Consider the following 54,166-nt stretch of genomic DNA (forward strand, 5'->3'; position numbering starts at 1 on the left):
CCCCGCTGCACGGCGGCGCTGAAGAAAAGCGCGAAGCTGAGTGGCCTGATCTTTAAGAACAAAGCAAGTGATTTGTGTGGGTGCTCCCATGGTGATGGCGAAGCCATTGCAACATGAGAGTATCAACGTAAGCCAAAGTTGATTGAGCTTATCGAAGATGACTCTTCGATGGTTCTGGAGCGTTTAGCCACGTTCTGGGACTGTTATTTGGATCTAGCTTTACACCTTTAAAGTGGAGAGTTTGATCCTGGCTCAGATTGAACGCTGGCGGCATGCCTAACACATGCAAGTCGCGCGGGGTGTAGCAATACATCTAGCGGCGGACGGGTGAGGAACACATAGGAATTTGCCTTTAGGTGGGGGATAGCCCAGGGAAACTTGGAGTAATACCGCATGATGTCGAGAGACCAAAGCAGGGGATCGCAAGACCTTGCGCCTTTAGAGGAGCCTATGTCTGATTAGCTAGTTGGTAGGGTAATGGCCTACCAAGGCGACGATCAGTAACTGGTCTGAGAGGACGATCAGTCACACCGGAACTGAGACACGGTCCGGACTCCTACGGGAGGCAGCAGTGGGGAATATTGGACAATGGGCGCAAGCCTGATCCAGCAATGCCGCGTGTGTGAAGAAGGCCTTCGGGTTGTAAAGCACTTTAGGCTGGGAAGAAAAAGTCGGAGCTAATATCTCCGACCTTGACGGTACCAGAAGAATAAGCACCGGCTAACTCTGTGCCAGCAGCCGCGGTAATACAGAGGGTGCAAGCGTTAATCGGATTTACTGGGCGTAAAGCGTGTGTAGGTGGTTATTCAAGTCGGTTGTGAAATCCCCGGGCTCAACCTGGGAACTGCTTCCGAGACTGAAAGACTAGAGTACGGTAGAGGGCGGTGGAATTTCCGGTGTAGCGGTGAAATGCGTAGATATCGGAAGGAACATCAATGGCGAAGGCAGCCGCCTGGGCCTGTACTGACACTGAGACACGAAAGCGTGGGGATCAAACAGGATTAGATACCCTGGTAGTCCACGCCGTAAACGATGAGAACTTGACGTCGGTTTGCTCAGCAAGTCGGTGTCGCAGCTAACGCGATAAGTTCTCCGCCTGGGGAGTACGGCCGCAAGGTTGAAACTCAAAGGAATTGACGGGGGCCCGCACAAGCGGTGGAGTATGTGGTTTAATTCGATGCAACGCGAAGAACCTTACCTGGGCTTGACATGCTAGGAATCCTGCAGAGATGTGGGAGTGCCCGCAAGGGAACCTAGACACAGGTGCTGCATGGCTGTCGTCAGCTCGTGTCGTGAGATGTTGGGTTAAGTCCCGCAACGAGCGCAACCCTTGCCCTTAGTTGCCACCATTTAGTTGAGCACTCTAAGGGGACCGCCAGTGACAAACTGGAGGAAGGTGGGGATGACGTCAAGTCATCATGGCCCTTATGCCCAGGGCTACACACGTACTACAATGGACAGTACAGAGGGTCGCCAAACCGCAAGGTGGAGCTAATCCCAAAAAGCTGTTCGTAGTCCGGATCGAGGTCTGCAACTCGACCTCGTGAAGTCGGAATCGCTAGTAATCGCCGATCAGCATTTGCGGCGGTGAATACGTTCCCGGGCCTTGTACACACCGCCCGTCACACCATGGAAGTCTGTTGCACCAGAAGTAGGTAGTCTAACCGCAAGGGGGGCGCTTACCACGGTGTGGCCGATGACTGGGGTGAAGTCGTAACAAGGTAGCCGTAGGGGAACCTGCGGCTGGATCACCTCCTTTCAAGTACGCTTCAAAGCGCCTTGGGAGCATCCAACACAAGTCACTTGCACTAAGTATCGAGAGCCGCGGAAGCACGTGCGGTTCTGCCCGAAACAGGTTTGAAATCGCACGGTTTGACCTGGGGGTCTGTAGCTCAGCTGGTTAGAGCACACGCTTGATAAGCGTGGGGTCGCTGGTTCAAATCCAGCCAGACCCACCAACCTAGCGAATACACACAAATCGGGTATCCGGGGCCATAGCTCAGCTGGGAGAGCATCTGCTTTGCAAGCAGAGGGTCGTCGGTTCGATCCCGACTGGCTCCACCACCGATTCCGGAAAGCATTTGTTGTGAATGTTTTCCCGAATCTACGTGAGTAGATCTGTTCTTTAACAATACGGTTTAGTAGTTGAACACTGTTGTCATTAGTTGATTAGCGTAAAGCTAGTTGAACTCAATGCCATAGGTGCTTAACGGCGAAGATTGTCGAGTGAGATCTAGGCTTCGACGTTCGAAAGAATGTTTGAGGTTATATGATCAAGTGAACAAGCGCATCTGGTGGATGCCTTGGCGACAACAGGCGATGAAGGACGTAGTAGTCTGCGATAAGCCGCGGCGAGCTGACAAACGAGCTTTGACCCGCGGATTTCCGAATGGGGCAACCCAGGGCTTTTGGCCCTATCTGTCACTGAATCCATAGGTGGCGGAAGCTAACGCAGGGAACTGAAACATCTAAGTACCTGCAGGAAAAGAAATCAACCGAGATTCCGCTAGTAGTGGCGAGCGAACGCGGATCAGCCCAAAAGTTTTGTATGTCTTAGCAAAGCAGTCTGGAAAGGCTGGCCATAGTGGGTGATAGCCCCGTATGCGAAAAGGCATGTGAAATGAAATTGAGTAAGGCGAGGCACGTGAAACCTTGTCTGAACATGGGGGGACCATCCTCCAAGGCTAAATACTCGTTGTCGACCGATAGCGAACCAGTACCGTGAGGGAAAGGCGAAAAGAACCCCGGAGAGGGGAGTGAAATAGAACCTGAAACCGGATGCGTACAAGTAGTCGGAGCCCGCAAGGGTGACGGCGTACCTTTTGTATAATGGGTCAGCGACTTACTTCTCAGTAGCAAGGCTAACCGTATAGGGGAGCCGTAGGGAAACCGAGTCTTAATAGGGCGAATAGTTGCTGGGAGTAGACCCGAAACCCGTCGATCTATCCATGAACAGGGTGAAGAGTGGGTAACACCACTTGGAGGCCCGAACGAACTCCCGTTGAAAAGGTAGTCGATGATTTGTGGATAGGAGTGAAAGGCTAATCAAGGCGGGTGATAGCTGGTTCTCCTCGAAAGCTATTTAGGTAGCGCCTCATGTATCACTGTCGGGGGTAGAGCACTGTTACGGTCTGGGGGGAGCACAAGTTCCTACCCAACTGTTGCAAACTCCGAATACCGACAAGTGCAATCATGGGAGACACACGGTGGGAGCTAAATTTCATCGTGAAAAGGGAAACAGCCCTGACCGCCAGCTAAGGTCCCAAAATTACCGCTAAGTGGTGAACGATGTGGGAAGGCTAAGACAGCCAGGATGTTGGCTTAGAAGCAGCCATCATTTAAAGAAAGCGTAATAGCTCACTGGTCGAGTCGGCCCGCGCGGAAGATGTAACGGGGCTCAAGCGGTGTACCGAAGCTGCGGATGCATAGCAATATGCGTGGTAGAGGAGCGTTCTGTAAGCCTGTGAAGGTGAACCGTAAGGTTTGCTGGAGGTATCAGAAGTGCGAATGCTGACATGAGTAACGACAATACGGGTGAAAAACCCGTTCGCCGTAAGCCCAAGGGTTCCAGCGCAACGGTAATCGGCGCTGGGTGAGTCGGATCCTAAGGCGAGGCCGAGAGGCGTAGTCGATGGAAAGCTGGTTAATATTCCAGCACTTGTTGATGCTGCGATGGGGTGACGGAGAAGGTTAGGGTAGCTGCCTGTTGGATGGTAGTTTAAGCCCGTAGGAAGACCTCTTAGGCAAATCCGGGAGGTCAATTCTGAAAGGTGATGACGAGTCTCTTTTGAGACGAAGTACCTGATACCCCGCTTCCAAGAAAAACCTCTAAGCTTCAGGCATCAAGAATCCGTACCCGAAACCGACACAGGTGGGCGAGGAGAGTATCCTAAGGCGTTTGAGACAACTCGGATGAAGGAACTCGGCAAATTAGTGCCGTAACTTCGGGAGAAGGCACGCCCGCGCAAGCGGGCCGCAGTGAAGAGGGGGTTGCGACTGTTTATCAAAAACACAGGACTCTGCAAACACGAAAGTGGACGTATAGGGTCTGACACCTGCCCGGTGCTGGAAGGTTAAGTGATGGGGTCAGCCGCAAGGCGAAGCTCTTGATCGAAGCCCCAGTAAACGGCGGCCGTAACTATAACGGTCCTAAGGTAGCGAAATTCCTTGTCGGGTAAGTTCCGACCTGCACGAATGGTGTAACGATAGCCCCACTGTCTCCATCCGAGGCTCAGTGAAATTAAAATCGCTGTGACGATGCAGTGTTCCCGCGGCAAGACGGAAAGACCCCGTGAACCTTTACTATAACTTTACACTGGAGTTTGAGTTTGCTTGTGTAGCATAGGTGGGAGCCTTTGAGATCAGGGCGCTAGCTCTGATGGAGGCGTCGTTGAAATACCACCCTGGTAAACTCGAATTTCTAACCTCGTCCCGTTATCCGGGACAGGGACATTGTATGGTGGGTAGTTTGACTGGGGCGGTCTCCTCCCAAAGAGTAACGGAGGAGTGCGAAGGTTAGCTCAGCGCGGTCGGAAATCGCGCTCTTGAGTGCATAGGCATAAGCTAGCTTGACTGCGAGACAAACAAGTCGAGCAGGTACGAAAGTAGGTCTAAGTGATCCGGTGGTTCTGTATGGAAGGGCCATCGCTCAACGGATAAAAGGTACTCCGGGGATAACAGGCTGATACTGCCCAAGAGTCCATATCGACGGCAGTGTTTGGCACCTCGATGTCGGCTCATCTCATCCTGGGGCTGTAGTCGGTCCCAAGGGTCCGGCTGTTCGCCGGTTAAAGAGGTACGCGAGCTGGGTTCAGAACGTCGTGAGACAGTTCGGTCCCTATCTGCCGTGGGCGTTCGAGATTTGAAGGGAGTTCACCTTAGTACGAGAGGACCGGGTGGAACGTACCTCTGGTGTTCCAGTTGTCACGCCAGTGGCATCGCTGGGTAGCTATGTACGGACGGGATAACCGCTGAAAGCATCTAAGCGGGAAGCCCACCTTAAGATGAGATCTCGCGGGACTTTAAGTCCCCTGAAGAGCCCTTGTAGACCACAAGGTTGATAGGCGCGATGTGGAAGTGCAGTAATGCATGAAGCTAACGCGTACTAATTGCTCGTGAGGCTTGATCATATAACGCTCAAGCATTTTTACCGTTAAGAACTGAAGGCATTGAGAAATGTGCTTCAGTGTTCAACTACCAAAACCGAATTCGAGAAATTGACCGCAAGTCAGTTTCTCGGCCAGTTTCCCTGGCGGCCATAGCGAGTTGGAACCACCCGTTCCCATCCCGAACACGGAAGTGAAACGACTCAGCGCCGATGATAGTGTGGCAGCTGCCATGTGAGAGTAGGACACTGCCAGGGTCTTAAACCAAAAACCCCGATGCCAAATGCATCGGGGTTTTTCTTTTGTGCCTCGCGAAAAACACCAAGAATCCCAAAAACCAGATGCTCGCAGGCTCTCGGAGAGAGCCGGCCGCTGGAGTTCAGCTGCCGCGAGGCTTGGCCCGACGTGTCGGGCTCGCGGCGAGCGGGTCGTCCGGCCAGGGATGGCGCGGATAACGTCCGCGCAAATCCTTGCGCACTTCGGCATAGCTGCGTGCCCAGAAGCCGCCGAGATCCTGGGTTACCGCAATGGGTCTTTGTGCTGGCGAGAGCAGCTGCAGCACCACCGGCTGCCGGCCCTCGTTGATGGTCGGCGTACTGGCGCAGCCAAACATCTCCTGCAGTTTCACAGACAGCAGCGGGGGCTCGCTTTGCCGGTATTCAAGGCGGATGTGCGAGCCAGTCGGGACTTCAAGCTGCGTGGGCGCGTAGCGTGACAGTGCCTGTTGTTGCTCGTAGCTGAGCAAGGCTGACAAGGCCGCACGCAAATCGATGCGCGTGAAATGCTCCTTGCGGCTTACGCCATCCAGATACGGCATCAGCCATTGCTCCAGCGTCTGGGCGAGATGCTCGTCGCCGACATCCGGCAGCTGCAGCTCCGGACGCCAGCGCCGCAGGCATTGCACGCGCAGCTGCCATTGCCGGTGCTCTTCCTGCCAGGGCAAGGTCTGCAGCCCCAGCTGGTGGATGGCGCAGAGCACCGCCTGGCGGGTGGCTGCCGCGACTTCTTCGCCGCGCAGCGGCTTGCGCTCCAGGATGATGGCGCCCAGGCGCCGCTGTGCCTCGCTGGTGACGGCGGCATTGGCCGCATCCCAGCTCACCACGTTCTGCCAGCGCAGCTGTTCCTGATGATCCTGTCGCAGCTGCGTTTCAGACAGCGCCGAGGCCAGGCGTATGCGCCTCGGTGGGCCCGGATCCCAGTGGGCGATTGCCAGCCAGGCCTGATGCGCCAGCGCATCGCGTTCGTGCAGACGTGCCTCACCGCCGTCCGCGCAGAGGAACACAGCGTCCTGCGTGCGCTGCCCTTCACGCCGCTGTGCAATGCGTTCCGGATAGGCCCAGCTCAATACGCGCGCGACGGCCTGGTCGTTGAAGTGTTCCGCATCCCCAGGACCGAGCATGCGGCGCAGTTGCCGCACGTTGTCCTCCACGCGGCGCTTGGCTGCCTGCTCTGCCTGTCCGCGCCGATAGCGCTCGATCAGCAGGTTCAGATCACTGTCCGCGGCGCCGCGTTCTTCGAGTACGGCTGCCACCCAGATCGCGGTTTCGCCAAGGCCTTCGCGCGTGGCCTTGAGCAGCATGTGTGCGCGGCGCGGTGTGGTCGGCAGGCGGAGCAAAGCGCGTCCGTGCGCACTAATGCGGCCTTTGGCATCGAGCGCTTCCAAGTCGCGCAAGCGCTCGATCGCGTATTGCCAGTTGGCGCTCGTCGGCGGGTCCAGCAGTGCCAGGGCAGCCGGATCGCCGAGACCCCAGGCGGCCAGTTCCAGCGCAAAGCGCGTCAGATCAACCGCCAGAATCTCCGGCGTATCGTGAGGCGCCAGTGCGGCGTGCTGGTCGCGGCTCCAGAGCCGGTAGCAGCTGCCAGGGCCCAGACGGCCCGCGCGTCCGGCCCGTTGTTCTGCGGAAGCGCGCGATACGCGCTGGGTTTCGAGTCGATCCGCGCCCGCGCCCAGGTCGAAGCGTGCAACGCGGACCAGTCCGCCATCGACGACGGTGTGCACGCCCTCGACCGTCAGACTGGTTTGCGCAATATTGGTGGCCAGAATAATTTTGCGGCGCCCTTCACGATCCGGCTGCAGGGCCAGATCCTGCTCCGTGCTGCTCAGCTCGCCCATCAGCGGCCGCAGCGCGATGCGCTCGCCCAGACGCTGATGCAGGCTGCCCTGGGCGTTGCGGATTTCGCGTGCCCCGGGCAGGAAGGCCAGGATATCGCCCTGCGTCTGTTCCAGCGCCTGCAGGCAGACGCGAGCCACCGCTTCGCCATGCTCCAGCTCGGTGCCCATCGATAGATGCCGGATCGCGACTTCGTGTAACCGGCCCGCGCTGGCGACCACCGGCGCACCACCGAGCAAGGCTGCCACCCGTTCGGTATCCAGCGTTGCCGACATCACCAGCAGGCGCAACTCCGGATTGAGATTGGCGCAGGCGTCCAGGCTCAGGGCCAGCGCAAGATCGGCGTCGAGGCTGCGCTCGTGAAATTCATCGAAAATCACCAAGCCGACGCCCGGAAGATCGGCATCGCTCTGCAGGCGTCGGGTCAGCAAGCCTTCGGTCAGCACCTCGATGCGGGTCTTGGCCGAGATGCGGCGCTCGAAGCGGATCTGATAGCCCACTGTCTCGCCGACGCTTTCGCCGAGCAGTGCGGCCATGCGCGCAGCGGCAGCGCGAGCCGCCACGCGACGCGGCTCCAGCAGAATGATTTTCCGTCCCTTGAGCCAGGGCTCGTCGAGCAGTGCCAGCGGCACCAGCGTGGTCTTGCCCGATCCGGGCGGTGCCGACAGTACAGCGCGGCCTTGTGCGGACAGACTGGCGCGCAAAGCGGGCAGACTCTCCAGCACGGGCAGGGAAGGCAGGCTCGGGGGCATCGGTCAGGCGAGGGTGAAGAGGTCGGGCGGCTCGGGCCGCAGCGGTTTAGCCTATCAGCCCGAAATGGCCGTCCGGCGGAAAATCGGTGTCTGCAACGGCGCTGCGTTCCATCGTGGATGCTCTGCAGATGCGCTTCCGAGGTGCCGTCACCGTCGCCGGCGTGTATTTTGAGGCAAAGGGGACATTGGGCGAAACACAGATGACTGGTAAGGCAGACAAGGCAACCCGGCAACGCGGCGCAGCGGCGATCGAATTCGCCCTGACCTTTCCTTTGCTGTTCATGCTGTTCTACGCCATCCTCAGCTACGGGATGATCTTCTTCGTGCGCATGGGGCTGCAGCAGGCCGCCGAGGATGGCGCCCGGACTGCGCTGCGGTATCAAAGCGTGACGTACACCGCGGGCAGCAGTCAGGTGAGCCGGCAGCAACAACAGCTGCAAGCACGGATCACGGCGGCCACAGCGGTGGCAACCGCACAGGCAGCCTGGATCAAGATGGGTTCCACCACGGCCACCGCTTCAACCAGCGTCTGTGTCATCGGCAGCAATGCCTCGGGCACCGACTGCGCCGGCTATTCAGGCACGATGCCGACCTGTGGCACGGATCTGAACTCGGCCTGTCAGGTCGTGGTGCTCGTGACGTATGCCTACGGCAGCGCACCCTTCATTCCGGCTCTGCCGGGCTTCAATCTGCTGGTGCCCACCACCCTGCGCGGGCAGGCGCGCGTGCTGGTGGACGGGAACTCCTTTTCCGCATGAGCTGCCTCGCCGCCACCGCGCGTCCTGAACAGGCTGGCGCCGCCGCGCTCGAGTTTGCGCTGGTGCTGCCGATCTTCGTGGCGATGCTTTACGGTCTGATCAATCTGGGCTTGGTGTACTACACGCAGCTGGCGGTCAGCCGCGCGGCGGAGGACGGTGCGCGCGCCGTGGACTTCCTCAGCAACAGCAGCGACTACACCTCGGTGAAGAACGAGGTGCTCAATTCCCTCGCCAACTCGATCGTGGCGCCGGCAGCCAGCAACGGCAGCTACGCCACGCGCCGCAGCTGGCTCGCCAGCAATGTCCTGCCGCAGATCAGCGTGGACAGCAGCCTGTCCTGCGCCGGCGTTGCCGCCAGCGGGAGCTTGCGTGTGCGCGTCGTCTATCCCTACAGCACCAGTGCCGGTACGCGGCTGCTGCCGACCATCACGCTGCCAGGCGTCGGTTCCGACATCGGCGTGCCCAGTACCCTGATCGGCTGTGCGGTGGTCAAGCAATGAGTCTGCCCAAAATGCCTGCGTTCATGAATTTTTTCAGTGCCATTCGCGCGCAGCGGCGCCGGCAGGGCGGCTCGGTCATCGTCTTCGCCGCCATCGGCCTGAGTGCCGTGGTGATTCTGCTGTCGCTGGCAGACATCGGCACCATGTATTTCTACCGCCGCGAATTTCAGAAGGCTGCCGATCTCGCGGCGCTGGCGGGCGCCAAAAGCCTGCAGACCAGCTGCGCCGCCGCGCAGACCGCGGCCAGCAGCAACGCCAGCCAGAATCTGGGCAGCCGCAGCTACGCCACCACAGTTGACTGCGGGGTGTGGAACTCCTCGGCGGGCACGATGTTCAGCACGCCCGGCACCGGCACACAGAACGCTGTTCGCGTGACCATTTCCGGGACGCCGCCACGCTTCCTGATGGGCGGTCGCGCCATGTCGGCCTATGCCATCGCCATCAGCAACGTGCCGCTGGCCAATCTCACCATCCGCAGCGCGCTGGTCTCGATCGACAGCAGCAAGGGCGCCCTGCTCAACTCTCTGCTCGGCAACATGCTGGGTGGGGCACTCAATCTGAGCCTGGCCAGCTGGCAGGGCCTGGTCAACGCCAATGTGAATCTGCTCAGCTACATGGACGCGCTGGCCCTGCGTCTGGGCGTGTCCGCCGGCAACTACGCGCAGGTGCTCAGCACCAACACCACGCTTGGCACCTTGCTGGGCGCCATGGTCGATGCCATGGGCAGCGGCTCCACCGCCGGCATTGCCGTCAACTCTCTGATCGGCAGCATCGGTGGCACGGTGGGCTCCATCAACAATCTCACGCTGGGCAGCCTGCTGTCGCTGCAGAGCGGCCTGCAGCAGACCGGTCTGGCGATGGACCTCAATGCCCTGCAGCTGGCGCAGGCCATGGTGCAGCTGGCGAACTACAACAGTTCGATAAATGTTTCGGTGCCGATCAATCTGATCGGCCTGGCGGCCGCCACCGTGACGGCACGCATCATCCAGCCGCCGCAGATCTCGGCCACCGGCAACCCGGCCCTGGCCAAGGCCAATCCGACGGGCAGCAACAAGATCTACGTCCGGGATGCGCAGGTTCGTGTGCTGATTTCGGTGAGTCTGAGCAGTGCGCTCACCAGTCTGGTCTCCGGTCTGACCACGGCGGTCAGCAATCTGGTTTCGCCCGTGACCGACCTGCTCAACAATCTGCTGCACCTGAATCTCGTCGCGGTGCTCAGCTGTCTGGTGCTGTGCACGCAAACCGGGGTCGACATCCAGATTCTGTCGCCGCCCTTCCGCATCGACGTCAACGTCGACGCAGGCGCCGGCAGCGCCTATGTCACCGACTACAGCTGCGACAACGCCGGCACCAACAAATCCCTGACCGTGGCGGCCAATACCTCTGCGCTGGCCCTGCGCATCGGCAAGATGGGCACCAGCGATGCGGACGCCATCAGCAAGGTGTTTGCGTCCAGCGCTGCGCCCACCGTCAGCCCGGTGCCCCTGGTCGATATCGGCACTGTCACCAAGACCTGCACCTTGCTGGCGATCTGCTTCTCCGGGGCGCGCGTACCCTTTGCGGGCGGCGGCATCGGTCTGCAGACCGATACCTCGGTGGCGGCCAGTTCGGCGACGCTGAACTATGTGGCGCCGGCTGCCAGCAATCTGCCGACGCTCAAGGAAGACCCGTACTACCAGACGATCAACTCCTCGAACATCGTCAGCAGCCTGAGCGCGACCCTGGCTGGCGCCGGCATCCAGATCTATCAGCCGACCTCGCCGGTGAGCGGGCTGGGCCTGGTGATCTCGCTGGTGGGCACCACGCTGGATACCATCAAGCCCTTGCTGCAGACGGCCGTCGCCACGGTGTTGTCACCTTTGCTCGATCCTCTGGTGAACACCCTGCTCAACACCTTGGGTGTGACGCTGGCGCAGACCGATGTCGGTGCGCGCATGACTTGCAATTCAGGCGCGACGCTGGTCAATTGAAATACTGGGGGCGGTGATGAAAACCGATTCGTTTCGATGGGCGGATCTGCTGCGCTTTCGCAAAATGCTGGCGCCGCGACTGATCCTGCTGCTCTACTGGGCTGGCAATGTGGCGCTGCTGCTGTCCGCCATCGGCCGCATCTGGACGGCGTTTTCGCTGGTGGGTGACGGGCTGACGGGGCTGGCCTGGACGCTGGTCGGTGCGGCGCTGCTGTTTCTCTGCTGGCGGGTGGTCTGTGAGCTGGCGATTCTCGCCTTTGCCATCTACGAGCGACTCGGCGCGCTGCTGGACACGCGGGCAGCCGAGGACGCTTCCCGGTCCGGCTGAAGCTGCGGCTCAGCCTTCCGAGAGCGCGGCCAGGCCTTCCAGAACCAGCAGGGGGCGCAGCTGCCAGTGGTCAGGCAGCTCGCGACTCAGCAGCGGCGCGTCGCCGCCAGTGATCAGGCCGTGCGCCGCGGGGCCCGCTGCACGCGCGGCGCGCTCGATGGCGCCCAGGCAGGCCAGCAGCGCGCCCTGACGCACGCAGCTTTCGGTATCACGGCCCAGCCCGCTCTGGTAGTCAACGTCCTGGCGAAAGGCAAAGCGCGTGGTGCCCAGCACCGCGGATTGCTGCGCCTGCAGACCGGCGGCGATGAAGCCGCCCTGGTGGCGACCATCGGCGCCGATGACATCGGCGGTCAGTGCCGTGCCGGCGTCGATGACGCAGGCCGCGCCGCGCTGCTCATGCCAGGCCGCGATCATCGCCAGCCAGCGATCCACGCCCAGGCGCTCGGGTTCGCGATAAGCATTCACCAGACCGTGCCACTGCGCGCTGCTGCGCGCGAACTCGCAGGCGCAGGCGTAGTGGCTGCGCACCGCTTCCCGCAGCGTGGCCTCCTGCGCCTGGCCCGTGACCTGCGCAATCCAGCAGGCGGACAGGCGCGCGGCTGGCAGCTGCGCGAGCACGCCCGCAGGCTCGCCTTCGTGCGAGATGGCGCCCTGGTCCAGGAACTGGCCGTCACGGGCCAGTGCCCATTTCAGGCGCGTGTTGCCGATGTCGATCAGGAGCTTCATGCCGGGCGCAGGCTCACTTCGCCGGAGAGCAGGCGCTCGCGGCGGTTCTCGATGTCCACCAGCAGCGCGCCGTCGCTGTCCACGCCGCGCGCGATGGCGGACTGGGTGTGGTCATGCTGCACGATCAGCACCGGCCGGTCGCGACAGGCATCCAGCGCCGACCACTGCGCCGCCACCGCCGCAAAGCCTTGTTCGGCATAGCCGTCCAGCAAACCGTGGAGCGATTGCAGGAGCGCCGCGGCCACCTCGTTGCGCGCGGCCGGCGGCTGGTTTTCCAGACGCAGGGCTTCGTCGAGATTGATCCAGGGCTGGCTCACCGCCTCGCCCTGCGTGGCGGCCATGCGCAGATTCAGGCCGATGCCGATCACCACGCGACAGCTGCCGCCGGCCTCGCCGCGATGTTCGATCAGCACGCCGCCCAGCTTGCGGCCGGCCACCAGCAGATCATTGGGCCATTTCAGCTGCAGGGTGCTCAGGCCGCAGCGACGCAGTGCCTGCGCGCAGGCCACGCCCACCGCCAGCGACAGCGCCGTGAGCTGGCGCGGCCAGCTGGGCCAGGACCAGGACAGCGAGAGATAGAGATTGGCGCCGAACGGGGAGATCCACTGCCGGCCGCGCCGGCCGCGTCCGCCGCTCTGGAACTCTGCGAGCAGGGCCTGCGGATCCTGCTCGGCGCCGCAGGCCAGCAGCAGGGTATTGGTGGATTCGACGATCGGCAGCACCTGCAGCGGCAGCTGTGGCACCGCTGCCTGCAGGCGCTGCGCGTCCAGGCGCTCGATCGGTGCGCTGAGCCGGTAGCCCAGGCCCTGGCGCGATTCGACTTCCAGCTGCCATTCGCGCAGACGCTCGACACGCTTGGACAGCGCGGCGCGGCTCACGCCGAAGCGTGCGGCCAGGGCTTCGCCGGAATGCCACTGGCCATCGGCCAGGGCATCCAGCAGCTCCAGCTGCTCCTGCTGACTCAGCGTCGCAGCCATCGTCCCAGCACCCGGGCTTTTTCAAAACGGCTTTCACTGCCCGCGAGCAGGCGGCGGATATTGTCGCGATGCTTCCAGACCACCAGCAGCGCCATCGCCAGCGTGAAGGCGCCGGTGGCCGAGTGCAGGCCGGCCGGCGCCAGCGCGGTCCAGACGATGGCGGTGAGGCAGGCGCCGAGCGTGGCCAGGCTGACGTAGCCGCTGAGCAGCACAATCAGCACGAACACCGCCAGCATCCACAGCAGCGCCGGGCCGAGCAGCGCGCCGAACACGCCGGCCAATGTCGCCACGCCTTTGCCGCCGCGAAAGCCGTAGAACAGCGGGTAACAGTGGCCGAGCGCCACCGCCACGCCGCAGAGATAGGCCTGCGTCGCGCCATCCAGCAATGGTGTGCCGAAGGGGCCGAGCAGCGGCACCAGGCGCGCCGCCAGCACGCCTTTGGCGACGTCGATGGCCAGTACGCCCAGTGCAAACTTCGCACCCTGGGTGCGCAGGGCATTGGTGGCGCCGACGTTGCCACTGCCTTGCTTGCGCAGATCCACGCCGCCGCGCAGCAGGCCGATCAGCGCGCCGCCCATGAGATTGCCGATCAGATAGGCCAGCGCGGTTTTGAGCAGAAGGTCGAACATGGGTCGTGATCAGATGCCGAGCCAGGCCTTGCGACGCGCGGCGATCTCGCCTTCGACGTTCATCAGGCTCAGGCTCCAGGTGTCAGCGGGCGGGGCTTCCGGCGTGAAGCTCAGTTGCAGGAGTTCATCGTCGCGGAACAGCGTCAGCGTGTAGGGTTTCCCGGGCTGCAGGGCCTGCAGCCGCGTCGACCAGTTGGCCAGGCCGATGCGCAGGCCGTCGATGGCCAGCAGCTGATCGCCGGCGCAGAGGCCGGCACGCTGCGCCGGGCTGTCTTCCAGCACCAGCGCCACGCGCGTGTCCCCGGCCTTGAGCTTGAGGCCCGCGTAGCAGCGCGGCGCCTCGCCGGCGACGCTGCCGCCGTTGTCGTGATCGGAATAGGCCGCGCGCCGCTGCGCCTGCACGCCGAATTCGCCGAGCAGCTGCGCCAGCGGCAGTTCCTGCGTGGAGCGCAGGGCCAGATCGAAGAAACCGCGCAGATCCATGCCGGAGACTTCCTGGGCCAGCTGTTCCAGGCCGCCCTCCGGCATGGCGATGCCTTGCGCGCCATAGCGCTGCCAGGCGGCACGCAGCACATCGTCCAGGCAGAGCCGGGTGTCGCGGCGCAGCAGCAGATCCAGGCATAGCGCCGCCAGAGCCCCTTTGACGTAGTAGCTCACACCCGAGTTGGCGCTGTTTTCGTCCGGCTGGTAGTACTTGATCCAGGCCTCGAAGCTGGCGTCCGCGAGACTCTGGTGGCGTCGTCCCGGGCTGCGCTCCAGGCGCGTGGCCTGCTCGGCCAGCAGATCGAGATAGGCGCCGGCCTCGATCAGGCCGGCGCGCAAGAGGAACAGGTCGTCGTAGTACGAGGTGACGCCTTCGTAGTGCCAGAGGTCCTGGGTGTAGGCCTCGCTGCCCAGATCGGAGGCAGCCAGACGCTCGCTGGTGATGCGCTTGACGTTCCAGAGGTGGAAATACTCGTGGCTGCACAGACCGAGAAAACCGCGATAGTCGCGACTCGTGCGCGCATCGCCCGGGCGTGGCAGATCATGGCGCGAGCAGATCAGCGCCGTGGAATCGCGATGCTCCAGGCCGCCGTAGCCATTGGCCACCACATGGGTGAGAAACAGGTATTGCGGCAGCGCCGGCTGCTGGCCGAACAGCTCGCGCTCGACGTGGCAGATGGCGCTCAGATCGCGCGCCAGACGCGGCAGATCGGCTTCGGCGCGGCCCGAGAGCACCAGGGCATGCGGCACGCCATCCACGTCGAAATCGACGCGCTGGAAATCCGCCATCTCCACCGGATGGTCGATCAGCTCCTCGTAGCCCAGGGTGTGATAAAGCCCGAAGCCCCGCGTATCGACTTGCTGCGCGGGCAGCGTGGTGGCGACGCGCCAGCGCGCCGCCTGCGCATCTTCGGGTGCGCGCAGCTCGATCTCGAATTCCGCCTGCTCGAAGCCGGCCGGGCAGTAGAACAGCGAGCTGCCGTTGAAAAACCCCCGGCGGCTGTCCAGCCAGGCCTTGCGCACCGACTCGTCGTAGGCATAGACGCGATAGCGCAGAAGCAGCGGGCCGGCGCTGCGCGCGCAGCGCAGCGAGCGCTTGTCCAGGCGCTCGATGGCCAGCGGCCGCCCCTGGCAGCTGGCTTCCAGATCCAGCACATGCTTGGCGAAGTCGCGCACCAGATAGCTGCCCCGCAGCCAGCCGGGCAGGCGGAACACCTGGCCGCCTGCGTCCGGCGCGGCCAGCTCGCAAGCGATCTCGTAGTAGTGCCCGTGCAGATCGGCGGGCGTAACGGTGTAGCGGACGGAGGCGGTCACGAACGATGGCAGTCGGTTTTTCTCGCGGCCTATTATGCCTGCAGGCTCGCGCAGTGCCGGCGATTGGGTATGCTCGCGCTCATGAGTGAAGCCTCGTTCCCGCGCCGGCTGCGGCACAGCCGCCCGCTGCCGATGATTGCGATGCCCGCAGGAGCGCTGCGGGTGGGCACTGCCGCGCGCCGGCACGCAGTCCGGCGTGCACACGGGACGCCACCCGCATGAGCCTGAGCCGCTGGCGCGATAGCGGCGCGCACTTCACCTTCCACAACTACTCGATTTTCTATCAGGCGCACGGGCAGGGTGATGTGGCGCTGCTGCTGCTGCACGACTTCCCCACCGGCTCCTGGGACTTCGAGCCGATGTGGCCGGCGCTGATCGCCGGCTTTGAGCAGGTGCTGGCGCCCGATCTGCTGGGCCTGGGTTTTTCCGACAAGCCGGCCGGGCATCGCTACAGCCTGGGTGAGCAGACCGATCTGTGCGTCGCGCTGCTGCGGGAGCGCGGCGTCACGCGGGTCCACCTGCTGGCGCATGGCTACGGCGTGAGCATTGCGCAGGAACTGCTGGCGCGGATGCAGCAGGCGGACGGTGCGCAGCTACCGCAGGTGCAAAGCTGCGTGTTTCTCAACGGTGGCCTGTTTCCGGAGCTGCATCGCTTAAGCCCGATCCAAAAGCTGCTGCGCAGTCCGCTGGGTTCTCTGCTGGTGCGCTTCGGCGGCGAGCGCCGCTTCAACCGTTCGTTCTGCGCGGTGTTCGGTGCGCAGACCCAGCCTGGTCCCATCGAGCTGCATGACTATTGGACGCTGATGTGCCGGCAGAACGGACGGCGCGTGCTGCGCAGGCTGCTGGCCTATGTGGCCGAACGGCGGCGCCATCGCGAACGCTGGGTTGGCGCCATGCAGAGCACCACGGTGCCGCTGCTGCTGATCTGCGGTCAGGCCGATCCGGTTGCGGGCGATGAAACCGCCGCGCGCTTTGCGCAAGTGCTGCCCGCTGCCGAACGGGTGCTGCTGGAAGGCATCGGTCATTATCCGCAGTTGGAAGCGCCGGATCGCGTCATCCGTGCATTTTTCGACTTCCACCGTCGGCACAGCGGCTTGACCTGGCCGCGACGCTGACGGCATTGTGATATTGGCCGATTCCGGATGTTCAGGTCGGACTCAGCGGGGCGAACTAGATTGCGCGACCTATGCAACCACTGTCTCATCGAAGGGGGCTTCACATGAAAACCAAATTTTTACGCTGTTCGCTCGCGTCGCTGACGCTGGTGCTGGCGCTGAGTGCCTGCAACAAGCCGCAGGAAGCGCCGCCGCCGGTCACGGATCCGGCCGCGCAGGCGCCCGCCGCCGAGCCCGCGCCCGCACCGGCTGCGGAACCGGCTCCCGCGCCCGAACCGGCGCCGGCCCCCAAGCCGAAGCACAAGCCCAAGCCGCAGCCGCAGGCCAGCTATGAGCCCGCGCCGCAGCCGGCCGCGCCCGCCGTCTGTTACGACTGCGGCACGATCGCCAACATCACCGAGGTGCGTCAGGCGGGGCAGGGCAGCGGCGCCGGTGCGGTGCTGGGTGGCGTTGCCGGCGGCGTCGCCGGGCATCAGATCGGCAAGGGCAAGGGCAATGACGTCGCCACCGTGGCCGGCGCCCTGCTGGGTGCCTATGCCGGACACAAGGCTGAGCAGCAGATCCGCGCGGCCACCACCTATGACGTGACCATCTCCATGGAGGCGGGCGGCTCGCGCACCATCAATGTGCCGGCGCTCAATGGTCTGGCGGTGGGTCAGCCCGTGCGCGTGGACGGCAACAGCATCGCGCCGCGCTGAAGGCTGCGGCTGTTTCCGGCCGCGGCAGGTCTGAGCAGACCTGCCGCGGCTTTTTGTTTTTGAGTACCCTAGCGCCCCTTTTTTCAAGCAGCGGGCGAGGCAGGCCATGAAGGTTCTGGTGATTGGTGGCGGCGGACGCGAGCACGCCCTGGCCTGGAAGCTTGCGCAATCGCCGCGCATTTCCGAGGTGCTGGTGGCGCCCGGCAATGCCGGTACCGCCCGTGAGGCGCGCTGCCGCAATCTGCCGATTGCCGTGGAAGACGTGCCGGCACTGCTGGCCGCCGCCCAGGCCGAAGGCGTGGCCTTTACCGTGGTCGGCCCCGAAGCGCCGCTGGCCCTGGGCGTGGTCGACGCCTTCCAGGCCGCCGGCCTGCGCATCTTCGGGCCGCGCCGCAATGCCGCGCAGCTGGAGGCCTCCAAGGCCTTCACCAAGGATTTTCTCGAACGCCACCGCATTCCCACGGCGCAGTACCGCGTGTTCACCGAGGTTGAGCCGGCGCTGGCCTATATCGCCGCGCGCGGCGCGCCCATCGTGGTCAAGGCCGACGGTCTGGCCGCCGGCAAGGGTGTGGTGGTGGCGCAGAGCGTGGCAGAGGCCCAGGCCGCGGTGCGCGACATGCTGGGCGGCGCGATGCTCGGCCAGGCCGGCGCGCGCGTGGTCGTCGAGGATTTCCTCGACGGCGAGGAGGCCAGCTTCATCGTGGTCGCCGCCGGCCAGGACTATGTGGTGATGCCCTCCTCGCAGGATCACAAGCGCATCGGCGACGGTGACAGCGGCCCGAATACCGGCGGCATGGGCGCCTACTCGCCGGCGCCGGTGGTGACGCCCGAGGTGCACGCGCGGGCCTGCCGCGAGGTGATCGAGCCGACGCTGCGCGGCATGGCCGCCGAGGGCGCGCCCTTCACCGGCTTTCTCTACGCCGGCCTGATGATCAACGGCCGCGGCGAGCCGCGCGTGCTGGAGTTCAATGTGCGCATGGGCGATCCGGAAACCCAGCCGATCCTGTTCCGCCTCGACTCCGATCTGCTGGACCTGCTCGAAGCTGCCGTCGACGGCACGCTGGCGCAGGCACAGCCGCGCTGGAGCCCGCAGCCGGCACTGGGCGTGGTGATGGCGGCCGGCGGCTATCCCGGCATCATCCGCAAGAACGACGTCATCAGCGGCCTGGACGCGGATCTGGGCGCGGCCAAGGTCTTCCACGCCGGCACCACGCTGGCGGACGGTCAGGTGCAGACCAGCGGCGGGCGCGTGCTCTGCGTCGTGGCGCGCGGCGAAACAGTGCGTGCCGCCCAGCAGACCGCCTACGCTGCCGTGGCAAAAATTCACTGGCAGGGCGTGCAGTACCGGCGTGATATCGGCTATCGCGCCATCGCCCGCGAAAATTAAATATCGCGCCGAGGCGCGATTCTTCTTGACGCGCGCCGGGGTGGTGAAGAGAATACCGCCCCCCGATTGGGCTCTTGCAGCGAGCATCAGGCGGGGTGCGGAGGGATACTCAAGCGGCCAACGAGGGCAGACTGTAAATCTGCTGGCTTACGCCTACGGTGGTTCGAATCCACCTCCCTCCACCATTTTGAATTGCTGCAGTGCTGTGCGTGTGAAGTGGCGGGAAAGGGCGGGTGTAGCTCAATGGTAGAGCAGAAGCCTTCCAAGCTTCCTATGAGGGTTCGATTCCCTTCACCCGCTCCAGCCTTGGCTGTTGTGTAGATAAAGTTTCGCCCACGTAGCTCAGTCGGTAGAGCACACCCTTGGTAAGGGTGAGGTCGATGGTTCGATTCCATTCGTGGGCACCATACAAACGGCGGACGCGGTCCTTGGCAAAGGGGCGCGGCCGCTTTTCGCATTGCTGTTTATCCGGCCCGATTGGGCCCAGCGTTTGAGCTAAAGACGGAGACTTCGCGATGGCAAAGGGTAAGTTTGAGCGTACGAAGCCGCACGTGAACGTGGGCACGATTGGCCACGTGGACCACGGCAAGACGACGACGACGGCGGCATTGACGAAGGTGTCGTCGGACAAGTTTGGTGGCACGTACGTGCCCTACGACCAGGTGGCGAAGGCGTCGGAGAGCCAGGGCCGTCGCGATGCGACGAAGATTCTGACGATTGCGACCTCGCACGTGGAATATGAGACTGCGGGCCGTCACTACGCGCACGTGGACTGCCCTGGGCATGCCGACTACGTGAAGAACATGATCACGGGCGCGGCGCAGATGGACGGCGCGATTCTGGTGGTGTCGGCGGTGGACGGCCCGATGCCGCAGACGCGCGAGCACGTGCTGCTGGCCAAGCAGGTGAACGTGCCGAAGATCGTGGTGTGGCTGAACAAGTGCGACCTGGTGGAAGACGCTGAGCTTCTGGACCTGGTCGAGATGGAAGTGCGCGACCTGTTGAGCAAGTACGGTTTTGACGGCGACAACACGCCGGTGATCCGTGGCTCGGCGACGAAGGCGATTGCGGGCGAGGCGGAGTGGGTTGCCAAGCTGCAGGAGCTGTACGACGCGCTGGACAGCTGGATTCCGGAACCGCAGCGCGAGACGGACAAGCCGTTCCTGCTGCCGATCGAAGACGTGTTCTCGATCTCGGGCCGCGGCACGGTGGTGACGGGCCGCATTGAGCGCGGCATCGTGAAGGTGGGCGAGGAAGTGGAGATCGTGGGTATCCGCGACACGCAGAAGACCATCGTCACGGGCGTTGAGATGTTCCGCAAGCTGCTGGACCAGGGGCAGGCGGGCGACAACGTGGGCATTCTGCTGCGCGGCACGAAGAAGGAAGACGTGGAGCGCGGCCAGGTGCTGTGCAAGCCGGGCACGATCAAGCCGCACGCCAAGTTTGAGGGCGAGGTGTACGTGCTGACGAAGGAAGAGGGCGGCCGTCACACGCCGTTCTTCAAGGGCTATCGTCCGCAGTTCTACTTCCGCACCACGGACGTGACGGGCAGCATCCAGTTCAGCCAGGAAATGGTGATGCCGGGTGACAACGTGCAGATGACGGTGGAGCTGATCAGCCCGATCGCCATGGAAGACGGTGTGCGCTTCGCCATCCGCGAGGGCGGCCGTACCGTCGGCGCCGGCGTCGTCACCAAGATCCTGGCCTAAGTTTCATCCAGGATCGCGAACAAGCCACTGCGGGCCGGCCTACCTAAACCGCCCAGGCCCGCAGCGGTTTCGCAAAACGCTTTACAAATAGTCGGGGCGCGACTAATATTCGCGCCCCTTTTGTTCCCCGCTCTTTAAACCGGAAACCAAAGCATGGCCGCGACCAGCCAATCTATTCGCATCCGGCTCAAGGCATTTGACCATCGTCTGATTGATAAGTCGGCGAAGGAAATTGTCGAGACCGCGAAGCGCACCGGTGCCGTCGTCCGTGGGCCGATCCCACTGCCCACTCGCAAGGAACGCTTCACCGTCCTCGTCTCCCCGCACGTTGATAAAGACGCGCGTGACCAATACGAGATCCGCACGCACAAGCGGCTCATGCAGATCGTCGACCCGACGGAAAAGACCGTCGACGCCCTGTCCAAGCTCGACTTGCCCGCGGGCGTCGAAGTCCAGATCTCGCTGAGCTAATAGGAGACAAGGACCATGACGATTGCAATTGTGGGCCGCAAGGCCGGCATGACCCGAGTCTTCCAGGAAGACGGTTCTGCCATTCCGGTGACGGTGATCGAGTGCACGCCCAACCGCGTGACTCAAGTCAAAACGGTGGAAACCGATGGTTACCGCGCTGTACAGGTGGCCGTGGGTGAAGAAAAGCCGGGTCGCGTCAACAAGGCGCTGACCGGCCACTACAAGAAGGCTGGCGTCGCCGCCGGCCGTGGCCTCTGGGAAATCCGTCTCGCCGAAGGCGAGGGTGCGGATCTGACCACGGGCGCCGAGATCAAGGTGGGCGTGTTCGACGGCATCAAGGCTGTCGACGTGACCGGTGTGTCGAAGGGCAAGGGCTTCGCCGGTGTGCAGAAGCGCTGGAACTTCGGCGGCGGTCGCGCCACGCACGGTAACTCGCTGTCGCACCGCTCGCCGGGTTCTATCGGTCAGCGTCAGGCGCCGGGCCGTGTGTTCAAGGGTAAGAAGATGGCGGGCCACATGGGTTCGGATCGCGTTACGGCGCTGAACCTGGATCTGGTCCGCATTGATACGGATCGCAACCTTCTGCTGGTGAAGGGCGCGGTGCCGGGCGCAACGAATGGCGATGTCATCGTGCGCCCCACGGTGAAGGCATAAGGCTCACTGGGGAAAAACGGCTATGGATATTCAACTGCATAACAGCACCAACACTCTGAGCGTGTCGGACGCCGTCTTCGGCGCCGAGTACAACGAGCCGCTGATTCACCAGGTGGTCACCGCCTACATGGCGGCCGGCCGCGCTGGTACCAAGGCGCAGCTCGCCAAGGGCGAGGTTTCCGGCGGCGGCAAGAAGCCCTGGAAGCAGAAGGGCACCGGCCGTGCCCGCGCCGGCTCGATCCGCTCTCCCATCTGGCGTGGCGGCGGCAAGACCTTTGCGGCCGTGCCGCGCGATCACTCGCAGAAGGTCAACCGCAAGATGTATCGCGGCGCCCTGCGCTCGATCGTCGCCGAGCTGGCCCGTCAGAACCATCTGATCGTGGTCGACACCTTCCCGGTGGAAGCCGCCAAGACCAAGGCTCTGGCTGCGCGTCTGGCCGAGCTGGGCGTCCAGGACCTCCTGATCGTCACCGGCGAGCTGGACAAGAACCTCTTCCTTTCGGCCCGCAACCTGCCGCATGTCGCGGTCTGCGATGTCGAAGCCCTCAATCCCGTCGCCCTGCTGCGCCATGAGAAGGTGCTGATCACGGCCGACGCGGTCAAGAAGCTGGAGGCCTGGCTGCAATGAGCAAATTCAAGACCTCGGCCGATCGTCTGCATCAGGTCATCATCGCACCGGTCATCTCTGAGAAGAGCACCCGCGTGTCCGAGAAGCGCAACCAGGCGGTGTTCAAGGTTGCCCTGGATGCCGAAAAGCCGGAAATCAAGAAGGCCGTCGAGAAGCTTTTCAACGTCAAGGTCAGCGCGGTGCGCACCCTGGTGGTGAAGGGCAAGAACAAGCGCTTCGGCCGTTTTGAAGGCAAGCGCTCCGACTGGAAGAAAGCCTACGTCACGCTCGCGCAAGGCCAGGAGATCGAACTCCTGAGCGGCGCGGCCGCCTAAAGAGGATACCGACCATGCCATTGGTCCAGCTCAAACCGACGTCGCCGGGTGCGCGCCACCAGGTCCGGGTGGTCACCCCCGGTCTGTGGAAGGGCGAAGCCCACGCGCCGCTGCTCGAAAAGCAGAGCCGCTCGGGCGGCCGCAACAACAACGGCCACATCACCACCCGTCACAAGGGCGGTGGTCAGAAGCAGCACTATCGTCTGATCGACTTCAAGCGCAACAAGGACGGCGTGCCCGCCCGCGTCGAGCGTCTGGAGTACGACCCCAACCGCAGCGCCCACATCGCGCTGCTGTGCTACGCCGACGGCGAGCGCCGCTACATCATCGCGCCGCGCGGCGTGGCGGTGGGCGACACCCTGCTCTCGGGCAGCGACGCGCCGATCAAGGCCGGCAACGCCCTGCCGCTGCGCAATATCCCCATCGGTTCCACCGTGCATTGCGTGGAGCTGCGTCCCGGCAAGGGCGCGCAGATCGCGCGCAGCGCCGGCGCCGCCATCCAGCTGGTCGCCCGCGACGGCGAATACGCCACCATCCGCCTGCGTTCCGGCGAGATGCGCAAGGTGCAGTCGGATTGCCGCGCGGTGGTGGGTGAAGTCGGCAACAACGAGCACAACCTGCGCCAGTACGGCAAGGCCGGCGCCAAGCGCCACAAGGGCATCCGCCCGACGGTGCGCGGCGTGGTCATGAACCCGGTGGATCACCCGCACGGTGGTGGCGAAGGCCGCTCCGGTCAGGGTAACCCGCATCCGGTTACGCCGTGGGGTCAGCAGACCAAGGGCCTGAAGACCCGCAACAACAAGCGCACGCAGAAGTTCATCGTGCGCAGCCGCCACTCCAAGAAGTAAGCAGGTATAGCCATGCCGCGTTCCGTAAAGAAGGGCCCGTTCGTGGATCACCACCTCGCCAAGAAGGTGGAAGTCATGTCGGGTCAGCGCGTCAAGAAGCCGATCAAGACCTGGTCGCGCCGTTCGATGATCACGCCCGATTTCGTCGGGCTGACCATCCAGGTGCACAACGGCAAGACCCACATGCCGGTGTTCGTCACCGACAACATGGTCGGTCACAAGCTCGGCGAATTTGCGCCGACCCGTACCTTCAAGGGTCACGGCGACAAGAAGTCCGAAGGCTAAGGATCAGCAGCCATGCAGACGCAAGCCATTTTGAAGTTCGTTCGCCTGTCGCCGAAGAAGGCGCGCGCGATCGCCGACCTGGTCCGCGGCAAGCCCGTGGACGAGGCGCGCAACATCCTCAAGTACTCCACGCGCAAGCCGGCCCGCATCCTGTTCAAGGTGCTGGAGTCCGCCATTGCCAACGCCGAGAACAATCACGGCGCCGACGTGGACGAGCTGAAGGTCAAGGAGATCTACATCGACCAGGGGCCGGTGCTCAAGCGCATCATGCCCCGCGCCAAGGGTCGTGCGGATCGCATCCTGAAGCCGACCAGCCACATCACGATCAAGGTTTCGGACGGCCATTAAGGCCCGCGTTACGAGAGAGCGAACTCATGGGTCATAAAGTCAATCCGAACGGTTTTCGTCTGGGCATCACCACGTCCTGGACCTCGAACTGGTACGCCGAGCGCAAGGTCTACAGCGAGAACCTGCTGAAGGACATGCAGGTGCGCGATTTCCTGCGCAACAAGCTGTCGCAGGCCTCGGTCTCGCGCATCCAGATCGACCGCCCGGCGAAGTCGGCGCGCGTCACCATCCACACCGCCCGTCCCGGTATCGTGATCGGCAAGAAGGGTGAGGACATCGAGAAGCTGAAGGGCCAGGTCGCCAAGATGATGAATCTGAAGACCGACTCCGTGCACATCTCAGTCGAGGAAATCCGCAAGCCGGAACTCGACGCCAAGCTGATCGCCGACAGCGTCGCGCAGCAGCTGGAGCGCCGCATCATGTTCCGCCGCGCCATGAAGCGCGCGGTGCAGAACGCGATGCGCCTGGGTGCGGGCGGCATCAAGATCCAGGTTGGCGGCCGTCTCAACGGCGCTGAAATCGCCCGCGTCGAGTGGTATCGCGAAGGCCGCGTGCCGCTTCACACCCTGCGTGCCCACGTCGACTACGCCACCGGCGAAGCCAAGACCACCTACGGCGTCATCGGCGTCAAGGTCTGGGTGTTCACCGGCGAAGTCTTCGAATCCGACCGCCGTGGCGACAAGAAGGACGAGGCCTCCGAGGCCCGTGCCTCCTAAGACCCCGACGCAACAGTCTTAACGGGAAGAACACTGCCATGATGCAGCCCAAGCGAACCAAGTTTCGCAAACAACGCAAAGGTTCCAACACCGGTATGGCCTTGGTCGGTAACAAGGTCAGCTTCGGTGAGTGGGGTCTGAAGTCGACCGAACCCGGCCGCGTCACCGCGCGCCAGATCGAAGCCGCGCGCCGCGTGATCACGCGCTACATCAAGCGCGGCGGCAAGGTCTGGATTCGCGTGTTTCCGGACGTGCCGGTCACCAAGAAGCCTCTGGAAGTCCGCATGGGCTCCGGCAAGGGCAACGTCGAGTACTGGGTCGCCAAGGTGCAGCCCGGCAAGGTGCTCTACGAAATGGAAGGCGTCGATGAAAACACCGCGCGCGAGGCATTCCGCCTGGCCGCGGCGAAGCTGCCCGTGAAGACCAGCTTCGTCAACCGGACGATCATGTAATGGCCAAGTCAACCGAATACGTGAAGTCCCTGCGTGGCAAGGACGAAAAGGCGCTGGGCGAGGAAGTCGCCGCGCTGCGCCGCGAGCAGTTCAATCTGCGCATGCAGCAGGCCACCGGCCAGGCGGTGAAGCCGCATCTGGTGCGTGAGGCCCGCAAGAATATTGCGCGCGTGAAGACCATCGCGCAGCAGGTGAAAGCGAAATGAGCGAGCAAACCGAAACCAAGAGCCAGCGCCGCATCGTCGGTCGCGTGGTGAGCAACAAGGGCGACAAGACCATTACGGTCCTGGTCGAGCGCACCGAGCGCCATGCGTTGTACGGCAAGCTGCTGCGCCGCTCCACCAAGCTGCGCGCGCATGACGAGACCAACGCGTGCAAGGAAGGCGACACCGTGGCGATCGTGGAAACGCGCCCGCTGTCAGCCACCAAGCGCTTCCGCCTCGTTGAAATCCTGAAGACCGGTTCGGCCGCCTAAGAGCGCAGGAGCACACGCCATGATTCAACAGGAAAGCTTTCTGCTCGTCGCCGACAACAGCGGCGCGCGCGAAGTGCAGGTGATTCAGGTCAAGGGTTCCACCTACCGCCGTTACGCGGCCGTTGGCGACCTGATCAAGGTCACCGTCAAGGACGCGATTCCGCGCGGCAAGGTCAAGAAGGGTGAGGTGCATGACGCGGTGGTCGTGCGCACGCGCTTCCCGATCAAGCGCGCCGACGGCTCGGTGATCCGTTTCGACAGCAACGCTGCGGTGCTGCTGACCAACAAGCTGGAGCCGCTGGGCACCCGTATCTTCGGACCGGTGACGCGCGAACTGCGCGACCGCTTCATGAAGATCGTGTCGCTGGCGCCCGAAGTGATCTGAAGGTAGAGCGATCATGAGCAAGATCAAGAAAGGCGACGAGATCGTCGTCATCACCGGCAAGGACAAGGGTCGTCGCGGCAAGGTGACCCAGGTACTGGCCAGCGGCAAGGTTGTCGTCGAAGGCGTCAACGTTGCCAAGAAGCACCAGCGCGGCAACCCCAACGCGGGCGTGGCCGGTGGCATCGTCGAGAAGGAAATGCCCATCGACATTTCCAATGTCGCGATCTTCAACCCGAAGACCGGCAAGGGCGACCGCATCGGCTATCGCGTCGAAAGCACCGGTGAGAAGCGCCGCAAGGTGCGCATTTTCAAGTCCAGCCAAGAGCTGGTGGACGGCTAAGGTAGAAAGCCATGGCGACTCTGCAAACCCTGTATCGCGAGAAGCTGGCCTCGCAGCTGCAAACGCAGCTCGGCGTCGGTGCGATGGAAGTGCCGCGCATCACCAAGATCACGCTCAACATGGGCGTGGGTGAAGCGACCAACGACAAGAAGATCATCGAGAAGGCGGTGGAAGACATGACCGCCATCGCCGGCCAGAAGCCGGTGATCACCAAGACCCGCATCGCCATCGCCGCCTTCAAGGTGCGCGAGAACTATCCGGTGGGCGTCAAGGTGACGCTGCGCCGCGAGAAGATGTACGAGTTCCTGGAGCGCCTGATCTCCGTCGCCCTGCCCCGTATCCGCGACTTCCGCGGCATCTCGGCGCGCGGCTTCGATGGCGCCGGCAACTTCAACTTCGGCATCACCGAGCAGATCATCTTTCCGGAAATCGAGTACGAAAAGGTCGATGCGCTGCGCGGCATGAACATCACCATCACCACCACGGCGAAGACCGACGAGCAGGGCAAGGCGCTGCTCGAAGCGTTCAGCTTCCCGTTCCGCAAGTAAGGCAGACATCACATGGCCAAGACCAACATGATCGAGCGCGAGAAGAAGCGCGCTGCCCTGGCTGCGAAGCACGCCAAGAAGCGCGCCGCGCTCAAGGCGACCATTTCCAGCGTGACCGCTTCGGACGACGACAAGGCCGCCGCCGTGGTCGCGCTCCAGAAGCTGCCGCGTGATTCGTCCAAGAGCCGCCAGCGCAAGCGCTGCCAGCTCACCGGCCGCTCGCGCGGTGTGTATCGCAAGTTCGGCCTCGCGCGTCACAAGCTGCGCGAAGCCGCCAACCGCGGCGAAGTGCCGGGCCTGAAGAAGGCGAGCTGGTAAGAGGACTAGAAGCATGAGCATGACCGATCCGATCGCCGACTTCCTGACCCGCATCCGCAACGGGCAGTCCGCGCGCAAAAAGCAGGTGACCTCGCCCTCGTCCAAGATCAAGGAATCGATCGCGGCGGTGCTGAAGGATGAAGGCTACATCGCCGATTACGCGGTGGTGGCCGACGGCGCCAAGAAGACCATCAGCCTGACCCTGAAGTACTTCGAGGGCAAGCCGGTGATCGAGCGCATCGAGCGCGTGTCCAAGCCGGCGCTGCGCGTGTACAAGGGCAAGGACGAACTGCCCAAGGTGCTTGGCGGCCTGGGTGTCGCCATCGTCTCCACGCCCAGCGGTGTGCTGAGCGATCGCAAGGCGCGCGCTGCCGGTCTCGGTGGCGAGGTGCTGTGCATCGTCGCCTAAGGAGAATTCAATGTCCCGCGTTGCCAAATCCCCGGTCAAGCTGCCTGCCGGTGTGCAAGTTTCCAAGACCGGCGGCCTGCTGACGGTCAAGGGCGCCAAGAGCGCCGTGGTCGTCAATGTGCCGGCCAAGGTCGAGATCGAAGTGCAGGGTGACACCGTCACCGTCAGCGCCGCCTCGGTGGCTGCCGACAACATGATGGCCGGCACCTTCCGCGCCCTGCTCAACAACGCCGTGGTCGGCGTGAGCAAGGGTTACGAGAAGAAGCTGAACCTGGTGGGCGTGGGTTATCGCGCCGCCACCGCCGGCAAGAAGCTCAACCTGTCGCTGGGCTTCTCGCACCCCATCGAATACCCGATTCCCGAAGGCATCACGGTGGAAACGCCGACGCAGACGGAAATCATCGTCAAGGGTGCGGACAAGAAGATGGTCGGCCAGGTTGCCGCCGACATCCGCGGTTTCCGTCCGCCGGAGCCCTATAAGGGCAAGGGCGTGCGTTACTCCACCGAGAAGGTGGAACTCAAGGAAGCGAAGAAGAAGTAACGCGCTCGCGTGGTTCGTCCACCTTCGGACGGCACTGCGCAGATGGGCCGTACTTAATCCCGCAAACATTTTGGTCAGAACCAAAAAGTTGGAATCATGAAGGACAAAAAGCAGATCCGCCTGCGCCGTGCCCGCCGCACGCGCGCCCATATCCGCGAGCTGGGTGTGCATCGCCTGGCCGTGCATCGCACGCCCAAGCACATCTATGCGCAGATCATCGCGCCGGATGCCAGCGTCACGGTCGTGGCCGCCTCCACCGTCGAGAAGTCGGTGGTCGAAGGCCTGGAAGCGACCGGCAACGTCGAAGCCGCCAAGAAGGTGGGCGAGGCGATTGCCGCACGCGCCAAGGAAAAGGGCATCACCAAGGTCGCGTTCGACCGCGCGGGTTTTCAGTATCACGGCCGCATCAAGGCCCTGGCCGACGCCGCGCGTGAAGCCGGCCTGGAGTTCTAAGTCATGGCGAATCAGCAGCATTTCGACGAACAGCAGAGCGGCGGCGATCTCAAGGAGAAGCTGATCGCGGTCAACCGCGTGTCCAAGACGGTCAAGGGCGGCAAGCAGTTCGCCTTCACCGCGCTGACCGTGGTGGGCGACGGCGCCGGTCGCGTCGGCTTCGGTTATGGCAAGGCGCGCGAAGTGCCGCAGGCCATCTCAAAGGCCATGGACCAGGCGCGCAAGAACATGGTGACGGTGCCGCTCAAGGGCCTCACCGTGCAGCACGAGAACTGGGGTACGCATGGCGCCGCCAAGGTGTTCGTGCGTCCGGCCTCGGACGGTACCGGCGTGATCGCCGGCGGTGCGATGCGCGCCGTGTTCGAAGTGGCCGGCGTGCAGAACGTGCTCGCCAAGGCCCTGGGTTCGCGTAATCCGATCAACCTCGTGCGCGCCACCATGAACGCGCTGACGAAGATGAATCTGCCGTCTGAAATTGCCGCCAAGCGTGGCAAGACGGTCGAAGAAATCCTCCGCTAAGACTTTTAGGAACCGGTCATGACCGCCAATAAACAGCTGAAGCTGACGCTGATCCGCAGCCTCGCCAAGCGCCTGCCGGTGCACCAGCAGTGCGTGCGCGGCCTGGGCCTGACCCGCCGCCACCAGACGGTGACGGTGGCCGCCACCCCGGAGAACCTGGGCATGGTGCGCAAGGTCTCCTACATGCTGCAGATCGAAGAAGTCGTCTGAGCACGAACCGCAACGCGGAAAGTACGAACATGAAACTCAATACCATCAAGCCGGCCAAGGGCGCCAAGACCAAGAAGGTCCGCGTTGCCCGTGGTATCGGTTCGGGCATCGGCAAGACCGCCGGTCGCGGCCACAAGGGTCAGCACGCACGCAAGGGCGGCTACCACAAGCTGGGCTTCGAAGGCGGCCAGATGCCGATCCAGCGTCGTCTGCCCAAGCGCGGCTTCAAGTCGCCGATCAAGGCCCTGACAGCGGAAGTGCGCCTCTCCGAGCTGGAAAAGCTCAAGGCCGACGAGATCGATCTCGCCGTGCTCAAGGCTGCCAGCGTGGTGCCGGCGATCACCGAGACCGCCAAGGTCATCAAGAGCGGCACGCTGACCCGCAAGCTCGCCCTCAAGGGCGTGCTGGTCACCAAGGGCGCGAAGGAAGCGATCCTCGCCGCCGGCGGTAGTGTTGAGTAAGGGACTTCGGTCATATGGCTAAAGCACCGGGAGCGCCGGGCGGTTCGATGGTTCCTGATCTGGGCAAGATCGGGGAGGTGCGCAATCGCCTCCTGTTTTTGCTCGGCGCGATCATCGTGTTCCGCATTGGCAGCTTCATCCCGGTGCCGGGCATCGACCCGGTGCAGCTGGCGGCGCTTTTCAACAAGAGCCACGGCACCATCCTGGACATGTTCAACATGTTCTCGGGCGGTGCCCTGCATCGCCTGTCGATCTTCGCTCTGGGCGTGATGCCGTACATCTCGGCGAGCATCATCGTGCAGCTGATGGCCACCATCGTGCCGCAGCTCAAGGAACTGAAGAAGGAAGGCGAGTCCGGCCGCCGCCAGATCACCAAGTACACGCGCTACGGCACGCTGGCACTGGCGATCTTCCAGTCCTTCGGCGCGGCGCTGGCGCTGCAGAAGTCGGGCGTGGCGATCAACCCGGGCTTCAGCTTCCTGTTCGTGGCGACGATCACCCTGGTGACCGGCACCATGTTCCTGATGTGGCTGGGTGAGCAGATCACCGAGCGCGGCATCGGCAACGGCATCTCGATGATCATCTTCGCCGGCATCGTCGCGGGCTTCCCGCGCGCGCTCGCCGCCACCGCGCAGCTGGTCAGCGAAGGCTCGATCGGCGGCTTCACGGTGCTGGTGGTGCTGGCACTGGTGGCGCTGGTGACCTGGGGCGTGGTGTTCTTCGAGCGCGCCCAGCGCCGTATTCCGATTCACCATGCGCGCCGTCAGCAGGGCCGCCGCATCTTCGCGGCGCAGACCCAGCATCTGCCGCTCAAGCTCAACATGTCGGGCGTGATTCCGCCGATCTTCGCCTCGTCGATCATCCTGTTCCCGGCTTCGCTGGTGCAGTTCTTCGGCAATGGCGGTGCGACCGGCGGTCTGGCGGGTTTCCTGCAGAAGCTGGCCAATGCGCTCTCGCCCGGCCAGCCCCTGTACACTCTGCTGTACGGTCTGCTGATCATCTTTTTCTGCTTCTTCTACACCGCGCTGGTGTTCGACTCGCGCGAGACCGCCGAGAACCTGAAGAAGTCCGGCGCCTTCATTCCTGGCGTGCGCCCTGGCGCGATGACCGCGAAGTACATCGACACCGTGCTGACCCGTCTGACCGTGGTGGGCTCGGTGTACATCCTGGTGATCTGCCTGGTGCCGGAAATCCTGCGCTCGGCGGTCAGCGCGGTGCCCTTCTACTTCGGCGGCACCTCGCTGCTGATCACGGTGGTCGTGGTGATGGATTTCATGGCGCAGCTGCAGGCGCATCTGATGTCGCACCAGTACGAAGGCCTGATGAAGAAGGCCAATCTGAAGTCCCTGGGTCCGGTCTGATCCGCTGGCCGCAACCCTTCGTTTAGCTCAAGAGGTCCATCATGAAAGTCCGTGCATCGGTCAAGAAAATCTGCCGGAATTGCAAGGTCGTCCGCCGTAATGGCGTGGTCCGTATCCTCTGCACCGACCCCCGCCATAAGCAGCGGCAGGGCTGAGACCCGCAAAGCGCCGAAGGCGTTTGGCGGGTTTTGGGTCACGCCATGGATGGTGTGGCTGGGGCCAGATCAGGCGGTGTGGTCTCGCCAAGGATGGCCCAGGCAAGGCAGTAAAAGGTTGTGAAGTTGGACAGGCGCTGTAGTTTCAATATAATGCGCGGCTTTTCGCGCGTTTGGCACCCATAATCGAGGTTTAACATGGCACGTATCGCGGGCGTTAACATCCCGGATAGGAAGCACACGGTGATCGCCTTGCAGGCGATCTACGGCATCGGCAAGACCCGCGCAAAGGAAATCTGCGAGGCTGCCGGCATCAATCCCACGGTGCAGATCCGCACCCTGACCGAAGGCGAGCTGGAAAAGCTCCGCGCCGAGGTCGGCAAGTTCACGGTTGAAGGCGATCTGCGCCGTGAAGTCTCGATGAGCATCAAGCGCCTCGTCGATCTGGGCTCGTATCGCGGTCAGCGCCACCGCCGTGGCCTGCCGGTGCGCGGTCAGCGTACCCGCACCAACGCCCGTACCCGCAAGGGTCCGCGTCGCGGCACCGTTGCCACCAACAAGAAAACCTGATTGAGGACGGGACTCGCAAATGGCTAATCCGAATCAGGCCGCAGCGGCCAAGCGCAAGAAGGTCAAGAAGAACGTCACCGATGCGGTGGCGCATATTCATGCCTCCTTCAACAACACCATCATCCTGATCACCGACCGTCAGGGTAACGCCCTGTCGTGGAGCACCTCGGGTGCTGCGGGCTTCAAGGGCTCGCGCAAGTCCACGCCGTTCGCCGCGCAGGTCGCCGCCGACAAGGCCGGCCAGGCTGCCGCCGAACACGGCGTGAAGAACCTCGAAGTGCGCGTCAAGGGCCCCGGCCCGGGCCGCGAATCCGCGGTGCGTGCGCTCAACGCCGCCGGCTTCAAGATCACCAACATCACCGACGTCACGCCGATCCCGCACAACGGCTGCCGCCCGGCCAAGCGCCGCCGCGTGTAAGGAGTAAAGAACAATGGCTCGTTACATTGGCCCCAAGTGCAAGCTGTCCCGCCGTGCCGGCACCGACCTGCTGCTGAAGTCGCGCGCCCGCGCCATCGACAGCAAGTGCAACATGGAAACCCGCCCGGGTCAGCACGGCGCCGTCAAGCCGCGTCTGTCCGACTACGCCCTGCAGCTGCGCGAGAAGCAGAAGCTCAAGCAGATGTACGGCGTGCTGGAGCGTCAGTTCCGCAACTATTACAAGAAGGCCTCGTCGCGTAAGGGCGCCACCGGTCTGCTGCTGCTGCAGCTGCTGGAAACCCGCCTGGACAACGTGGTCTATCGCCTGGGCTTCTCGCGCACCCGCGCCGAGGCCCGTCAGCTGGTCTCGCACAAGTCGGTCGCGGTGAACGGCAAGCTGGTCAACATCCCCTCTTACGAGGTGAAGGCCGGCGACGTCATCGAGATCGTCGAGTCCTCGCGCAAGCAGTCGCGCATCGTCGAAGCGCTGTCGATCGCCACGCAGGCCGGCCTGCCGGACTGGGTGGACGTCGATGAGAAGGGCCTGAAGGGCACCTTCAAGGCGGTTCCGACCCGCGACCAGATCCTGCCGGACATCAACGAGGCGCTCGTCGTCGAGTTGTACTCGAAGTAAGACCCGGCTCTCAAAGTCACGAGGTACATCATGCAGAACGTTGTCGCAGACCTGCTCAAGCCGCGCCAGATCGAAGTCGAAGCTGTGTCGCCCAACCACGCCCGCGTGGCGCTGGAACCGATGGAGCGCGGCTTCGGCCATACGCTGGGCAATGCCCTGCGCCGCATCCTGCTATCGTCCATCCCCGGCGCTGCCATCACCGAGGTGCAGATCGACGGTGTGGTGCACGAGTACAGTGCGGTGGAAGGCGTGCAGGAGGATGTCATCGACATCCTGCTGAACATCAAGAACATCGCCATCCGCATGCATGCCCGCGATGAAGCCACCCTGCGCCTGGAGAAGTCCGGCAAGGGCCCGGTGACCGCCGCGGACATCAAGCTCGATCACGATGTGGAAATCGTCAACCCCGATCTGGTGCTCGCGCACCTGACCGGCGGCAAGCTGTCGATGACCCTCAAGGTCACGCGCGGCCGCGGCTATGTGCCGGCGGTGAGCGTGGTGCGCGAGGAAGAGTCGCGCGGCGTGGGCGTGCTGAAGCTGGACGCCAGCTACAGCCCCGTGCGTCGCGTCAGCTACGCGGTGGAGCGTGCGCGTGTTGCGCAGCGCACCGACCTCGACAAGCTGATCCTCGACGTCGACACCAACGGCGGCATCGACCCGGCGGAAGCCGTGCGTCTGGCCGCGCGCATCCTGCGTGATCAGCTCTCGGTGTTCGTGGATCTGGAAGCGGAGGCCGCGCAGTCGGCCAGCGCGCCGGGCAAGAAGGAACTCTCGCCCATCCTGTTCCGTCCCATCGACGATCTGGAACTCACGGTGCGTTCCGCCAACTGCCTCAAGGCGGAAAACATCTACTACATCGGCGATCTCGTGCAGCGCACGGAGATGGAGCTGATGAAGACGCCGAACCTCGGCAAGAAGTCGCTCAACGAAATCAAGGAAGCCCTCAAGGCGCACGAACTGGATCTCGGCATGAAGCTCGAGAACTGGTCCTCGCCCAAGGTGCCCGCCTAAGGTCTGAAGGAAGAATCAAGTCATGCGCCACAAGATGTCGGGCCGTACCTTCGGCCGCACCAGCAGCCACCGCAAGGCGACGATGCAGGCCATCGCCGTCGCCCTGTTCGAGCACGAGCTGATCAAGACCACCCTGCCCAAGGCCAAGGAGCTGCGTCGTCTGGCCGAGCCGCTGATCACCCGCGCCAAGACCGATTCCCTGCACAACCGCCGCATCGTGTTCTCGCGCCTGCGCGACCGCGACGCCGTGCAGAAGCTGTTCCAGGAAATCGGCCCGCGCTACCAGGCTCGCAACGGCGGCTACCTGCGTATCCTCAAGTGCGGCTTCCGCGCTGGTGACGATGCGCCGATGGCTTACGTCGAGCTGGTGGATCGCCCCAAGGCCAGCGAAGCGCCCGCGCAGCAGTAAGCGCGACTCGCAAGGAAACGGGCGCCTTCGGGGCGCCCGTTTTCGTTTCAGCGCGCCAGCATCAGGCCGATGCCCAGGCGCGTGATGCTGCGGTTGTAGTCGATCAGGCTCTCGCCGTAGCCGTTGAACACGTAGAAGTTCAGATACAGCGCATCGCCATAAGGCAGGCTGTAACTGAACTCCACGGCGCCCTTGCCCTCGCGCGGATTGCCCCGCAGCATCAGCGTGGCGTGCTGATCGTGGCCCAGCAGTTGCTGCAGGCGCAGCTCGCCATAACCGTAGTAGTGCGCGATGTCGGGGTTGTCGTCGCCGTCGGCGTCCTGCGCATCGCGCTTGGACTTCTCGGGAAGGCGATACCAGCTCTTCAGATGCAGCAGGGTCTGTTCGCTCTGCCAGTAGGTGGCCAGGGTCAGGCGGTTCCAGGAACGTGAGTCTGGCAGATCCTTGCCATTGGACTCGTGCTCGGCACCGACATCCAGACCGCAGCCCTCGCACAAGGCCAGCCGCGGCTGCCAGCGATAGAAGATCTCCGGGTCGTAATTGGTTTCGCGAAACGGCCGCGAGTCGGGGCCGTTGTAGATCTGCCAGAACGACTTCTGGGTGTAGGCGAAGAACACATTGCGGTTGAACAGGCGCAGCTTCAGGCTCAGCTGGAACTCGAACTCGGTCTGCCGGCCTTCGTACTGCGGGCTGTAGGTGGCCGGCATCATGAACATCGGGCGGTGCAGCGAGAGCCGGTTCCGGGTATTGACCAGGGTGAACTCGTCGCTGTCGCGCTGCAGATTGCTGAACAGCGATGAGCCCGCGTCGGGCGTTGCGGCGGCCTGCGTCGAGGCCTCGCCGCTGCCGACCTGATCCTTCTGCGGATCGGCTTCGTGCGCGCGGATCTGCGGACTGGCGATCAGCAGCATCAGGCCCAGCAGCGAGACGCGGTGGCGGCGCGGGGGCATGATCTCTCCTAACCTTGCATCAGGGCATCGACATACGGCCGCATCACGCGCTCCACGCGGCACAGGTGCGCGTAATGACGCAGCCTGGTGCGGTCCACCCGGTGCTGGGCCAGCGCGCTGCGCAGCGCGTCCACGGCGTTGTGCGGGCCGATCTTGTTGCGGAACTTGAACATGTCGGCCAGCGTCTTCTCCAGGCTGTACAGGCGCACTTCCACGCCATCGAGCAGATGCGTTTCCACGCCTTCGGTGAAGGCCGCATCACCCAGGCGCACCACGCGCAGCGCCGGCATGTCCAGGCGCGGCTTGGCGGCGCGCCGCTCGATGGCCACGCTCACCTCGCGGGGATTGGGCGGCAGCAGGCCATGAAAGCCCAGCGCCGATTGCAGGCAGATGACGCCACCTGGCACTGCGCGTGCGACCAGAGCCAGCGCCAGGTTGGGCGAGAGCCGGCGCTCGGGCGCCACATAGCTGCCGCGGCCCAGCTTCTTGAGCAGGCCTTTGTCGCAAAGGCGGCGCAGGTACTCGGCCTGGATGCCATGCGGCGCCAGGTCCTTGGGCCGCAGCACGCCAAGCTGGTGTACCAGCGTTAAGATGCGCTCGGACTTGCTCTGCTCATCCATCTGTGAGCAACAAAGGGAGTTTTGAATAAGTTTGTATATTTAAAAACATAATGGATTCGCAGGCAAGCGCGAACATTGTGCTTTCATGGACAGATTTTCGTCTTAACTTTTTATTTTTATTGATTTTTAAGGCAAAAGAAGCCGAATGCTGATCGATATGGCGCTGTTTCTGAGTGCGGCGGTGCTGTTCGTGCCGCTGTTCCGGCGCCTGGGTCTGGGGGCCGTGCTCGGCTATGTCGCCGCCGGCATCGTGATCGGTCCGGCCGGTTTCGGCTTCATCACCGAAGTCGAGAAAATCCTGCGTTTTGCCGAGTACGGCATCATCCTGCTGCTGTTCATCATCGGCCTGGAGCTGCAGCCCAGTCGCCTGTGGTCGATGCGCCGCGCCGTGTTCGGCTTCGGGGCGCTGCAGGTGGGCGCCAGCACGGCCCTGCTGGCCGCCGGCGCGCTGGCCCTGGGCTATGAGGCGCGCGCGGCGGTGGTGGCCGGCTTCGGCCTTGCCATGTCGTCCACGGCCCTGGTGCTGCAGATGCTTTCCGAGCGTCGCGAGCTGACCACGCGCCACGGCCGCATGGCCTTCGCCATCCTGCTGTTCCAGGATCTGAGCGTGATTCCGTTTCTGGCGCTGGTACCGCTGCTGGCGTCCGGATTGCCCACGCATCACGATGGTCACGGCTGGCTCACCGCCGCCAAGACGCTGGCGGTGTTCGCGGCGGTGGTGCTGGGTGGGCGCTATGCGGTGCGGCCGGTGATGCGGCGCGTGGCGGCGGCACAGACGCCGGAGCTGTTCACGGCGGCGGCGCTGCTGATCGTGATCGGCACCGCGCTGGCGATGGAAGCGGTGGGGCTGTCGATGTCGCTGGGGGCGTTTCTGGCCGGCGTGCTGCTCTCCGAATCCGAATACCGCCACGAGCTGCAGGCCGACATCGAACCCTTCAAGGGCCTGCTGCTGGGACTGTTCTTCATGGCGGTGGGCATGTCGGCCGATCTGCATGCCCTGATCGCCGAGCCTCTGCAGATCCTGGCCCTGGTGCTGGGTCTGATGCTGATCAAGGCGGCCGTACTCTGGCTGCTCGCGCGCCTGGCCGGCTTGTCCGGGGACGCGCCTTCGGCGCTGGCGGCCTCGCTGTGGCAGGGCGGCGAGTTTGCCTTCGTGCTGCTCTCGGCGGCGGTGAGCGCCGAAGTGCTGGATGCCACGCTGTCGGCGCGCCTGGTGCTGGTGGTGGTGCTGTCGATGATCCTGACGCCGCCGCTGTTCTCGCTGCATGTGAAGCTGCGCCAGCGCCGCGAGGCCCGGCCCTTCGACACCATCGACACCGAACCGCGCCAGGTGCTGATCATCGGCTTCGGCCCGTTTGCGCAGATCGTCGCGCGCCTGCTGCGCGTCAAGGGCATCACCTATACCGTGCTCGACAAGGATTCCGAGCAGGTGGATTTCGTGCGGCAGTTTGGTAACCAGGTGTTTTACGGCGACGCCAGCCGCCTGGATCTGCTGCGTGCCGCGCATGCCGAGAAGGCCGAATTCATGGTGCTGGCGATTCCCGAGGTGGAAGCCTCGCTGCATGTCGCCGAAGTGGTGCGCCGCAATTTTCCCCAGCTGCGCATCTTTGCGGTCGCCATCAACCGCAATCACGCCCTGCGCCTCATGGACCTGGGCGTGCACGAGGTGATCCGCCGCAGCTACTTCTCCTCGCTGGTGATGGCGCGCAAGCTGCTCGTCGATATGGGCGACACCGAGGAGTCGGCCAATCACGCCATCGAGCTGTTCCGCCGTCACGACGAACAGCTGCTGCGCCGCCAGCATGAGCTGCCGCATGAGGATGGCCTGAAGCTGGCGCAGACCGCGCGCGAGGCCGAGCAGGAGCTGCAGCAGCTGTTCGCCTCCGACCAGGCGGATCGGGAAGCGCGTCGCGCCTGAGCCCATGTTCGACGCCACGGCCTATCTGATTGTCTCGCTGGTCGCCCTGGGCATGGGCCTGGCTTTCGTTTCGGCCGACCGCGACTCGCCCACCTCGCGCGCGCTGGCCGCAGCGTTCATCTTCCTGGGCCTGTCGCTGTCGCTCAATGTGGTGCTGCCCGCCACCGCGCCCATTCCCGTGGATGCCTGGTGGGCCGGCCTGCTGGCCCTGCCCGAGGCGGGCGTGATCGTGACCGTGCTGGAGTGGCTGCTGCGTGTGCGCCGCATGCTGCCGGTGCCCGACGGCATGGACTCGCGCTTCGGTGATCGCGTGCTGCGTTCCGGACAGATCGGCGGCCTGCTTTACGCCGTGCTCTCGCTGCTCTGGCCGCAGGTGCGCCTGCGCGACTTTCTGCATGCGGGGCTCACGGCCGACAATCTGCTGGCGCCGGGTTTCTGGTTGTTCGCGCTGCCGGTGATGTACGCGATCATCGCCGGGCTGGCCGGCATCATCCTGCTGCTGGCGCGTCGCCCCGATCCCGCCGAGCGCATGCGTGTGCTGGCCATGGCCGGCGCGGTGCCTTTCATTGCCGCCGGCGCGGTGCTGTCACTGAAGTTCGCGGCGATCTCCGTGAGCGTCGGCGAGCTGATCTTTCTGATCGGCGCCACGCACTACCACGTGCTGCAGGGTCAGCGCGGGCAGTTCATGTCGCGCTTTCTTTCGCCGCAGGTCGCCAAGCTGGTCGCGGAAAAAGGCCTGGATCAGGCCATGCAGGAGAATCTGCGCGAGATCAGCGTGGTCTGCTGCGATCTGCGCGGTTTCACGCCCTACGCCGCTGCGCAGCCGTCCACGCAGGTGCTGCAGGTGCTGCGCGAGTATTACGACGCGGTGGGCGCGGTGGTTTCCGAATACGGAGCCACCATCAAGGATTTTGCCGGCGACGGCATCCTGATTCTGGTCGGTGCACCGCTGCCGGTGCCGTATCACGCGCGTCGCGCCCTGGACATGGCGGCGCGCATCCGCGCCGTCGGGCTGCAGCTCACGCCGCGCTGGAGCAGCGCCACGCACCCCCTGGGCATCGGCGTGGGCGTCGCCACCGGCATGGTCACCGTCGGTGTGATCGGCTCGGCCTCGCGCCTGGAATACACGGCGGTGGGTTCGGCGGTGAATCTGGCTTCGCGACTTTGCGAGCAGGCCGGCAATGGCGAGATCCTGCTGGATGCACGCACGGCGGAACTGGCGGGACTCCAGGCGCTGCAGCAGCGCGGCCATATGCCGGTGAAAGGCTTCTCCGAGCCGGTGCTGCGCTACGCCTTGCCGGATTGATCAGTCTTCGCCGACCGCCACGCCGATCACGCCATCGGCATCCACCCAGGCGCGGTACATCGCACGCGAGTTGAAGGGCAGGGCCAGCAGGCCATGGCGGTCGATGGCGATGCAGCCGCCGCGTCCGCCGTAGCCGCGCACCGCGTCGAGCTGCTCGGCGCAGGCGGTGGCCAGATCCGCAGGGGTGTAACGCAGGCGCGCGTCCACGGCAAAGCCGAAGCCGGCGCGGATGAAGCATTCGCCGGTGCCGGTGCAGGACACTGCCGCCGTCTGATCGTCGGCAAAGGTGCCGGCGCCGATGATGGGCGTGTCGCCGACGCGGCCCGGATGCTTGTTGGTGAGTCCGCCGGTGCTGGTGGCGGCGGCGAGGTGACCTTGCGCATCCCGCGCCACCGCGCCCACGGTGCCGAAGGCGCTGTCGTGATCCAGCACGATCACGCCCTTGGCACGCGCTTCCTTGAGCTGATGGAAGCGTTCCTCGGTGATGAAGTATTCCGGCGCCACTTCCTCCAGGCCCAGCTCGCGGTTGAGCGCATCGGCGCCGGCGCCCATGAACATCACATGCGGCGAGCGTTCCATCACCGCCCGTGCCAGGCGCACCGGATATTTCGCGCGCTGCACACCGGTGACCGCGCCGCAGGCACGATCACGTCCGTCCATGATCGCGGCATCGAGTTCCACCTGACCATCGCGATTGAGCACCGCGCCGACGCCGGCATTGAACAGCGGGCATTCCTCCAGGCGCTGCACCATCAACTCCACCGCATCCAGGCTGCCGGCGCCGCTGCGCAGCAATGCCAGGCCTTCGCCCGCGATGGCGTGCAAGGCGGCGCGATGGGCGCGGGTGTCGCTGTTGACGGCGTCGAGATCGCCGGCGCCGCCGTGGATCGCCAGGCGGATGGGGGAGGAGCTGCTCAAGGCTTTCAGGGTCCTGCGGCTTGGAGGATGCGCCGCGAACGGCGGCGCGCGCAGCGGCCAGTGTAAGCGAGCGCCGCTGCACGCAGCCTTCCGGTGTTTCGCTCAGTGCTTGCCGGCGCTGGCCAGCTGCTGTGCGGCGGCCAGCGCCAGGGCTTGCAGGCCCTCGCCACCCGCCAGCAGATGTTCATCGAGCTGGCGACGCATGCGCGGATCCCAGAAACGGCGGATGTGATCGGCGATGCCGGCGATGGCGACTTCGCGATCCGGCTCGGCGGCGAAGAAATCGGCGATATCGTTGGCCATGTGCACCAGATGTTCTTTGCTCATCCCTGGATTCCTTCCGCGCGTGTCTTGCGCGCATCGGCCAGACGCATGCGTCCGGGCCGGGTGTAAACCGTGCAGCGCTCGCCGCGGGCAAAACCGATCAGCGTCATGCCGGCATCATCGGCCAGCTCCACGGCCAGCGCGGTGGGCGCCGAGATCGCCGCCAGCAGGCTGATGCCGACGGCAGCGGACTTCTGCACCATCTCATAGCTGGCGCGGCTGGTGAGCAGCACAAAGCCCTGCTCGGTATCGATGCCCGCGCGCGCCAGTGCGCCGATCAGCTTGTCCAGGGCATTGTGCCGGCCCACGTCCTCGCGCAACTCCAGCAGGCGGCCCTGCGCGTCGGCCCAGGCCGCGGCGTGTACCGCACCGCTGGCGGCATTGAGCGGCTGCGCTTCCTGCAGGCCGCGCAAGGCGCGCTGCAGGGCGGGCGGCTCGATGACGATGCCGGCGCCCGCATGCGGCGCCGGACGCAGGGCATCGGCGATCTGTCGCAGGCCGCAGAGGCCACAGCTGCTGCGGCCTTCCAGGCTGCGTTGGCGGCCGCGCAGCGCGGCCATGCGCTCCGGCGGAATCTGCAGCGAGAGCTGAACGCCGCCGTCCAGTTCCGTGCGCCGGTAATCGAGCAGTTCCTGAGGCGAGGCGATGATCCGCTCGCTCAAGGCAAAGCCCAGCGCAAAGTCTTCCAGGTCCAGCGGCGTGGCCATCATCACCGCATGCGGCTCGCCGTTGAAGGTCAGGGCAACAGCGGCTTCCTCCGCCAGTTCCTCCACCAGTTCCAGCGCCTGTCCGTCGCTGATGCGGCGCACGCGCCGCGAGACCAGGCCGGTATGGGGCTGCGCGCCGGACATGGCTTCACTTCACCGCGCTGTCGCGCGCCTGCAGCAGTTCCGCCTGGCGCTCGCTGAACTGGCGATACCGCTGCTGCCACTGCGAGGGCTGGCTGACGCGCGTGACCTGCACGGCGGTGACCTTGTACTCGGGACAGTTGGTGGCCCAGTCGGAGTTGTCGGTGGTGATGACGTTGGCGCCGGATTCCGGGAAGTGGAAGGTGGTGTAGACCACGCCCGGCTGCACGCGATCGGTGAGATGCGCGCGCAGCACGGTCTCGCCGGCGCGGCTGGCGATGCCCACCCAGTCGTTCTCGACGATGCCGCGCGCCTCGGCGTCGCTGGGATGAATCTCCAGACGGTCCTCGTGATGCCAGGCCACGTTCTCGGTGCGCCGCGTCTGCGCGCCGACGTTGTACTGCGAGAGGATGCGGCCGGTGGTGAGAATCAGCGGATAGCGCGTGTTCACCTTCTCGTGCGTGGGCACGTACTCGGTGATCATGAAGCGACCCTTGCCGCGCACGAACTCGCCGACATGCATGGTCGGCGTGCCCTGCGGCTGCTGCTCGTTGCAGGGCCACTGGATGCTGCCCATCTCGTCCAGGCGCGCATAGCTCACGCCCTGGAAGGTCGGCGTCAGCGCAGCGATTTCGTCCATGATCTCGGACGGGTGCCGGTAGTTCATGGCATAGCCCATGGCATTGGCCAGCAGCTGCGTGATTTCCCAGTCGGCATAACCGGCCTTGGGTTTCATCACGCGGCGCACCCGGGCGATGCGGCGCTCGGCATTGGTGAAGGTGCCGTCCTTCTCCAGGAAGGAGGACCCGGGCAGGAACACATGCGCGAACTTCGCGGACTCGTTGAGGAACAGGTCCTGCACCACCACGCACTCCATGGCATTGAGCGCGGCGGTGACGTGCTGGGTGTTGGGATCGGACTGCGCGATGTCCTCGCCTTCGATGTACAGGCCCTTGAAATCACCATCCAGGGCCGACTCGAACATATTGGGAATGCGCAGGCCCGGCTCGGCCAGCAGGCTCACGCCCCAGGCCTTTTCGAACTGCGTGCGCGTGGCTTCGTCGGCGACATGGCGATAGCCCGGAAACTCGTGCGGGAAGGAGCCCATGTCGCAGGAGCCCTGCACATTGTTCTGGCCGCGCAGCGGATTCACGCCCACGCCCTCGCGGCCGATGTTGCCGGTGGCCATGGCCAGATTGGCGATGCCCATGACCATGGTCGAACCCTGCGAATGCTCGGTCACGCCCAGGCCGTAATAGATCGCGGCATTGCCGCCGGTGGCGTAGAGGCGGGCGGCGGCGCGCAGCTCGGCGGCCGGCACGCCGGTCACCGCTTCCATGGCCTCCGGCGCGTGCCGTGCATCGGCGACGAACTTGCGCCATTTCTCGAAGGCCGGCTGCTCGCAGCGTTCGCGCACGAAGGCCTCGTTGACCAGGCCTTCGGTGACGATCACGTGCGCCAGGCTGTTCACCAGCGCGACATTGGTGCCGGGCTTCAGCTTCAGGTGATGGGCTGCCTCGATATGCGGGCTGCGCACCAGATCGATACGGCGCGGGTCGGCGACGATCAGCTGGGCGCCTTCACGCAGGCGGCGCTTCATCAGCGAGGCGAACACCGGATGACCGTCGGTGGGATTGGCGCCGATCACCATGATCACATCGGCCTGCAGCACCGAATCGAAGTTCTGCGTGCCGGCGGATTCGCCCAGGGTCTGGCGCAGGCCATAACCGGTGGGCGAGTGACAGACGCGCGCGCAGGTATCCACGTTGTTGTTGCCAAAGCCGGCGCGCACCAGCTTCTGCACCAGATAGGTTTCCTCGTTGCTGCAGCGCGAGGAGGTGATGCCGCCGATGGCGCCCTTGCCGTACCGGCTCTGGATGCGCTTGAACTCGGAGGCGGCATAAGCAATCGCTTCCTCCCAGCTCACCTCGCGCCAGGGATCGCTGGTGCGGGCGCGGATCATGGGCTTGGTGATGCGGTCCGGATGCGTGGCATAACCGATGGCGAAGCGGCCCTTCACGCAGGAGTGCCCGTGATTGGCCTGGCCATCCTTGTCCGGCACCATGCGCACCACTTCCTCACCCTTCATCTCGGCGCGGAACGAGCAGCCCACGCCACAGTAGGCGCAGGTGGTGACGATGCTGTGCTCGGCCTGGCCCTTGGCGATCAGTGTGTTCTCGGACAGCGTCGCGGTCGGGCAGGCCTGCACGCAGGCGCCGCAGGACACGCATTCGGAATCCAGGAAGCTTTCGTTCTGGCTGGGCGAGACCTTGGAGTCGAAACCACGGCCCTGGATGCTCAGCGCCAGCGTGCCCTGCTGTTCATCGCAGGCGCGCACGCAGCGCGAGCAGACGATGCACTTGGAAGGATCGAAGGTGAAGTAAGGATTGCTTTCGTCCTTGGCCACGAAGCGCGCGTTGACGCTGCCATCGGCGAGCTTGGCGTACACGTGGTTGTCGCCTTCGTAGCCGTAGCGCACCTCGCGCAAGCCCACCGCGCCGGCCATGTCCTGCAACTCGCAGTGGCCATTGGCCGGGCAGGTCAGACAGTCCAGGGGATGATCGGAGATGTACAGCTCCATCACGCCGCGCCGCAGGGCGGCGAGCTTGTCGTTCTGCGTGGTGACCTTCATGCCCGGCGCCACCGGCGTGGTGCAGGAGGCGGGATAGCCCTTCATGCCCTCGATCTGCACCAGACACAGACGGCAGGAGCCGAAGGCATCGAGCTGATCGGTGGCGCAGAGCTTGGGGATGTTGATGCCGTTGAGCGCAGCGGCGCGCAGCACCGAAGTGCCTTGCGGCACGCTCACCTCCACGCCATCGATGTTCAGGCTCACCAGCGGCGCCTCGGCTGCGGCGCTGCTGCTGGACTGGCCGATGTTCACCCAGCGCGGTGGCGGGGTTCCGTAATCGTGTTCGGCGATGGATTGCATGGCGTCTACCTCACTGCGCCGCCGCGCGGGCGGTCGGCTGGCTGCGAAAATCTTCGGGGAAATGATTCAGGGCCGAGAGCACCGGATATGGCGTCAGCCCGCCCAGCGCGCAGAGCGAGCCATGGGTCATGGTCTCGCAGAGATCGCGCAACAGCGCTTCCTGGCGCGGCGCATTGTCACCGGCGCGCAGGCGGTCGATGACTTCCACGCCGCGCGTGGAGCCGATGCGGCAGGGCGTGCACTTGCCGCAGGATTCGGCGGCGCAGAATTCCATGGCGTAGCGTGCCTGCGCCGCCATGTCCACGCGGTCATCAAAGACCACGATGCCGCCGTGGCCGAGCATCGCGCCGATGGCGGCGAAAGCCTCGTAATCCAGCGGCGTGTCGAACTGTGATTCCGGCAGATAAGCGCCCAGCGGACCGCCGACCTGCACCGCACGGATCGGCCGGCCGCTCAGGCTGCCGCCGCCGACGTCATAGAGCAGCTCGCGCAGGCGCATGCCGAAGGCGATCTCGAACAGGCCGCCATGCTTGATATTGCCGGTGAGCTGCAGGGGCAGGGTGCCGCGTGAACGGCCCATGCCGTAATCGCGATAGCTTTGCGCGCCCTGCGCCAGGATGTGAGGCACGCTGGCCAGGGTGATCACGTTGTTGATCACCGTGGGCTTGCCGAACAGGCCTTCGATGGCCGGCAGCGGCGGCTTGAAGCGCACCTGGCCGCGCTTGCCTTCCAGCGATTCCAGCAGCGAGGTTTCCTCGCCGCAGATGTAGGCACCGGCGCCCAGGCGCACTTCCAGATCGAAGCGCAGGCCGCTGCCAAGGAGGTTCTCGCCCAGGTAGCCGCGCGCATGTGCCTGCGCAATCGCCGCTTCCAGTGCGCGTTTGGCGTGCGGATACTCGCAGCGCAGGTAGATGTAGCCGCGTGTGGCGCCGACCGCGATGCCGGCGATCGTCATGCCCTCGATGAGCGTGTAGGGATCACCTTCCATGAGCATGCGATCCGAGAAGGTGCCGGAGTCGCCTTCGTCGGCATTGCAGACGATGTACTTCTGCTCGGCCTTCTGTGCGAGCACGGTCTGCCATTTGATGCCGGCCGGAAACGCCGCGCCGCCGCGACCGCGCAGGCCGGACTCGCTCACTGCCATGACGATGGCCGCCGGCTGCATGATCAGCGCGTTGGCCAGGCCACGATAACCGCCGTGCGCCAGATAGTCCTCGATGTCGGTGGGATCGATCAGGCCCACGCGCGCGAACGTCAGACGCTGCTGGCGTTTGAAATACGGATGCTGCTCGACATCGCCCAGGCGCAAGGCATGCGCGCCGCCGCTGACAAAGCCGGCATCGAACAGCGCGCGCACATCCTCGGCCTGCACCGGCGCATAAGCGATGCGGCCCTGCGGCGTCTGCACTTCCACCAGCGGTTCCAGCCACAGCAGGCCGCGGCTGCCGTTGCGGATCAGTTCGATGCCCAGACCCCGCTGCCGCGCCTCGGCGGCAATCGCACGCGCGGTGGCCTCGGCGCCGACCGAAAGCGCCGCGGCGTCGCCGGGCACATAGATGCGGATGCGGCTCATGGCGTCTGCCTCGCTTGTGCGACGATGTGATCGAAGCGCTCGGGACTGACGCGGCCGCGCAGCTCGCCGTCAATCATCACGCTCGGGCCCAGCGCGCAATTGCCCAGGCAGTAAACGGGTTCGAGGGTCAGCGCGCCATCGGCGGTGGTGCCATGAAAGCCCACGCCCAGGCACTGCTGCGCATGCGCTTCGAGCGTTGCGCCGCACACGGCCTGACAGGCTTCGGCGCGGCACAGTTGCAGCACATGACGGCCGGGTTTCTCCTGCCGGAAGTAGTGATAGAAGCTGATCACGCCGTGCACCTCGGCGCGCGACAGATTCAGCTCCCAGGCAATCAGCGGCACCGCTTCGGCGGGCACATAGCCCAGCGCGTCCTGCACCGCGTGCAGCACCGGCAGCAGCGCGCCGGGGCGATGCTGTTGCTGCGCGAGTGCGGCGCGCACCGCTGTCAGCTGCGCCGGCGGCAGTTCGCTGCCGGGCTCGGGGCGGATTGGAATGACTTGGTCTTTTTTCATGGCGTGGCTCCTGGCTGCGCGGTGCGAGCGGGCTTTAGCGGAACAGCACGGCGGCCTTCTGCACCGTGATCCAGACGCCCCAGGCCAGCGGCACCAGCACCAGGGTCCAGGTCAGCACGGCGGCGAGATGGCTGGCGCCGCTGGCCTGCGCACCGGAATCGGCTGTGGTGACCACCGGGCTTTCGCTGGCCTGCGCGCGTACGGCGGCCAGTTCCTGCGCGCTCATGTAATGGCGGGCGGCGACCGGGCGCACCAGCAGATTGCAGAGCAGGCCGAGCAGCAGCAGCGCGGCCAGCACGTACATGGTGCTGTCGTAGGCCTGCGCCTTGGCCACGCCGTGCGCAAGCTGATACTCGCGGAAGTAATTGACGATCACCGGACCGAGAATGCCGGCAGTGGCCCAGGCGGTGAGCAGGCGGCCGTGGACGGCGCCCACGAACTGTGTGCCGAACATGTCAGCCAGATAGGCGGGCACCGTGGCGAAGCCGCCACCGTACATCGACAGGATGATGCAGAAGCAGGCCACGAACAGCGCCACGCTGCCGTGATGGCCGGTCCAGGGCGCGGCGGCGTAGAGCGCAAAACCCAGCGCGAAGAAGGTGAAGTAAGTGGTCTTGCGGCCGAGACGGTCGGACAGCGAGGCCCAGAAGAAACGGCCGCCGATGTTGAACAGGCTGAGCAGGCCGGTGAAGCCGGCGGCGATTGCAGCGATCTGCGTCTTCTGCGCATCGCCGAGTTCGTTGAAGCTCAGGTCCAGGCCCAGCAGCCTGCCGCCGAACACTTCCTGCAGCATCGGTGAGGCCATGCCGATCACGCCGATGCCGGCGCTCACGTTCAGGCACAGCACCGCCCAGATCAGCCAGAACTGCGGCGTCTTGTGTGCCTGGTTCAGATGCACCTCATGCGTGGTGATCATCGTCTGGCCGGTGGCGGCCGGCGCTGGCGTGTAGCCTCGCGGCGCCCAGCCCTGCGGCGGCACGCGATAACTCAGCGCGCCGATCATCATGAACATGAAGTAGATCGCGGCGAGCGTCAGAAAGGTTTCCCACACGCCCACCGAATGCGGCGTGGCGTAATGCGTCATGAGTTTGTCGGCCAAAGGGGCGCCGATCATCGCGCCGCCGCCAAAGCCCATGATCGCCATGCCGGTGGCCATGCCGCGACGGTCGGGAAACCACTTGATCAGCGTCGACACCGGCGAGATGTAACCCAGGCCCAGGCCAATGCCGCCGATCACGCCGGAGCCCAGCCACATCAGCCACAGCTGATGCAGGTATACGCCGCCGGCGGAAATCACCAGGCCGCCACACCAGCAGAAGGCCGCCACCACGCCGGCCTTGCGCGGGCCGGCACGTTCCAGCCAGCCGCCCCAGATCGCCGCCGAGCAGCCGAGGAACACGAAGAACAGGGTGTACATCCAGCCCAGCTCGCTGATCTTCCAGTCGCAGCTGGTGGTGGTGAGCGCCTGCAGGAGACCGGCGTCCGGCGCGCAGGCGAGCGAGGAGCTGATGCCGAGGGCCTTGGACAGCGGCAGCCAGAACACCGAGAAGCCGTAGGCCATGCCGATGCAGAGATGGATGCACAGCGCTGCCGGTGGCACCAGCCAGCGGCTGAAGCTCGGGCCGGCGATGCTGCGCTCTTTCGAGAGAAACCCGGGCTGGCGTTCGCTGCCCGCACTGCTGATCGTCAGGCTGCTCATTGCCTCTCTCCTCCTTGAGCTGGGCCATCGGAAGAGCCCAGCATAATCTCATTGTGTAGTTTTGACATGTGGCGCGAGAAAGCTAGCATTGATACGTCGCAGATCGGAACAATTGGCGTAACGACGCCATTTATTTCGGTACAAAAAAACCTATTTGAGGAGCGCTGTGTTCAAACTGTCGATCAAGCCGCAATGGCAGCTTGCGCGCGGTGACGAGCGTCAGCTGCTGCCTCGCGTGGTCGAGCTGCTGGTCGGCATCCACGAGACCGGCACCCTGGCGGCGGCCTGTGGGCGCATGCAGCTTTCTTATCGCTACGCCTGGGGTCTGCTGCAGGAAGGGCATGCCGCCTTCGGCGTGCCCCTGGTGCAGAGTCGCCGGGGTCGCGGTGCCGTGCTCACGCCGCTGGGCGAGAGGCTGGTGTGGGCTGACAAGCGCATCGCGGCGCGGCTTTCACCGGTGTTCGACAGCCTGGCTTCCGAACTCGAAGTGGAGCTGGAGCGCGCCTTGTCCAAGGCGCAGGGCATTTTGCGCATGCAGGCCAGCCATGGTTTTGCGGTGGAGCTGATCCGCGAATGGCTGGCGCGCGAGCAGATTCCGCTGGACCTGAAATACCGCAGCAGCTTCGAGGCGCTGGCGGCGCAGAACGCCGGTGTCTGCGATATCGCCGGCTTTCATGTGCCACTGGGCGAGTTCGAGCTGCCCATGCTGCAGCACTACCGGCCCTGGCTGCAGCCGGCCACGCAGCGCCTGATCTACCTGGCGACCCGGCGTCAGGGCCTGATGGTGGCGCGTGGCAACCCGCGGCAGATTCTCGGGCTTGCCGATCTGCAGCGCGAAGGCGTGCGCTTCGTCAATCGCCAGGTGGGCTCCGGCACACGGGTGCTGCTTGATCTGCTGCTGGCCCGGGATGGCGTCGATGTGCATCGCATTGACGGCTATGACTCCGGCGAGCACACGCATGCGGCGGTCGCGGCCTTCGTCGCCAGCGGCATGGCCGATGCCGCCTTCGGTGTGGAGACGCCGGCGCGACGCTTCAATCTGGATTTCATTCCGCTGATCAACGAGCGCTACTTCTTCATCTGCAACCAGGAGTTTCTCGATTCCGCGACCATGTCGCGCCTGATCTCGGCCCTGCGCAGTGCCGAGCTGCAGAACGCCATCGGTGCCTTGCCTGGCTATGACGGCCTGCAGTCCGGCCGGATCAGCACGCTGGGCGAGACCTTTCCCGAATTGCTCCGGCCCTGAGCGGCGGAGCGCCCCTGCATAGCGCGCCCAAGGCGCAAGGAGAACCTGCATGAACCTGCAAACCCGTAGCCAGCACGCCTGCTTTGGCGGTCGCATGGGCTTCTATGCGCATGCCGCGCAAGCCACCGGCACCGAGATGCGCTTTGCTGTCTACGAACCGCCGCAGGCCAGCGCGCGCAAGCTGCCGGCGCTGTACTACCTCGCGGGGCTGACCTGCAATGAGGAAACCTTCGTGATCAAGGCCGGCGCGCAGCGCCTGGCGGCCGACATGGGGCTGGTCCTGGTGGCCTGCGATACCAGTCCGCGCGGCCTCAATCTGCCCGGTGATGCGGATGCCTGGGACTTCGGGGTCGGCGCCGGCTTCTACCTCGACGCCACCGCACAGCCCTGGGCCGGGCACTACCGCATGAGCCGCTACCTCAACGAGGAACTGCCGGCACTGGTGGAAGCCAATTTCCCGGTGCGCAGTGATCGGCGCGGCATCTTCGGGCACTCCATGGGCGGTCACGGCGCGCTGGTCAATGCCCTGCGCAATCCGCAGCGCTGGCACTCGGTGTCGGCGTTTGCGCCGATTGCCAATCCGGTGGCGGTGCCCTGGGGCGAGAAAGCTTTCAGCAACTACCTGGGCAGTGATCGCCAGCAGTGGGAGGCCTGGGATGCGAGCCTGCTGATGCGCGCCCGGCCTTATCCGGGGCTGATGCTGGTGGATCAGGGGCTGAGCGATCAGTTCATCGACAACCAGCTGCATCCCCAGGCCCTGCAGGCGGCGGCCGATGCCAGCGGCCAGAAGCTCGAGCTGCGCCTGCACGAAGGCTACGATCATTCCTACTGGTTCATCCAGAGCTTCATCGCCGATCACCTTCGGCATCACGCCGCCATTCTCGGCTCCTGAATCGCGCTGACTGCACGCGCTGCCTGACCGCTGCGCCGCTCGCAAGAGCGGCGCAGTTTTTTTGCATCGCGCCCCCGCGCAAGCGTCATCCGGGCGTCTGTTCCGGCGCCTGGCCCCGGCAAAACCCCCTGGGTCATCTGCGCCACAGACGCGTAGCAGGCCCGACTCAGCGCGCCGGTCGGCTTCCTTGCCCCGTTTGTCGGGCTGCTCATATGTGCATGAAGGAGTTCAATAATTTCGATGGCGGAAGGCTGGCACGGCCACTGCAGTCAGTTCAGCCGCGCCGTCTGGAGATGCTTCCGGACCAGGCCATCTGGCGTCGGTCGCGCCGTAGCGGCATGCGGCGGAGGCGGGCAAAAAACGACAGCTTTCAGATTTGAGGAGAGCAGCACATGAATGTTCGCAAAGCAGTGAGGTTCTGTGCCGCGTTACTGATGGGCAGCATGGCTTGTACGGCTGCTTTCGGTAACGCAGAAGAAGTTCAGCGATCCAAGGACCCGAACCAGTGGGGCATGCCCGGCGGCGATCTGGCAATGACCCGACACAGCAAACTCGCTGATATCAACACCGGCAACGTCGCCAATCTGCAGATGATCTGGTCGCAGTCCAGCGGCACGCTGCGTGGCCATGAAGGTCAGCCGGTGGTGGTGACCGATGGCGGCAAGCCGATGATGTATCTGATCAGCGGCTGGCCCAATATCGTGCAGGCCCTGGATCTTTCCGATCCGGATCATCCCAAGGCCATCTGGAAGTACACCAAGTCCACCGACCGCGACGAGTCCGCCGTGCCGCGCGCCTGCTGCGACACCGTCAACCGTGGTTTGTCCTATGCCGACGGCAAGGTGGTGTTTGGCACGCTCGACGGCTTCCTGATCGCGCTCGATGCCAAGAGCGGCAAGGAAGTCTGGGTGGTCAAGCACGCCTTCCCGGACAAGGGCGAAACCATCACCCCGGCGCCCTTGATCGCCGAGGACAAGGTGCTGATCGGCTTCGGCGGTGACGAGTTCGCCGCGCGTGGCCGCTTCTCCGCCTACAACCTCAAGGACGGCAAGCTGGCCTGGCAGTGCTACTCCACGGGTGAGGACAAGGACACCTGCATCACCAAGAACACCAACAAGAAGCATCCGGAGTACGGCAGCACCGACGCCTCGATCAAGAGCTATCCGGGCGAGGAGTGGAAGCGCGGCGGCGGCTCGAGCTGGGGCTTCTACAGCTACGATCCGGAGCTGAAGCTGGTGTACCACTCCACCGGTAATCCCGGCCTCTGGAGCCCGTTCTATCGCTGCCAGTTCAAGACCCACGAGGAATGCAACACCGGCAAGCAGGACAACAAGTGGTCGATGACCATCTTCGCACGCAATGTGCAGACCGGCGAAGCGGTGTGGGCCTACCAGATGACGCCGTTCGACCAGTGGGACTATGACGGCATCAACGAGAACATGCTGGCCGACTGGAAGATCGACGGCAAGGATCGCAAAGTGCTGGTGCACTTCGACCGCAACGGCTTTGCCTACGTGCTCGACCGCACCGATGGCACGCTGATCGCCGCGCACAAGTTCGTCACCGCGAACTGGGCCGAGAAGATCGACATGAAGACCGGCCGTCCGGTGAAGGTGAAGGAGCACTCGCCGTTTGGTCTGGGCAACAATGTGCAGGCCTGTCCTTCCGCGATGGGCGGCAAGGATCAGCAACCCTGCGCTCTGGATCCCAACGAGCCGGGCGTCGCCTACTGCCCCACCAACAACTGGTGCATGGAGCTGGAGCCGCAGGAACGCAGCCACACGCAACAGGGCACGGTGTATGTGTTCGCCAATGTGTACATGTACCCCGAGAAGCCGGGCGTGACGGGCAAGTTCAAGAAGTTCAACGTGCTCACCGGCGAGACGGTCTGGGAAGTGCCGGACCAGTATCCGAACTGGGGCGGCGCGCTGATCACCGAGGGTGGACTGGCCTTCTACGGCAGCCTGGGTGGCGACTTCCGCGCGGTGGATCGCAAGACCGGCAAGGTGCTTTGGTCGCGCAAGCTGGGCTCCGGCATCATCGGCAATCCGATCACCTACAAGGTGGGCGGCAAGCAGTATGTGTCGGTGTGGAGCGGCATCGGCGGCTGGATCGGCCTGCCGGTCACCGCCGGTCTGGATCTGGATGACAAGTTCGGCGCCATCGGTGCCACCGCCATGACCAAGGCGGCCAATCTCGACAAGATTCCGCAAGGCGGCACGCTGTACACCTTCCGCGTCGACTAAAAGCAGTACGACGCACACGGCGCCCGATGCGAACTCGCGCATCGGGCGCCGCTTTCCAGAGCGGTACACACCTATAACAACGAGGAGAAACGCCCATGCTGCAAGCACACTCATGTGAAAGCAGTCGCGTCGGGTCCTGGTTCGCGCTGCTCGGTGCCGCCCTGTGCTGCGCCTTCATGCAGACCGCAGCCGCCGGCGAGATTCGCGCCCTGCGCGTCTGTGCCGACCCCGGCAACATGCCGCTGTCCAACGACAAGGCCCAGGGTTACCAGAACAAGATGGCGGAGGTGCTGGCCGCAGCCTTGGGGGTGGCGGTGCAGTACGACTACCGCGCTTCCACCGAGCGCGGACTGCTGCGCGGCACACTCGATGCCAATACCTGCGATGTGATGTTCGATGTTCCCGCCGATATGGAGCGGGTGCTGACCACGCAGCCGCTGTATCGCAGCACCTTCGTGCTGGCCTCGCGCAGCGAACGCAAGCTGCACTTCAATAATCTCGATGATCCCAGGCTGAAGAAACTCAAGATCGGCGTCTATCAGACCTCGGCGATCCGCGCCGCGCTGGCCGAGCACGACGTCAAGAACAACACCGTCACGCATTTTCTGAGCTACGACGGTGATCGGGTGCCCGAGCATCAGGCTTCCTATCAAGTTCAGGAGATGATCGACGGCAAGCTGGATGTGGTGGGCATCTGGGGCCCATTCGCCGGCTACTACAAGACCATGAAGAACGCGCCGATCACGCTGCAGCCGGTCAACGTGATCGAGGACGGCGAGCCCCTGGAATTCGATATGGCGCTGGCGGTGCGGCGCGGTGATCGCGAGTTGCAGCAGCGCCTGAACCAGGCCCTGATCAGCGAGAAGGACAAGCTGCGCAAGATTCTCGATGACTACGGCGTGCCGCTGGTGCAATGCGAGGCCTGCGTGATCGGTGGCGAGTTGCTCGCGCACGGCCCCTACAAGCCGGCGCAGATTGCCCAGGCGCAGGAAGGCTCGGTGGCGTATGCGCCCGATGCCACGCTCGAGCAGCTGAAGATCTGGCTCAAGCAGGGCGCCAATCCTGACGACGAGTTGCTCAATGCCGTGACCGGCGGCGATCTGTCGCGTGTCCGTTATCTGCTGGATCACGGCGCCAAGGTCGATGCCCGCGATACCGAGGGCTACACCGCTCTGCAAAACGCAGTGCGCACTGATCGCAAGGAAATCGCCGCTTATCTGATCGAGCACCACGCCGACCTCGCGGCGCGCGACCGTGATGGCTGGACGGCACTGATGTTTGCGGTCTGGCGTGACAGCCCGGAACTGGTGCGCAAGCTGGTGACGAATGGCGCACAGATGGAGGCGCTCAATCCGCAAGGGCTGACGTCCCTGTGCATTGCGGCGCAGAACGGCAAGACCCAGGCGGCACAGGCTTTGATCGAGCTGGGCGCCGATCTGAACAAGGCGGTGGGTGCGGCCGGTTATACGCCGCTGATGCTGGCCATCGCCGGCGACTGGGACGAAACCGCGACGCTGCTGGTGCAGCGTGGTGCGGCGGTGAATGCGAAGAACACCGGCGGTCTGACCGCGCTGATGATCGCCGCCGCACGCAATCGCGTGGACGTGGCCCGATTGCTGTTGGGCGCCGGCGCCGATCCCGATGCGCAGGCGCAGGACGGCTTCACCGCGCAGAGCATCGCCCG

The 54,166-nt window shown here is 64.3% G+C and carries 56 protein-coding genes, 5 tRNA genes and 3 rRNA genes (1 of these 64 cut by a window edge); 50 read left to right on the top strand and 14 right to left on the bottom strand.

What is annotated here, in order from left to right:
• The first annotated feature begins 229 nt into the window (after positions 1–229).
• From BMY12_RS14720 to rrf, 5 genes are all read left to right on the top strand, one after another.
• Positions 230–1,759 (top strand): 16S ribosomal RNA (locus BMY12_RS14720).
• 122 nt (positions 1,760–1,881) lie between these two features.
• Positions 1,882–1,958: transfer RNA gene (locus tag BMY12_RS14725), tRNA-Ile, on the top strand.
• Positions 1,959–1,988: 30 nt separating this feature from the next.
• Positions 1,989–2,064: transfer RNA gene (locus BMY12_RS14730), tRNA-Ala, on the top strand.
• Between the two features lie 207 nt (positions 2,065–2,271).
• Positions 2,272–5,129: ribosomal RNA gene (locus BMY12_RS14735) — 23S ribosomal RNA — on the top strand.
• 118 nt (positions 5,130–5,247) lie between these two features.
• Positions 5,248–5,362 (top strand): 5S ribosomal RNA (gene rrf, locus BMY12_RS14740).
• The 16S, 23S and 5S rRNA genes sit together here with 2 tRNA genes alongside, the layout of an rRNA operon.
• Positions 5,363–5,484: 122 nt before the next feature.
• Here rrf and hrpB read toward each other — a convergent pair.
• Positions 5,485–7,968, bottom strand: coding sequence for an ATP-dependent helicase HrpB (hrpB, locus tag BMY12_RS14745; protein WP_093287845.1), 2,484 nt, complete (start codon positions 7,966–7,968; stop codon positions 5,485–5,487).
• 86 nt (positions 7,969–8,054) lie between these two features.
• On the opposite strand from hrpB, the gene BMY12_RS14750 reads away from it, so the two are divergent.
• The 4 genes from BMY12_RS14750 to BMY12_RS14765 are packed head-to-tail and all read left to right on the top strand — an operon-like array spanning position 8,055 to position 11,524.
• A complete protein-coding gene (locus BMY12_RS14750) occupies positions 8,055–8,726 on the top strand; it encodes a TadE/TadG family type IV pilus assembly protein (protein WP_218140220.1) in 672 nt (223 codons plus the stop codon).
• A complete protein-coding gene (locus BMY12_RS14755) occupies positions 8,723–9,226 on the top strand; it encodes a TadE/TadG family type IV pilus assembly protein (protein WP_093287851.1) in 504 nt (167 codons plus the stop codon). The genes BMY12_RS14750 and BMY12_RS14755 overlap by 4 nt, the downstream gene beginning before the upstream one ends.
• A 23-nt stretch (positions 9,227–9,249) precedes the next feature.
• Positions 9,250–11,196, top strand: a complete 1,947-nt coding sequence (locus BMY12_RS14760) for a TadG family pilus assembly protein (RefSeq protein WP_177189015.1) — start codon at positions 9,250–9,252, stop codon at positions 11,194–11,196.
• 16 nt (positions 11,197–11,212) lie between these two features.
• Positions 11,213–11,524: a DUF4282 domain-containing protein gene (locus tag BMY12_RS14765; RefSeq protein ID WP_093287856.1), complete on the top strand. Its 312-nt coding sequence runs from the start codon at positions 11,213–11,215 to the stop codon at positions 11,522–11,524.
• 9 nt (positions 11,525–11,533) lie between these two features.
• Here BMY12_RS14765 and BMY12_RS14770 read toward each other — a convergent pair whose 3' ends face one another.
• The 4 genes from BMY12_RS14770 to BMY12_RS14785 are packed head-to-tail and all read right to left on the bottom strand — an operon-like array spanning position 11,534 to position 15,653.
• Positions 11,534–12,250 (bottom strand): type III pantothenate kinase, encoded by a 717-nt coding sequence (locus tag BMY12_RS14770; RefSeq protein ID WP_093287858.1) that lies wholly within the window; start codon positions 12,248–12,250, stop codon positions 11,534–11,536.
• On the bottom strand, positions 12,247–13,227 hold the full coding sequence (gene birA, locus BMY12_RS14775; protein ID WP_093287861.1) for a bifunctional biotin--[acetyl-CoA-carboxylase] ligase/biotin operon repressor BirA: 981 nt from the start codon (positions 13,225–13,227) through the stop codon (positions 12,247–12,249). Before birA ends, BMY12_RS14770 begins: the two co-directional genes overlap by 4 nt.
• Positions 13,212–13,856, bottom strand: coding sequence for a glycerol-3-phosphate 1-O-acyltransferase PlsY (plsY, locus tag BMY12_RS14780; protein WP_093287863.1), 645 nt, complete (start codon positions 13,854–13,856; stop codon positions 13,212–13,214). The genes birA and plsY overlap by 16 nt, the downstream gene beginning before the upstream one ends.
• 9 nt (positions 13,857–13,865) lie before the next feature.
• Positions 13,866–15,653 (bottom strand): M61 family metallopeptidase, encoded by a 1,788-nt coding sequence (locus BMY12_RS14785; protein WP_093287865.1) that lies wholly within the window; start codon positions 15,651–15,653, stop codon positions 13,866–13,868.
• Positions 15,654–15,871: 218 nt separating this feature from the next.
• Between BMY12_RS14785 and BMY12_RS14790 the strand changes: the two genes are divergently transcribed.
• The 35 genes from BMY12_RS14790 to rplQ all read left to right on the top strand — a co-directional run bounded on the left by BMY12_RS14790 (position 15,872) and on the right by rplQ (position 34,495).
• A complete protein-coding gene (locus BMY12_RS14790; RefSeq protein WP_093287868.1) occupies positions 15,872–16,768 on the top strand; it encodes an alpha/beta fold hydrolase in 897 nt (298 codons plus the stop codon).
• A gap of 104 nt (positions 16,769–16,872) precedes the next feature.
• Complete coding sequence (locus tag BMY12_RS14795; RefSeq protein ID WP_093287870.1) at positions 16,873–17,466, top strand: glycine zipper 2TM domain-containing protein; 594 nt, start codon at positions 16,873–16,875, stop codon at positions 17,464–17,466.
• Positions 17,467–17,572: 106 nt separating this feature from the next.
• The gene (gene purD / locus BMY12_RS14800) at positions 17,573–18,853 is read left to right on the top strand and encodes a phosphoribosylamine--glycine ligase (RefSeq protein WP_093287873.1); all 1,281 of its coding nucleotides are present in this window, start codon (positions 17,573–17,575) and stop codon (positions 18,851–18,853) included.
• Positions 18,854–18,952: 99 nt separating this feature from the next.
• Positions 18,953–19,038 (top strand) — tRNA-Tyr (locus BMY12_RS14805).
• A gap of 44 nt (positions 19,039–19,082) precedes the next feature.
• Positions 19,083–19,156, top strand: a tRNA-Gly gene (locus tag BMY12_RS14810).
• 28 nt (positions 19,157–19,184) lie between these two features.
• Positions 19,185–19,260, top strand: a tRNA-Thr gene (locus tag BMY12_RS14815).
• A 108-nt stretch (positions 19,261–19,368) separates the two neighbouring features.
• Positions 19,369–20,562: an elongation factor Tu gene (gene tuf / locus BMY12_RS14820; protein WP_093287876.1), complete on the top strand. Its 1,194-nt coding sequence runs from the start codon at positions 19,369–19,371 to the stop codon at positions 20,560–20,562.
• A gap of 153 nt (positions 20,563–20,715) precedes the next feature.
• On the top strand, positions 20,716–21,033 hold the full coding sequence (gene rpsJ, locus BMY12_RS14825) for a 30S ribosomal protein S10 (protein ID WP_093287879.1): 318 nt from the start codon (positions 20,716–20,718) through the stop codon (positions 21,031–21,033).
• 15 nt (positions 21,034–21,048) lie between these two features.
• A complete protein-coding gene (rplC, locus tag BMY12_RS14830) occupies positions 21,049–21,687 on the top strand; it encodes a 50S ribosomal protein L3 (protein WP_093287882.1) in 639 nt (212 codons plus the stop codon).
• A 22-nt stretch (positions 21,688–21,709) separates the two neighbouring features.
• On the top strand, positions 21,710–22,315 hold the full coding sequence (gene rplD, locus BMY12_RS14835; RefSeq protein ID WP_093287885.1) for a 50S ribosomal protein L4: 606 nt from the start codon (positions 21,710–21,712) through the stop codon (positions 22,313–22,315).
• Positions 22,312–22,629, top strand: coding sequence for a 50S ribosomal protein L23 (gene rplW / locus BMY12_RS14840; RefSeq protein WP_093287889.1), 318 nt, complete (start codon positions 22,312–22,314; stop codon positions 22,627–22,629). Before rplD ends, rplW begins: the two co-directional genes overlap by 4 nt.
• 14 nt (positions 22,630–22,643) lie before the next feature.
• Positions 22,644–23,477: a 50S ribosomal protein L2 gene (rplB, locus tag BMY12_RS14845; protein WP_093287892.1), complete on the top strand. Its 834-nt coding sequence runs from the start codon at positions 22,644–22,646 to the stop codon at positions 23,475–23,477.
• A 12-nt stretch (positions 23,478–23,489) separates the two neighbouring features.
• Positions 23,490–23,762 (top strand): 30S ribosomal protein S19, encoded by a 273-nt coding sequence (gene rpsS, locus BMY12_RS14850; protein ID WP_093287895.1) that lies wholly within the window; start codon positions 23,490–23,492, stop codon positions 23,760–23,762.
• Positions 23,763–23,774: 12 nt separating this feature from the next.
• On the top strand, positions 23,775–24,110 hold the full coding sequence (gene rplV, locus BMY12_RS14855) for a 50S ribosomal protein L22 (RefSeq protein ID WP_093287899.1): 336 nt from the start codon (positions 23,775–23,777) through the stop codon (positions 24,108–24,110).
• A gap of 26 nt (positions 24,111–24,136) precedes the next feature.
• Positions 24,137–24,826, top strand: a complete 690-nt coding sequence (gene rpsC / locus BMY12_RS14860) for a 30S ribosomal protein S3 (protein ID WP_093287902.1) — start codon at positions 24,137–24,139, stop codon at positions 24,824–24,826.
• A gap of 38 nt (positions 24,827–24,864) precedes the next feature.
• Entirely contained in the window at positions 24,865–25,278 is a 414-nt protein-coding gene (gene rplP / locus BMY12_RS14865) for a 50S ribosomal protein L16 (protein ID WP_093287905.1), read from the top strand.
• Positions 25,278–25,484, top strand: a complete 207-nt coding sequence (gene rpmC, locus BMY12_RS14870; protein WP_093287908.1) for a 50S ribosomal protein L29 — start codon at positions 25,278–25,280, stop codon at positions 25,482–25,484. Before rplP ends, rpmC begins: the two co-directional genes overlap by 1 nt.
• Positions 25,481–25,753: a 30S ribosomal protein S17 gene (gene rpsQ, locus BMY12_RS14875; protein WP_093287911.1), complete on the top strand. Its 273-nt coding sequence runs from the start codon at positions 25,481–25,483 to the stop codon at positions 25,751–25,753. Before rpmC ends, rpsQ begins: the two co-directional genes overlap by 4 nt.
• A gap of 19 nt (positions 25,754–25,772) precedes the next feature.
• Positions 25,773–26,138 (top strand): 50S ribosomal protein L14, encoded by a 366-nt coding sequence (gene rplN, locus BMY12_RS14880; protein ID WP_093287914.1) that lies wholly within the window; start codon positions 25,773–25,775, stop codon positions 26,136–26,138.
• Between the two features lie 13 nt (positions 26,139–26,151).
• Positions 26,152–26,478, top strand: coding sequence for a 50S ribosomal protein L24 (gene rplX / locus BMY12_RS14885; RefSeq protein ID WP_093287917.1), 327 nt, complete (start codon positions 26,152–26,154; stop codon positions 26,476–26,478).
• An 11-nt stretch (positions 26,479–26,489) separates the two neighbouring features.
• The gene (gene rplE, locus BMY12_RS14890; protein WP_093287920.1) at positions 26,490–27,026 is read left to right on the top strand and encodes a 50S ribosomal protein L5; all 537 of its coding nucleotides are present in this window, start codon (positions 26,490–26,492) and stop codon (positions 27,024–27,026) included.
• A 12-nt stretch (positions 27,027–27,038) separates the two neighbouring features.
• A complete protein-coding gene (rpsN, locus tag BMY12_RS14895; protein WP_093287924.1) occupies positions 27,039–27,344 on the top strand; it encodes a 30S ribosomal protein S14 in 306 nt (101 codons plus the stop codon).
• Between the two features lie 13 nt (positions 27,345–27,357).
• Positions 27,358–27,753 (top strand): 30S ribosomal protein S8, encoded by a 396-nt coding sequence (gene rpsH, locus BMY12_RS14900; protein WP_093287927.1) that lies wholly within the window; start codon positions 27,358–27,360, stop codon positions 27,751–27,753.
• 10 nt (positions 27,754–27,763) lie between these two features.
• Positions 27,764–28,294, top strand: a complete 531-nt coding sequence (gene rplF / locus BMY12_RS14905; RefSeq protein WP_093287930.1) for a 50S ribosomal protein L6 — start codon at positions 27,764–27,766, stop codon at positions 28,292–28,294.
• Positions 28,295–28,390: 96 nt separating this feature from the next.
• Entirely contained in the window at positions 28,391–28,747 is a 357-nt protein-coding gene (rplR, locus tag BMY12_RS14910; protein WP_093287933.1) for a 50S ribosomal protein L18, read from the top strand.
• Between the two features lie 3 nt (positions 28,748–28,750).
• The gene (gene rpsE / locus BMY12_RS14915; protein ID WP_093287936.1) at positions 28,751–29,266 is read left to right on the top strand and encodes a 30S ribosomal protein S5; all 516 of its coding nucleotides are present in this window, start codon (positions 28,751–28,753) and stop codon (positions 29,264–29,266) included.
• Between the two features lie 18 nt (positions 29,267–29,284).
• Positions 29,285–29,476 carry a 50S ribosomal protein L30 gene (gene rpmD, locus BMY12_RS14920; RefSeq protein WP_093287939.1) on the top strand — a complete coding sequence of 64 codons (192 nt, stop codon included), beginning with the start codon at positions 29,285–29,287 and terminating at the stop codon, positions 29,474–29,476.
• Between the two features lie 29 nt (positions 29,477–29,505).
• Positions 29,506–29,937 carry a 50S ribosomal protein L15 gene (rplO, locus tag BMY12_RS14925; RefSeq protein WP_093287941.1) on the top strand — a complete coding sequence of 144 codons (432 nt, stop codon included), beginning with the start codon at positions 29,506–29,508 and terminating at the stop codon, positions 29,935–29,937.
• A gap of 14 nt (positions 29,938–29,951) precedes the next feature.
• Positions 29,952–31,298: a preprotein translocase subunit SecY gene (gene secY, locus BMY12_RS14930; RefSeq protein WP_177189016.1), complete on the top strand. Its 1,347-nt coding sequence runs from the start codon at positions 29,952–29,954 to the stop codon at positions 31,296–31,298.
• Between the two features lie 41 nt (positions 31,299–31,339).
• A complete protein-coding gene (gene rpmJ / locus BMY12_RS14935) occupies positions 31,340–31,453 on the top strand; it encodes a 50S ribosomal protein L36 (protein WP_020651319.1) in 114 nt (37 codons plus the stop codon).
• A 198-nt stretch (positions 31,454–31,651) separates the two neighbouring features.
• On the top strand, positions 31,652–32,023 hold the full coding sequence (gene rpsM, locus BMY12_RS14940) for a 30S ribosomal protein S13 (protein WP_093287944.1): 372 nt from the start codon (positions 31,652–31,654) through the stop codon (positions 32,021–32,023).
• A gap of 19 nt (positions 32,024–32,042) precedes the next feature.
• Positions 32,043–32,441, top strand: a complete 399-nt coding sequence (gene rpsK / locus BMY12_RS14945; protein ID WP_093287946.1) for a 30S ribosomal protein S11 — start codon at positions 32,043–32,045, stop codon at positions 32,439–32,441.
• A 13-nt stretch (positions 32,442–32,454) separates the two neighbouring features.
• Positions 32,455–33,075, top strand: coding sequence for a 30S ribosomal protein S4 (gene rpsD / locus BMY12_RS14950; protein ID WP_093287949.1), 621 nt, complete (start codon positions 32,455–32,457; stop codon positions 33,073–33,075).
• Positions 33,076–33,105: 30 nt separating this feature from the next.
• Positions 33,106–34,086, top strand: a complete 981-nt coding sequence (locus BMY12_RS14955) for a DNA-directed RNA polymerase subunit alpha (RefSeq protein ID WP_093287952.1) — start codon at positions 33,106–33,108, stop codon at positions 34,084–34,086.
• A gap of 22 nt (positions 34,087–34,108) precedes the next feature.
• Positions 34,109–34,495 (top strand): 50S ribosomal protein L17, encoded by a 387-nt coding sequence (gene rplQ, locus BMY12_RS14960; protein WP_093287956.1) that lies wholly within the window; start codon positions 34,109–34,111, stop codon positions 34,493–34,495.
• 47 nt (positions 34,496–34,542) lie between these two features.
• Here the strand turns inward: rplQ and BMY12_RS14965 are convergent, their stop codons facing one another.
• Together BMY12_RS14965 and BMY12_RS14970 are read right to left on the bottom strand one after the other, a co-directional pair.
• Complete coding sequence (locus BMY12_RS14965) at positions 34,543–35,445, bottom strand: phospholipase A (protein ID WP_093287958.1); 903 nt, start codon at positions 35,443–35,445, stop codon at positions 34,543–34,545.
• An 8-nt stretch (positions 35,446–35,453) separates the two neighbouring features.
• Entirely contained in the window at positions 35,454–36,065 is a 612-nt protein-coding gene (locus BMY12_RS14970) for a type IV toxin-antitoxin system AbiEi family antitoxin domain-containing protein (protein WP_177189017.1), read from the bottom strand.
• A 145-nt stretch (positions 36,066–36,210) separates the two neighbouring features.
• Here BMY12_RS14970 and BMY12_RS14975 point away from each other — a divergent pair, with 145 nt between their 5' ends.
• Both BMY12_RS14975 and BMY12_RS14980 read left to right on the top strand, forming a co-directional pair.
• Positions 36,211–37,983: a monovalent cation:proton antiporter-2 (CPA2) family protein gene (locus tag BMY12_RS14975; protein ID WP_093287961.1), complete on the top strand. Its 1,773-nt coding sequence runs from the start codon at positions 36,211–36,213 to the stop codon at positions 37,981–37,983.
• Positions 37,984–37,987: 4 nt separating this feature from the next.
• Complete coding sequence (locus BMY12_RS14980; RefSeq protein ID WP_093287963.1) at positions 37,988–39,289, top strand: adenylate/guanylate cyclase domain-containing protein; 1,302 nt, start codon at positions 37,988–37,990, stop codon at positions 39,287–39,289.
• Here the strand turns inward: BMY12_RS14980 and BMY12_RS14985 are convergent, their stop codons facing one another.
• From BMY12_RS14985 to BMY12_RS15015, 7 genes are all read right to left on the bottom strand, one after another.
• Complete coding sequence (locus tag BMY12_RS14985) at positions 39,290–40,207, bottom strand: isoaspartyl peptidase/L-asparaginase family protein (RefSeq protein WP_093287966.1); 918 nt, start codon at positions 40,205–40,207, stop codon at positions 39,290–39,292.
• 102 nt (positions 40,208–40,309) lie between these two features.
• A complete protein-coding gene (locus BMY12_RS14990) occupies positions 40,310–40,534 on the bottom strand; it encodes a formate dehydrogenase subunit delta (RefSeq protein ID WP_093287968.1) in 225 nt (74 codons plus the stop codon).
• A complete protein-coding gene (fdhD, locus tag BMY12_RS14995) occupies positions 40,531–41,382 on the bottom strand; it encodes a formate dehydrogenase accessory sulfurtransferase FdhD (RefSeq protein WP_093287970.1) in 852 nt (283 codons plus the stop codon). Before fdhD ends, BMY12_RS14990 begins: the two co-directional genes overlap by 4 nt.
• Positions 41,383–41,386: 4 nt before the next feature.
• Positions 41,387–44,311 (bottom strand): formate dehydrogenase subunit alpha, encoded by a 2,925-nt coding sequence (gene fdhF / locus BMY12_RS15000; protein WP_093287972.1) that lies wholly within the window; start codon positions 44,309–44,311, stop codon positions 41,387–41,389.
• A 10-nt stretch (positions 44,312–44,321) separates the two neighbouring features.
• On the bottom strand, positions 44,322–45,884 hold the full coding sequence (locus BMY12_RS15005) for a formate dehydrogenase beta subunit (RefSeq protein WP_093287974.1): 1,563 nt from the start codon (positions 45,882–45,884) through the stop codon (positions 44,322–44,324).
• Positions 45,881–46,399 carry a formate dehydrogenase subunit gamma gene (locus BMY12_RS15010; RefSeq protein WP_093287976.1) on the bottom strand — a complete coding sequence of 173 codons (519 nt, stop codon included), beginning with the start codon at positions 46,397–46,399 and terminating at the stop codon, positions 45,881–45,883. The genes BMY12_RS15005 and BMY12_RS15010 overlap by 4 nt, the downstream gene beginning before the upstream one ends.
• Positions 46,400–46,433: 34 nt before the next feature.
• The gene (locus BMY12_RS15015) at positions 46,434–48,098 is read right to left on the bottom strand and encodes an OFA family MFS transporter (RefSeq protein ID WP_093287978.1); all 1,665 of its coding nucleotides are present in this window, start codon (positions 48,096–48,098) and stop codon (positions 46,434–46,436) included.
• A gap of 166 nt (positions 48,099–48,264) precedes the next feature.
• Here BMY12_RS15015 and BMY12_RS15020 point away from each other — a divergent pair, with 166 nt between their 5' ends.
• The 4 genes from BMY12_RS15020 to BMY12_RS15035 form a co-directional block, all read left to right on the top strand.
• Positions 48,265–49,344 (top strand): substrate-binding domain-containing protein, encoded by a 1,080-nt coding sequence (locus tag BMY12_RS15020; RefSeq protein ID WP_093287980.1) that lies wholly within the window; start codon positions 48,265–48,267, stop codon positions 49,342–49,344.
• Positions 49,345–49,393: 49 nt separating this feature from the next.
• Positions 49,394–50,236 carry an S-formylglutathione hydrolase gene (gene fghA / locus BMY12_RS15025; protein WP_093287982.1) on the top strand — a complete coding sequence of 281 codons (843 nt, stop codon included), beginning with the start codon at positions 49,394–49,396 and terminating at the stop codon, positions 50,234–50,236.
• Positions 50,237–50,670: 434 nt separating this feature from the next.
• The gene (locus tag BMY12_RS15030; protein ID WP_436278867.1) at positions 50,671–52,482 is read left to right on the top strand and encodes a PQQ-dependent dehydrogenase, methanol/ethanol family; all 1,812 of its coding nucleotides are present in this window, start codon (positions 50,671–50,673) and stop codon (positions 52,480–52,482) included.
• A gap of 95 nt (positions 52,483–52,577) precedes the next feature.
• A protein-coding gene (locus BMY12_RS15035) for a quinoprotein dehydrogenase-associated putative ABC transporter substrate-binding protein (protein ID WP_093287986.1) crosses the window boundary here: on the top strand, positions 52,578–54,166 show its 5' portion. It continues 67 nt past the right edge of the window; the window shows 1,589 of its 1,656 coding nt (coding positions 1–1,589); it begins with the start codon at positions 52,578–52,580; its stop codon lies off the right edge, out of view.

The organism is Solimonas aquatica, assembly GCF_900111015.1.
GTDB lineage: Bacteria > Pseudomonadota > Gammaproteobacteria > Nevskiales > Nevskiaceae > Solimonas > Solimonas aquatica.

What these genes read in the sequence shown, in the direction of transcription:
- rpmC (WP_093287908.1), top strand. Translation starts at nt 25,278, where the DNA reads ATGGCCAAGTCAACCGAATACGTGAAGTCCCTGCGTGGCAAGGACGAA.
- fghA (WP_093287982.1), top strand. Translation starts at nt 49,394, where the DNA reads ATGAACCTGCAAACCCGTAGCCAGCACGCCTGCTTTGGCGGTCGCATG.
- BMY12_RS15010 (WP_093287976.1), bottom strand. Translation starts at nt 46,399, where the DNA reads ATGAAAAAAGACCAAGTCATTCCAATCCGCCCCGAGCCCGGCAGCGAA.
- BMY12_RS15015 (WP_093287978.1), bottom strand. Translation starts at nt 48,098, where the DNA reads ATGAGCAGCCTGACGATCAGCAGTGCGGGCAGCGAACGCCAGCCCGGG.
- rplP (WP_093287905.1), top strand. Translation starts at nt 24,865, where the DNA reads ATGATGCAGCCCAAGCGAACCAAGTTTCGCAAACAACGCAAAGGTTCC.
- BMY12_RS14980 (WP_093287963.1), top strand. Translation starts at nt 37,988, where the DNA reads ATGTTCGACGCCACGGCCTATCTGATTGTCTCGCTGGTCGCCCTGGGC.
- rpsJ (WP_093287879.1), top strand. Translation starts at nt 20,716, where the DNA reads ATGGCCGCGACCAGCCAATCTATTCGCATCCGGCTCAAGGCATTTGAC.
- rpsQ (WP_093287911.1), top strand. Translation starts at nt 25,481, where the DNA reads ATGAGCGAGCAAACCGAAACCAAGAGCCAGCGCCGCATCGTCGGTCGC.
- BMY12_RS14755 (WP_093287851.1), top strand. Translation starts at nt 8,723, where the DNA reads ATGAGCTGCCTCGCCGCCACCGCGCGTCCTGAACAGGCTGGCGCCGCC.
- rplQ (WP_093287956.1), top strand. Translation starts at nt 34,109, where the DNA reads ATGCGCCACAAGATGTCGGGCCGTACCTTCGGCCGCACCAGCAGCCAC.
- rplV (WP_093287899.1), top strand. Translation starts at nt 23,775, where the DNA reads ATGCAGACGCAAGCCATTTTGAAGTTCGTTCGCCTGTCGCCGAAGAAG.
- rpsH (WP_093287927.1), top strand. Translation starts at nt 27,358, where the DNA reads ATGAGCATGACCGATCCGATCGCCGACTTCCTGACCCGCATCCGCAAC.
- fdhF (WP_093287972.1), bottom strand. Translation starts at nt 44,311, where the DNA reads ATGCAATCCATCGCCGAACACGATTACGGAACCCCGCCACCGCGCTGG.
- BMY12_RS14770 (WP_093287858.1), bottom strand. Translation starts at nt 12,250, where the DNA reads ATGAAGCTCCTGATCGACATCGGCAACACGCGCCTGAAATGGGCACTG.
- rpsC (WP_093287902.1), top strand. Translation starts at nt 24,137, where the DNA reads ATGGGTCATAAAGTCAATCCGAACGGTTTTCGTCTGGGCATCACCACG.
- rpsM (WP_093287944.1), top strand. Translation starts at nt 31,652, where the DNA reads ATGGCACGTATCGCGGGCGTTAACATCCCGGATAGGAAGCACACGGTG.
- BMY12_RS14955 (WP_093287952.1), top strand. Translation starts at nt 33,106, where the DNA reads ATGCAGAACGTTGTCGCAGACCTGCTCAAGCCGCGCCAGATCGAAGTC.
- hrpB (WP_093287845.1), bottom strand. Translation starts at nt 7,968, where the DNA reads ATGCCCCCGAGCCTGCCTTCCCTGCCCGTGCTGGAGAGTCTGCCCGCT.
- rpsE (WP_093287936.1), top strand. Translation starts at nt 28,751, where the DNA reads ATGGCGAATCAGCAGCATTTCGACGAACAGCAGAGCGGCGGCGATCTC.
- plsY (WP_093287863.1), bottom strand. Translation starts at nt 13,856, where the DNA reads ATGTTCGACCTTCTGCTCAAAACCGCGCTGGCCTATCTGATCGGCAAT.
- BMY12_RS14970 (WP_177189017.1), bottom strand. Translation starts at nt 36,065, where the DNA reads ATGGATGAGCAGAGCAAGTCCGAGCGCATCTTAACGCTGGTACACCAG.
- BMY12_RS14975 (WP_093287961.1), top strand. Translation starts at nt 36,211, where the DNA reads ATGCTGATCGATATGGCGCTGTTTCTGAGTGCGGCGGTGCTGTTCGTG.
- rplF (WP_093287930.1), top strand. Translation starts at nt 27,764, where the DNA reads ATGTCCCGCGTTGCCAAATCCCCGGTCAAGCTGCCTGCCGGTGTGCAA.
- rplN (WP_093287914.1), top strand. Translation starts at nt 25,773, where the DNA reads ATGATTCAACAGGAAAGCTTTCTGCTCGTCGCCGACAACAGCGGCGCG.
- rpsN (WP_093287924.1), top strand. Translation starts at nt 27,039, where the DNA reads ATGGCCAAGACCAACATGATCGAGCGCGAGAAGAAGCGCGCTGCCCTG.
- purD (WP_093287873.1), top strand. Translation starts at nt 17,573, where the DNA reads ATGAAGGTTCTGGTGATTGGTGGCGGCGGACGCGAGCACGCCCTGGCC.
- rplX (WP_093287917.1), top strand. Translation starts at nt 26,152, where the DNA reads ATGAGCAAGATCAAGAAAGGCGACGAGATCGTCGTCATCACCGGCAAG.
- birA (WP_093287861.1), bottom strand. Translation starts at nt 13,227, where the DNA reads ATGGCTGCGACGCTGAGTCAGCAGGAGCAGCTGGAGCTGCTGGATGCC.
- rplW (WP_093287889.1), top strand. Translation starts at nt 22,312, where the DNA reads ATGAGCAAATTCAAGACCTCGGCCGATCGTCTGCATCAGGTCATCATC.
- rplE (WP_093287920.1), top strand. Translation starts at nt 26,490, where the DNA reads ATGGCGACTCTGCAAACCCTGTATCGCGAGAAGCTGGCCTCGCAGCTG.
- BMY12_RS14965 (WP_093287958.1), bottom strand. Translation starts at nt 35,445, where the DNA reads ATGCCCCCGCGCCGCCACCGCGTCTCGCTGCTGGGCCTGATGCTGCTG.
- BMY12_RS15030 (WP_436278867.1), top strand. Translation starts at nt 50,671, where the DNA reads ATGGGCAGCATGGCTTGTACGGCTGCTTTCGGTAACGCAGAAGAAGTT.
- rplO (WP_093287941.1), top strand. Translation starts at nt 29,506, where the DNA reads ATGAAACTCAATACCATCAAGCCGGCCAAGGGCGCCAAGACCAAGAAG.
- fdhD (WP_093287970.1), bottom strand. Translation starts at nt 41,382, where the DNA reads ATGTCCGGCGCGCAGCCCCATACCGGCCTGGTCTCGCGGCGCGTGCGC.
- rplR (WP_093287933.1), top strand. Translation starts at nt 28,391, where the DNA reads ATGAAGGACAAAAAGCAGATCCGCCTGCGCCGTGCCCGCCGCACGCGC.
- rpsK (WP_093287946.1), top strand. Translation starts at nt 32,043, where the DNA reads ATGGCTAATCCGAATCAGGCCGCAGCGGCCAAGCGCAAGAAGGTCAAG.
- secY (WP_177189016.1), top strand. Translation starts at nt 29,952, where the DNA reads ATGGCTAAAGCACCGGGAGCGCCGGGCGGTTCGATGGTTCCTGATCTG.
- rpsD (WP_093287949.1), top strand. Translation starts at nt 32,455, where the DNA reads ATGGCTCGTTACATTGGCCCCAAGTGCAAGCTGTCCCGCCGTGCCGGC.
- tuf (WP_093287876.1), top strand. Translation starts at nt 19,369, where the DNA reads ATGGCAAAGGGTAAGTTTGAGCGTACGAAGCCGCACGTGAACGTGGGC.
- BMY12_RS14990 (WP_093287968.1), bottom strand. Translation starts at nt 40,534, where the DNA reads ATGAGCAAAGAACATCTGGTGCACATGGCCAACGATATCGCCGATTTC.
- rpmD (WP_093287939.1), top strand. Translation starts at nt 29,285, where the DNA reads ATGACCGCCAATAAACAGCTGAAGCTGACGCTGATCCGCAGCCTCGCC.
- rpmJ (WP_020651319.1), top strand. Translation starts at nt 31,340, where the DNA reads ATGAAAGTCCGTGCATCGGTCAAGAAAATCTGCCGGAATTGCAAGGTC.
- rpsS (WP_093287895.1), top strand. Translation starts at nt 23,490, where the DNA reads ATGCCGCGTTCCGTAAAGAAGGGCCCGTTCGTGGATCACCACCTCGCC.
- BMY12_RS14795 (WP_093287870.1), top strand. Translation starts at nt 16,873, where the DNA reads ATGAAAACCAAATTTTTACGCTGTTCGCTCGCGTCGCTGACGCTGGTG.
- rplC (WP_093287882.1), top strand. Translation starts at nt 21,049, where the DNA reads ATGACGATTGCAATTGTGGGCCGCAAGGCCGGCATGACCCGAGTCTTC.
- rplD (WP_093287885.1), top strand. Translation starts at nt 21,710, where the DNA reads ATGGATATTCAACTGCATAACAGCACCAACACTCTGAGCGTGTCGGAC.
- rplB (WP_093287892.1), top strand. Translation starts at nt 22,644, where the DNA reads ATGCCATTGGTCCAGCTCAAACCGACGTCGCCGGGTGCGCGCCACCAG.
- BMY12_RS14765 (WP_093287856.1), top strand. Translation starts at nt 11,213, where the DNA reads ATGAAAACCGATTCGTTTCGATGGGCGGATCTGCTGCGCTTTCGCAAA.
- BMY12_RS14760 (WP_177189015.1), top strand. Translation starts at nt 9,250, where the DNA reads ATGAATTTTTTCAGTGCCATTCGCGCGCAGCGGCGCCGGCAGGGCGGC.
- BMY12_RS14790 (WP_093287868.1), top strand. Translation starts at nt 15,872, where the DNA reads ATGAGCCTGAGCCGCTGGCGCGATAGCGGCGCGCACTTCACCTTCCAC.
- BMY12_RS15005 (WP_093287974.1), bottom strand. Translation starts at nt 45,884, where the DNA reads ATGAGCCGCATCCGCATCTATGTGCCCGGCGACGCCGCGGCGCTTTCG.